This window comes from Kitasatospora sp. NPDC058063, assembly GCF_042885395.1.
Lineage (GTDB): Bacteria > Actinomycetota > Actinomycetes > Streptomycetales > Streptomycetaceae > Kitasatospora > Kitasatospora lactacystinica.
Map to the genome: position 1 here is coordinate 1 of NZ_JBHVSD010000034.1, position 56,260 is coordinate 56,260.

At 72.4% G+C, this 56,260-nt stretch carries 52 protein-coding genes and 3 pseudogenes (1 of these 55 cut by a window edge); 29 read left to right on the top strand and 26 right to left on the bottom strand.

What is annotated here, in order from left to right:
* The first annotated feature begins 610 nt into the window (after positions 1–610).
* The gene (locus ACFVUY_RS38280; protein WP_387736773.1) at positions 611–889 is read left to right on the top strand and encodes a hypothetical protein; all 279 of its coding nucleotides are present in this window, start codon (positions 611–613) and stop codon (positions 887–889) included.
* A 170-nt stretch (positions 890–1,059) separates the two neighbouring features.
* Here the strand turns inward: ACFVUY_RS38280 and ACFVUY_RS38285 are convergent.
* From ACFVUY_RS38285 to ACFVUY_RS38295, 3 genes and pseudogenes are all read right to left on the bottom strand, one after another.
* Positions 1,060–2,225: pseudogene (locus tag ACFVUY_RS38285) on the bottom strand (IS4 family transposase); the annotation flags it as partial.
* 169 nt (positions 2,226–2,394) lie between these two features.
* Positions 2,395–3,348 (bottom strand): hypothetical protein, encoded by a 954-nt coding sequence (locus tag ACFVUY_RS38290; protein ID WP_387736722.1) that lies wholly within the window; start codon positions 3,346–3,348, stop codon positions 2,395–2,397.
* 270 nt (positions 3,349–3,618) lie between these two features.
* Positions 3,619–3,837: a hypothetical protein gene (locus tag ACFVUY_RS38295; protein WP_380460935.1), complete on the bottom strand. Its 219-nt coding sequence runs from the start codon at positions 3,835–3,837 to the stop codon at positions 3,619–3,621.
* A 438-nt stretch (positions 3,838–4,275) separates the two neighbouring features.
* Here ACFVUY_RS38295 and ACFVUY_RS38300 point away from each other — a divergent pair, with 438 nt between their 5' ends.
* Complete coding sequence (locus ACFVUY_RS38300) at positions 4,276–4,566, top strand: hypothetical protein (RefSeq protein WP_387736723.1); 291 nt, start codon at positions 4,276–4,278, stop codon at positions 4,564–4,566.
* Between the two features lie 74 nt (positions 4,567–4,640).
* Here the strand turns inward: ACFVUY_RS38300 and ACFVUY_RS38305 are convergent, their stop codons facing one another.
* The 5 genes from ACFVUY_RS38305 to ACFVUY_RS38325 form a co-directional block, all read right to left on the bottom strand.
* Complete coding sequence (locus ACFVUY_RS38305; RefSeq protein WP_387736724.1) at positions 4,641–5,639, bottom strand: hypothetical protein; 999 nt, start codon at positions 5,637–5,639, stop codon at positions 4,641–4,643.
* Positions 5,640–5,721: 82 nt separating this feature from the next.
* Positions 5,722–5,958, bottom strand: coding sequence for an NUDIX domain-containing protein (locus ACFVUY_RS38310; protein WP_387736725.1), 237 nt, complete (start codon positions 5,956–5,958; stop codon positions 5,722–5,724).
* 147 nt (positions 5,959–6,105) lie between these two features.
* The gene (locus tag ACFVUY_RS38315; protein ID WP_387736726.1) at positions 6,106–6,453 is read right to left on the bottom strand and encodes a hypothetical protein; all 348 of its coding nucleotides are present in this window, start codon (positions 6,451–6,453) and stop codon (positions 6,106–6,108) included.
* Positions 6,454–6,544: 91 nt separating this feature from the next.
* Positions 6,545–7,033 (bottom strand): DUF4265 domain-containing protein, encoded by a 489-nt coding sequence (locus ACFVUY_RS38320; protein WP_387736727.1) that lies wholly within the window; start codon positions 7,031–7,033, stop codon positions 6,545–6,547.
* Between the two features lie 51 nt (positions 7,034–7,084).
* On the bottom strand, positions 7,085–8,314 hold the full coding sequence (locus tag ACFVUY_RS38325) for a tyrosine-type recombinase/integrase (RefSeq protein WP_387736728.1): 1,230 nt from the start codon (positions 8,312–8,314) through the stop codon (positions 7,085–7,087).
* Positions 8,315–8,718: 404 nt separating this feature from the next.
* Here ACFVUY_RS38325 and ACFVUY_RS38330 point away from each other — a divergent pair, with 404 nt between their 5' ends.
* Positions 8,719–9,285 (top strand): SMI1/KNR4 family protein, encoded by a 567-nt coding sequence (locus ACFVUY_RS38330; RefSeq protein WP_387736729.1) that lies wholly within the window; start codon positions 8,719–8,721, stop codon positions 9,283–9,285.
* A 463-nt stretch (positions 9,286–9,748) separates the two neighbouring features.
* On the opposite strand, the gene ACFVUY_RS38335 is transcribed toward ACFVUY_RS38330, so the two are convergent.
* Positions 9,749–11,218: a helix-turn-helix domain-containing protein gene (locus ACFVUY_RS38335; protein WP_387736730.1), complete on the bottom strand. Its 1,470-nt coding sequence runs from the start codon at positions 11,216–11,218 to the stop codon at positions 9,749–9,751.
* 207 nt (positions 11,219–11,425) lie between these two features.
* Between ACFVUY_RS38335 and ACFVUY_RS38340 the strand changes: the two genes are divergently transcribed.
* The 4 genes from ACFVUY_RS38340 (at position 11,426) to ACFVUY_RS38355 (ending at position 15,431) form a co-directional block, all read left to right on the top strand.
* On the top strand, positions 11,426–12,706 hold the full coding sequence (locus ACFVUY_RS38340; protein WP_387736731.1) for an Ig-like domain-containing protein: 1,281 nt from the start codon (positions 11,426–11,428) through the stop codon (positions 12,704–12,706).
* Positions 12,707–13,313: 607 nt separating this feature from the next.
* Entirely contained in the window at positions 13,314–13,676 is a 363-nt protein-coding gene (locus ACFVUY_RS38345; protein ID WP_387736774.1) for a MarR family winged helix-turn-helix transcriptional regulator, read from the top strand.
* Positions 13,673–15,106, top strand: coding sequence for an MFS transporter (locus ACFVUY_RS38350; protein WP_387736732.1), 1,434 nt, complete (start codon positions 13,673–13,675; stop codon positions 15,104–15,106). The genes ACFVUY_RS38345 and ACFVUY_RS38350 overlap by 4 nt, the downstream gene beginning before the upstream one ends.
* 31 nt (positions 15,107–15,137) lie before the next feature.
* A complete protein-coding gene (locus tag ACFVUY_RS38355) occupies positions 15,138–15,431 on the top strand; it encodes a DUF1330 domain-containing protein (RefSeq protein ID WP_387736733.1) in 294 nt (97 codons plus the stop codon).
* A gap of 454 nt (positions 15,432–15,885) precedes the next feature.
* Here the strand turns inward: ACFVUY_RS38355 and ACFVUY_RS38360 are convergent, their stop codons facing one another.
* On the bottom strand, positions 15,886–16,593 hold the full coding sequence (locus tag ACFVUY_RS38360) for a CHAP domain-containing protein (protein ID WP_387736734.1): 708 nt from the start codon (positions 16,591–16,593) through the stop codon (positions 15,886–15,888).
* 238 nt (positions 16,594–16,831) lie between these two features.
* Between ACFVUY_RS38360 and ACFVUY_RS38365 the strand changes: the two genes are divergently transcribed.
* A complete protein-coding gene (locus ACFVUY_RS38365) occupies positions 16,832–17,746 on the top strand; it encodes a DUF2690 domain-containing protein (RefSeq protein WP_387736735.1) in 915 nt (304 codons plus the stop codon).
* Between the two features lie 223 nt (positions 17,747–17,969).
* On the opposite strand, the pseudogene ACFVUY_RS38370 reads toward ACFVUY_RS38365, so the two are convergent.
* Positions 17,970–18,233: pseudogene (locus ACFVUY_RS38370) on the bottom strand (nucleotide sugar dehydrogenase); the annotation flags it as partial.
* Between the two features lie 30 nt (positions 18,234–18,263).
* Here ACFVUY_RS38370 and ACFVUY_RS38375 point away from each other — a divergent pair.
* The gene (locus ACFVUY_RS38375) at positions 18,264–19,037 is read left to right on the top strand and encodes a glycosyltransferase family 2 protein (protein WP_387736775.1); all 774 of its coding nucleotides are present in this window, start codon (positions 18,264–18,266) and stop codon (positions 19,035–19,037) included.
* Between the two features lie 440 nt (positions 19,038–19,477).
* On the opposite strand, the gene ACFVUY_RS38380 is transcribed toward ACFVUY_RS38375, so the two are convergent.
* Positions 19,478–22,084 (bottom strand): ABC transporter, encoded by a 2,607-nt coding sequence (locus ACFVUY_RS38380; RefSeq protein WP_387736736.1) that lies wholly within the window; start codon positions 22,082–22,084, stop codon positions 19,478–19,480.
* A 46-nt stretch (positions 22,085–22,130) separates the two neighbouring features.
* Between ACFVUY_RS38380 and ACFVUY_RS38385 the strand changes: the two are divergent.
* Positions 22,131–22,283, top strand: a pseudogene (locus tag ACFVUY_RS38385) (IS5/IS1182 family transposase); the annotation flags it as partial.
* A gap of 111 nt (positions 22,284–22,394) precedes the next feature.
* On the opposite strand, the gene ACFVUY_RS38390 reads toward ACFVUY_RS38385, so the two are convergent.
* From ACFVUY_RS38390 to ACFVUY_RS38400, 3 genes are all read right to left on the bottom strand, one after another.
* Positions 22,395–23,105 (bottom strand): serine hydrolase, encoded by a 711-nt coding sequence (locus ACFVUY_RS38390; RefSeq protein ID WP_387736737.1) that lies wholly within the window; start codon positions 23,103–23,105, stop codon positions 22,395–22,397.
* A 324-nt stretch (positions 23,106–23,429) separates the two neighbouring features.
* Positions 23,430–24,356, bottom strand: a complete 927-nt coding sequence (locus tag ACFVUY_RS38395; RefSeq protein ID WP_387736738.1) for a hypothetical protein — start codon at positions 24,354–24,356, stop codon at positions 23,430–23,432.
* Positions 24,353–24,874 carry a SigE family RNA polymerase sigma factor gene (locus ACFVUY_RS38400; protein WP_387736776.1) on the bottom strand — a complete coding sequence of 174 codons (522 nt, stop codon included), beginning with the start codon at positions 24,872–24,874 and terminating at the stop codon, positions 24,353–24,355. The genes ACFVUY_RS38395 and ACFVUY_RS38400 overlap by 4 nt, the downstream gene beginning before the upstream one ends.
* Positions 24,875–25,371: 497 nt before the next feature.
* Between ACFVUY_RS38400 and ACFVUY_RS38405 the strand changes: the two genes are divergently transcribed.
* Positions 25,372–25,551: a hypothetical protein gene (locus tag ACFVUY_RS38405; RefSeq protein WP_387736739.1), complete on the top strand. Its 180-nt coding sequence runs from the start codon at positions 25,372–25,374 to the stop codon at positions 25,549–25,551.
* 53 nt (positions 25,552–25,604) lie between these two features.
* Here ACFVUY_RS38405 and ACFVUY_RS38410 read toward each other — a convergent pair whose 3' ends face one another.
* From ACFVUY_RS38410 to ACFVUY_RS38425, 4 genes are all read right to left on the bottom strand, one after another.
* The gene (locus tag ACFVUY_RS38410) at positions 25,605–27,203 is read right to left on the bottom strand and encodes an FG-GAP-like repeat-containing protein (protein WP_387736740.1); all 1,599 of its coding nucleotides are present in this window, start codon (positions 27,201–27,203) and stop codon (positions 25,605–25,607) included.
* 95 nt (positions 27,204–27,298) lie between these two features.
* Positions 27,299–28,135: an FG-GAP repeat domain-containing protein gene (locus tag ACFVUY_RS38415; RefSeq protein ID WP_387736741.1), complete on the bottom strand. Its 837-nt coding sequence runs from the start codon at positions 28,133–28,135 to the stop codon at positions 27,299–27,301.
* A complete protein-coding gene (locus ACFVUY_RS38420; RefSeq protein WP_387736742.1) occupies positions 28,102–28,281 on the bottom strand; it encodes a hypothetical protein in 180 nt (59 codons plus the stop codon). Before ACFVUY_RS38420 ends, ACFVUY_RS38415 begins: the two co-directional genes overlap by 34 nt.
* Positions 28,282–28,498: 217 nt before the next feature.
* Positions 28,499–29,077 (bottom strand): TetR/AcrR family transcriptional regulator, encoded by a 579-nt coding sequence (locus tag ACFVUY_RS38425; protein ID WP_387694392.1) that lies wholly within the window; start codon positions 29,075–29,077, stop codon positions 28,499–28,501.
* A gap of 86 nt (positions 29,078–29,163) precedes the next feature.
* Here ACFVUY_RS38425 and ACFVUY_RS38430 point away from each other — a divergent pair, with 86 nt between their 5' ends.
* From ACFVUY_RS38430 to ACFVUY_RS38470, 9 genes are all read left to right on the top strand, one after another.
* Positions 29,164–30,045, top strand: a complete 882-nt coding sequence (locus tag ACFVUY_RS38430; RefSeq protein WP_387736743.1) for an SDR family oxidoreductase — start codon at positions 29,164–29,166, stop codon at positions 30,043–30,045.
* A gap of 240 nt (positions 30,046–30,285) precedes the next feature.
* A complete protein-coding gene (locus tag ACFVUY_RS38435; RefSeq protein WP_387736744.1) occupies positions 30,286–31,137 on the top strand; it encodes an NAD(P)H-binding protein in 852 nt (283 codons plus the stop codon).
* A gap of 238 nt (positions 31,138–31,375) precedes the next feature.
* A complete protein-coding gene (locus tag ACFVUY_RS38440) occupies positions 31,376–31,591 on the top strand; it encodes a hypothetical protein (RefSeq protein ID WP_387736745.1) in 216 nt (71 codons plus the stop codon).
* A 779-nt stretch (positions 31,592–32,370) separates the two neighbouring features.
* Complete coding sequence (locus ACFVUY_RS38445) at positions 32,371–32,781, top strand: hypothetical protein (protein ID WP_387694396.1); 411 nt, start codon at positions 32,371–32,373, stop codon at positions 32,779–32,781.
* A gap of 177 nt (positions 32,782–32,958) precedes the next feature.
* Positions 32,959–35,292, top strand: coding sequence for a protein translocase subunit SecD (gene secD, locus ACFVUY_RS38450; protein WP_387736746.1), 2,334 nt, complete (start codon positions 32,959–32,961; stop codon positions 35,290–35,292).
* 385 nt (positions 35,293–35,677) lie between these two features.
* Positions 35,678–36,835, top strand: coding sequence for a hypothetical protein (locus ACFVUY_RS38455; RefSeq protein WP_387736747.1), 1,158 nt, complete (start codon positions 35,678–35,680; stop codon positions 36,833–36,835).
* 207 nt (positions 36,836–37,042) lie between these two features.
* Complete coding sequence (locus tag ACFVUY_RS38460; RefSeq protein ID WP_387736748.1) at positions 37,043–37,783, top strand: CPBP family intramembrane glutamic endopeptidase; 741 nt, start codon at positions 37,043–37,045, stop codon at positions 37,781–37,783.
* Between the two features lie 129 nt (positions 37,784–37,912).
* Positions 37,913–39,472 (top strand): alpha/beta fold hydrolase, encoded by a 1,560-nt coding sequence (locus ACFVUY_RS38465; RefSeq protein ID WP_387736749.1) that lies wholly within the window; start codon positions 37,913–37,915, stop codon positions 39,470–39,472.
* 199 nt (positions 39,473–39,671) lie between these two features.
* Complete coding sequence (locus ACFVUY_RS38470; RefSeq protein ID WP_387736750.1) at positions 39,672–40,445, top strand: maleylpyruvate isomerase family mycothiol-dependent enzyme; 774 nt, start codon at positions 39,672–39,674, stop codon at positions 40,443–40,445.
* 208 nt (positions 40,446–40,653) lie between these two features.
* Here the strand turns inward: ACFVUY_RS38470 and ACFVUY_RS38475 are convergent, their stop codons facing one another.
* Both ACFVUY_RS38475 and ACFVUY_RS38480 read right to left on the bottom strand, forming a co-directional pair.
* Positions 40,654–41,826 (bottom strand): sensor histidine kinase, encoded by a 1,173-nt coding sequence (locus ACFVUY_RS38475; protein ID WP_387736777.1) that lies wholly within the window; start codon positions 41,824–41,826, stop codon positions 40,654–40,656.
* An 89-nt stretch (positions 41,827–41,915) separates the two neighbouring features.
* On the bottom strand, positions 41,916–42,581 hold the full coding sequence (locus ACFVUY_RS38480) for a response regulator transcription factor (RefSeq protein WP_387695659.1): 666 nt from the start codon (positions 42,579–42,581) through the stop codon (positions 41,916–41,918).
* Between the two features lie 208 nt (positions 42,582–42,789).
* Here ACFVUY_RS38480 and ACFVUY_RS38485 point away from each other — a divergent pair, with 208 nt between their 5' ends.
* From ACFVUY_RS38485 to ACFVUY_RS38505, 5 genes are all read left to right on the top strand, one after another.
* On the top strand, positions 42,790–43,236 hold the full coding sequence (locus ACFVUY_RS38485; RefSeq protein WP_387695661.1) for a hypothetical protein: 447 nt from the start codon (positions 42,790–42,792) through the stop codon (positions 43,234–43,236).
* Positions 43,226–44,314: an efflux RND transporter periplasmic adaptor subunit gene (locus tag ACFVUY_RS38490; RefSeq protein WP_387736751.1), complete on the top strand. Its 1,089-nt coding sequence runs from the start codon at positions 43,226–43,228 to the stop codon at positions 44,312–44,314. Before ACFVUY_RS38485 ends, ACFVUY_RS38490 begins: the two co-directional genes overlap by 11 nt.
* Positions 44,311–45,021 carry an ABC transporter ATP-binding protein gene (locus tag ACFVUY_RS38495; protein WP_387695665.1) on the top strand — a complete coding sequence of 237 codons (711 nt, stop codon included), beginning with the start codon at positions 44,311–44,313 and terminating at the stop codon, positions 45,019–45,021. The genes ACFVUY_RS38490 and ACFVUY_RS38495 overlap by 4 nt, the downstream gene beginning before the upstream one ends.
* Positions 45,018–46,214, top strand: a complete 1,197-nt coding sequence (locus ACFVUY_RS38500) for an ABC transporter permease (protein ID WP_387736752.1) — start codon at positions 45,018–45,020, stop codon at positions 46,212–46,214. Before ACFVUY_RS38495 ends, ACFVUY_RS38500 begins: the two co-directional genes overlap by 4 nt.
* Positions 46,215–46,401: 187 nt before the next feature.
* A complete protein-coding gene (locus ACFVUY_RS38505; RefSeq protein WP_387736753.1) occupies positions 46,402–47,082 on the top strand; it encodes a DUF6445 family protein in 681 nt (226 codons plus the stop codon).
* A gap of 58 nt (positions 47,083–47,140) precedes the next feature.
* Here the strand turns inward: ACFVUY_RS38505 and ACFVUY_RS38510 are convergent, their stop codons facing one another.
* A complete protein-coding gene (locus ACFVUY_RS38510) occupies positions 47,141–47,758 on the bottom strand; it encodes an endonuclease (protein WP_387736754.1) in 618 nt (205 codons plus the stop codon).
* Between the two features lie 194 nt (positions 47,759–47,952).
* Between ACFVUY_RS38510 and murQ the strand changes: the two genes are divergently transcribed.
* Entirely contained in the window at positions 47,953–48,858 is a 906-nt protein-coding gene (murQ, locus tag ACFVUY_RS38515; RefSeq protein WP_387736755.1) for an N-acetylmuramic acid 6-phosphate etherase, read from the top strand.
* A gap of 65 nt (positions 48,859–48,923) precedes the next feature.
* Here the strand turns inward: murQ and ACFVUY_RS38520 are convergent, their stop codons facing one another.
* Entirely contained in the window at positions 48,924–49,436 is a 513-nt protein-coding gene (locus ACFVUY_RS38520; protein WP_387736756.1) for an isochorismatase family protein, read from the bottom strand.
* A gap of 9 nt (positions 49,437–49,445) precedes the next feature.
* Complete coding sequence (locus tag ACFVUY_RS38525) at positions 49,446–50,126, bottom strand: TetR/AcrR family transcriptional regulator C-terminal domain-containing protein (RefSeq protein ID WP_387736757.1); 681 nt, start codon at positions 50,124–50,126, stop codon at positions 49,446–49,448.
* Between the two features lie 127 nt (positions 50,127–50,253).
* On the opposite strand from ACFVUY_RS38525, the gene ACFVUY_RS38530 reads away from it, so the two are divergent.
* Positions 50,254–51,603, top strand: a complete 1,350-nt coding sequence (locus ACFVUY_RS38530; protein ID WP_387736758.1) for an MFS transporter — start codon at positions 50,254–50,256, stop codon at positions 51,601–51,603.
* A 59-nt stretch (positions 51,604–51,662) separates the two neighbouring features.
* On the opposite strand, the gene ACFVUY_RS38535 is transcribed toward ACFVUY_RS38530, so the two are convergent.
* Entirely contained in the window at positions 51,663–52,190 is a 528-nt protein-coding gene (locus tag ACFVUY_RS38535) for a YcxB family protein (RefSeq protein ID WP_387695672.1), read from the bottom strand.
* A gap of 239 nt (positions 52,191–52,429) precedes the next feature.
* On the opposite strand from ACFVUY_RS38535, the gene ACFVUY_RS38540 reads away from it, so the two are divergent.
* Positions 52,430–53,932 (top strand): TolB family protein, encoded by a 1,503-nt coding sequence (locus ACFVUY_RS38540; protein ID WP_387736759.1) that lies wholly within the window; start codon positions 52,430–52,432, stop codon positions 53,930–53,932.
* 64 nt (positions 53,933–53,996) lie between these two features.
* Here ACFVUY_RS38540 and ACFVUY_RS38545 read toward each other — a convergent pair whose 3' ends face one another.
* Positions 53,997–55,541, bottom strand: coding sequence for a glutamate synthase subunit beta (locus tag ACFVUY_RS38545; protein ID WP_387736760.1), 1,545 nt, complete (start codon positions 55,539–55,541; stop codon positions 53,997–53,999).
* Positions 55,542–55,729: 188 nt separating this feature from the next.
* Here ACFVUY_RS38545 and ACFVUY_RS38550 point away from each other — a divergent pair, with 188 nt between their 5' ends.
* Positions 55,730–56,260 carry the 5' portion of a response regulator transcription factor gene (locus ACFVUY_RS38550; RefSeq protein ID WP_359908776.1) on the top strand. The gene runs 150 nt beyond the window's last position, so the window shows 531 of its 681 coding nt (coding positions 1–531); the start codon lies at positions 55,730–55,732; its stop codon lies beyond the right edge, outside the window.

Below are 56,260 nucleotides of genomic sequence, written 5' to 3' on the forward strand. Positions count from 1 at the left end.
AAGCTACACGGCAGGCCTGCACCTCCGCGGATCGATCATGTGGTTGAAGTCCCTGACCTCAACCACATGATCCGAACCTTGAACAGCTCCTAGCGCGCTTCGGCTCATCGACTACCCGGCGTAGCCAGAACCCCTCTGTAGCCAACTGGCCATTCCAGTGGCCAGGTGCCGATTCCGGCCACACCTGCCCACCAAATCGAACACCCCCCGCCACCGGGCCCCGTCTCAACTCCCGATCTCAGTCACTTCAGTCCCTGACACCGCCCCGACCAGCAAAAACGCCCAGTGACCCAAACCACCGCAGGGACCAGATCAGGACCACGCCCCGGGCCAGGGCGCAGCAGCGCGGCGCGGGCCGCGGGCGCGGCAACAGGACGGCTGGGCCGGGCGGCAGCAAAGCACCGACCGGAGCAGGACGGCGAGCACGGCGGCGAGGCGCGGCCCGGGGTCCACGCCACCGGACAACAACAGGTCACACCTCAGGTGCTCGTGCGGGTGAATGGCGTCCGCCACGCACCGCGCACGCCGGCGCCGCTGGTGGGAGACCGATGGGATGAGCAACGATCCAACCACTCCGACCGGGATCATCACCCACAGACGGGAGACCACCGTGATCGTGCGCATCATGGGCGAGGGCCAAGCAAAGCTGGCCGACGCCCACTTCGCCGAGCTGAACAAGCTCGACGACGAACTGCTCGCAGAGATGGAGGACGGCGACGAAGAAGGCTTCCGGAGGACTCTGGGGGCCCTCCTGGACGCCGTACGCCGCCTGGGAACCCCGCTGCCGGACGACGCCTTGGAGCCCTCGGAGCTGATCCTGCCCGCACCCGATGCGTCCATGGACGAGGTCCGCGAGATGCTCGGCGACGACGGCCTGATCCCGGGCTGACCCCCGGCTCCCCGGTCCACCGCGGGGACCGGGGAGCCTCACGCCCGGCACCCCTTCGCCGGGCAGAGCTTCGCGTGCAGCACCCGGCCCTCCCACCACGGATCCGCCGGAACGCAGAGCACGGCCCGGCCTATCCGGCCGACGAGATCGTGGCCGTCGCAGTCGGCGTGAGCGACGACGAGCTGGTCGCGTGCCGCCTCCAGAGCGATGGTGAAGCTGGCGCGGTCGGGGTCTGTACCGGGTGCGGACTCGACGGCGTCGACCATGGCGGTCCGCAGGAGCTGGTAGAGGGTCAGCAGGGCCCACATCTCCTGCTCGACACCGAAGGGGTCTCCGGAGCGGAGCACGCGCCCATTCATGAGCGTGTGGCGTAGGGCGTAGTAGGCGGATTCGATCTCCCAGCGTTCGTGGTAAAGCTGTACGAGGGTCTCGGCGGGTCCAGGTCGGGGTCGAGCAGGGTGGTGGCCAGCCGGTAGCCGTCGTGCAGGCGGGTACCGTCCGCGCAGGTCGCGGTGATGTCGGCTTCGATGATGCGGACCGTGACGCCGTGGATGCGGGCCAGGTGGGAGCCGTCGTGCAGTCGACCCACGGTCGGTGGGCGCCGGTTGGAGGTGAGGCGGACCAGGAACTGGGCGCCGGTGCCGGCGACCTTCGCCAGGAACTTGCCGTCGTCGAAGCCTCGGTCGGCGAGAACCAGCATGTCGGGGCCGAGCAGGTGCAGCAGGCGCTGGGCGTAGTGGTTCTCGCCGTAGCTCCTGGGGCCGAACTCGGCGCCGAGGAGGCCGCGGCTTCCGGTCTCCACCAGCGCCATCAGCCGTAGAAGTGGGTAACCGGTCCAGCCGTACCGATTGCGGGGCCGGCCGAACCGGCCACGGTTGCGTTCAGCGTCGGGCACCGTGATCGAGCTGCACCCGTCGAAGGCCATGGTGCGCCAGCGCCGGTAGCGCACTCCTGGTGTCCGTGGCTGAGCCAGCGGCCCGGCCACGATCTCGAACAGGGACTTCACTGGTGCTGCCCCGAGGCGTCGGCGCAGGTCGCGCAGTGCCTTCTCCGACGGCGCGGGCACCGTCAGTCCGGTCAAGCCGACGACTCGTTTGTCCCAGACCTTGGCATGGCCCAGGTGTGGGAACAGCCCGAGGGCGAGCAGGAAGTACACGGCCACCCGCGAGGGCAGGGACCGTAAGCGACGCTAGACGGTCCCGGTATCCACCAGGACGGCGTCGACCAGCTCAAAGGGAAGGTATTTGGTCAACTCGCCCAGGTGGCCCGGGGCGAAGACCCCAGAGGCGACGATCAGGGTTCGTGTGAGCGTGCTGGTGGCAGACTGACAGCGCAACGGGGCCTCGGGGGACGGACTGATCTTGGCAGATCACCCCTCCTACCAGAGGCTCGGCCAACCCTGCGGTCAAGGTGGCACTGCTCCGAAGCTTGAACGTTTCGGAGCAGTGCGAACCCCGTGCTGATGAGGAACCGCCAGGCAAGGCCCGGTTGGTGACCGGCCGTGGTCAGGACCACGGATCGTCGCAGTCTTCGGTCTCAGCCATGCCGGGATGCAGCATGGCGCGCAGGCAGCGGTGCAGGCCGCTGCCCCTGGCGGTCTCAACCGCCTGCATCCACGGCAACGGCGCCATCAACCGGGCTGTCTCGTCGGTGGCGAGGTCGTCCAGCATGGCACGCAGTTCGTCCGGGACCGGCAGGTCAGCGAGGCACATCCACCCCAGCGCGGCGCATATGCGTACCTCGGGTGGTTGTTCGGGGTCGGACCAGCGGGCCTGCATCCACACCACGGTCCCCAGATCCGGGTGCGGTCGGGCCAGCTGTGCGATTGCCAGGACCAAGCCCGCCCGTGCGGTGGGGTGGTGCTCGGCTAGCAGGCAGGAGTGGAGAGCGGTGAGGATGTCCTGCGTGCGGTCGGCGGCGGCAGCCAGCGCGTATGCGGTGGCGATGCGCACCGCGGGGTCGGGGTCGTCGAGCAGAGGAAGGAGAAGATCGGTGTCCTCGGCGATCGCTTCGCGGGCAGCCTGCACCGACCAGTTCTGTAGGTAGCCGGTGACCTCGAAGGACCATTCGTCATCGGCGCGGAATCGCAGCATGTCGGCACGGGTGCACACGCCCTGGTGCCGCATGCGCGCCACCTCGCCCACCACGGTCAGGGCTTCGGCACGGTGGTGGTCCTCCGGAACGGTACTGATCCGAATCACGAACGGCACCTCCGGTGCGGCGGCGGCCCTCATATCGTTGGCACACAGACCGATCAGCATGCCGAGCGCACTACTAACGTCGGCGGCGTCGCCCGAGCGCAAGCGCCCCATGACCTCCCGGACCCTGGCACCGTCTGGGAAGCGGTCCCAGGGCACCTCCTCAACCAGCAACCCGTCCTTGGCCTCCGGACGGATACCCGCCACCACCGCGCGAACGTCGAGGGGCCCACCCACCTGGTCGAGCGGGTCCCCGTCCACGAATGCCCGCACCACCGCCCGGTACGCCGGGTCTCTCTCCCATGAATTCACCCAGCAACCTCCACGACGGCTCCTCCGGCCCGACGACACGGCGCTGAAGGAAGGGGCCGAATCATGCAACTGATCATGTCAGTCGCTCCAGGCTCCGTTGCTCCCGCCGGCGCAGCCGCCTACCTCACCGGCCCACCCGCCTCGGTATTCGGCTAGCCGGAACGCGAGCGCCCGGCACACCAGCCACCAACGCGGTCGGGCCGTCGAGGAGGCTGCGGATCAGGTGTAGACCTCGTGGGCGTACTCCTCACGGCTCAGCTTGAATTCGTCCGGCCGGTCGCGGCGGAGCTCTTCGTATCGCGCGCAGAAGACCCCGAGCGCCTCGTTGAGCCTGCAGCCGGACGCGTCCCTGATCATCCGAAGCGCCGGGCCGATTCGGCGGTCCAGGATGTAGCGGTCCAGGACGTCGTGGTCCACACCCTCTGGCAACTCTTCCATGTGCCAACCGTAGTGACGACGGAATCAATCGCGCTAGTCAAGATCACTTGGCAAATGGTCAGGTTCGTGATCCCTGCCTCAGGCCGGCCGTAGGAAGGCCTGGCACCTCACCGCGGCCGGTGCCGCCGTCGCGGCCATCTTCCCCAAGGCCCGGCGCCCGGCCGCCCAGTCGCCGGGCACCGAGCAGCTCGCCGTCGGCCGGATCCACGCCGCCTTCGTCACCGACGCCCGCACCCGCAGCGAGGCCTGCGGCCCACTCGATTTCCTCCCCACACCGGAGCTGCCCGTCGGCGCCGGGGTGTACCGGCCCGCCGCCCACCTCGCCGGCACCGCCGGCACCGGCGACGAACGCCACCGCCTGCGGGCGTTCATCGAGCGCAACCGCCCCAGAGGGCCGGAGACGAGCAGACCGCGACGCAGCTGGCGGCCTGCGCCCGGGTGTGGGAGCAGGCGGGCGAGGGCGGGACAGGTCGGGCCTGGGAACGGCGCTGGCGGGCATTCCCCCGGCTGCTGGTCGTCCTGGTCGGCACGGCGGCCGCCGGGGTCCGCTCGGCGGTGACGGACCTGCGCCTCACCGCCGAGGAGAACCCGGCCACCGCCGAGATGCTCACCGCCGTCCCGGCCGGCGCCGCCCGCATCGAGGACCTCATCCAGCGCGGCCCGGCCGCCCCCATCTGGCACCCCCTCGGCGCCCGGGGCAGGCGGGCGTGCGGCTGGACGGAGCCGTAGGCCGCGAGCCGCCATCCGAGCTTCCGGGAACATGATGGCCTTCACCGAGAGGCCACCGCCACCATCACCGATCTCTAGCGCATTGCGCGGGCGTCGAACAGATACGTGAAGGGGGTGTTCGGCCGACCCGGCGACGTGAAGCCCGCTGCCGCTCCGGCGGCGGCAACGGCAGAGCCGACTACGTCTGCCTGACGGAGAGTCCATGCTGCGCCGGCGGCCGCGAGGGCAAGCGATGCGAGGGGCCGAACCCATCCCCGGCGTGCGCGGCGCAGGTCGGCGGCGTAGTCGGCGATCTCCTGCGAACGATCGCGACGCAGCCGCAGCTTGTCGATCGTCATCGGGGCAGCATCCAGGGCCGCCACGAAGCGCCTGAGCTCACGGGCGTATCGCCGGTATCCCTCGCCGTGCTGGCGACGGAAGTCGAGTACTTCGTCCAGTGGGACTCCTGACAGGTCGACGCCGACGTCGACTGCATCCTGGTGGACGAGTGAAGCCAGGATGGCGCGGTTCGATTCAGGGCGGTTGGGATTCGGGCCAACAGCCGCGAGGTCTCCCACCAGATAGATCTCGTGCTCCGTGACGCGTTGGGCTGCGGCCAGACCCAGTGCCAGCAGGATGGCGGAGCGGGCGCTGTCGGCCAGGTCGACCATGTCAGGGCCGAGGTCGGGTCGATGTCTGCTCACCACCCCTAAGCGGAGCAACTGCCTCACAGTCTGGTCGGCGTCCTCCGAAGTCGCGACGAAGTGGCCAACGGTGAGGAAAGGACCCCCGGCATGCGGGATGCCGGACGCCGGAGTGCCGATCGCGCCTTCGGCCGCTCGCCGGATCGCCACTGCCGTGGGAGCGTCCAGCCACGTCTGGGGTTCGACATTGTGGAGCAGCCCGGCTTCGAGGAGCGGCGCGGCGAGTTCCTCTTCCTGAGCGACGGTGGCATCGAAGTGTTCGGAGGGGAGGAGGAGAGCGAATCCGTCGAAGAAGAGGAGCAGGCTCTTCATGGCCTCGACGGAGCGATGGTCCCAGATCCAGCCAGGGTAGTAGTGGGCCAGCTCGAAGGGCGTTCGTTGGGCGGTCATGCCTCAAGATTGTCAGATCTGACGGTTCATCACTTGGCAAACAGGTGAGGCCGCTCGTGTGTGGGCCAACGCCAGCACGGTTCTACCTCGCCTGGGCGCTCGGTCTCCTGGTCCTGGACGAAACGCAGCACCGGCGGCGCGGGCAGCACCGCCAGGTCGAGGCCGAACTCCTCGAGCAACTCCCGGCACACAGCGCGTCGACCGGGTCTTCGCCGTCCTCGACCACACCGCTGGGGAAGGAGAGCTGTGCTCTGGCCGGACGCTGGCGGCGGATCAGACACACCCGGCCGTCGTGGACCAGCACCGCACACACCCGCACCCGGACCAGCCCGGCCCGGCCCGGCCACCGTGCTGGTGGTCACCGCCGGGCCCACGCCGGACAGGCGGGCTCGTGCCAGGTGCGGACGACCACCCCGCCCGGGGTCAGGTGCTCGCTCGACCTTCTCTGCACCAAGTCCGGTAGGGCTTACCGCTCACGCGGCTGGTCGCGGTGCGCGGTCGTCGAGAGAGGCGACTCGGAGTCAAACTTGAAGGTCTCAACGGCGGCATCGGCGGGGAACTCCGGGTGGTCGTGCCAGATCTGGGCGAAAGCAACCAGAAGGTTCCATGAGGCGGTTGCGTGTAGCTCGGTCTCCGCCGCCTGCTCAGGCAGGGAGGCTCGGTGGAAGCGCACCGCCGCGACCTGCTTGGTTGCGGCCAGTCGCAGGGCTGCGGCCGCTCTGCGGGCTTCGCCTTGGAGCGAGGCCGCGTCGGGGATTCGCGCAAACACGAAACGGACCAACTGCGTGACCTGGTCGTCGGTGATCTGCTCCACTCAATTCCCCCTGCGGCTCGCATGCCAATGCGCCTGGCTCGACGCTGATCTTTTCTGTACCAAGGACAGGCACTGCGTGAGCTCGCGAGCGTCACGAAGGGCTGGCGAACGGTATTGCGTTAGCCCACTCCCAGAAGGCGTGGCCGGCGTTGACTGCTGCCTCCATGACGGCGAACAGTCCGGAGGGTTCGACGTTGGGCGGGACATCGACGGCGACGAAGCGTGCACCGTTCCACTCACTCAGAAGGTCTCCCGCGATGATCTCGGCCTTGATCTGGTCAGCGGCTCTTTGGAGATCGGCGGGCGGCAGATCAGGAGTGAACAGGAGTCGCAGCGTCCGATGCCGAGAGGCCCCGACCACCTCGCTGACGTAGTCGTCGTCGTTGAGGAGCACGGTGTCGCCCAGAGCGATCCCGTAGGTGGAAAACGGAATACAGGAGACCTCGTAGCCTTTGTCATTGCGAGGTATGAGCCAGAGCTGCTCGACCTGTCCCTCCAGTCCGAAGGGAGCCAGGTCGGCGCGCGCGATGTAGTTGGTCGCGGCGCGTCCGACCGGGTGCTCGTGGACGATGAACTTCATGACGGCTCCCCCAGGACCAGCTCTGATGGCCCGCCATGATGCCGTAGCCGATCACTCCTGCTGCCGGCGGGGTGCGGGCAGCCCGAGTGGGACTGGTCCGGTCCGCTCGAACCGTCGGGCCTGCTCGCGCTTGCTCCGCAGGAAGGTGAGGGTGAGGTCGAGCCCGTCGATCTCACCCCGCCAACCCTCGGCGACGGCGCGTTCGCGACGGGCTAGGAGGTCTTCCTCCAGCTCGTCGAGGCGGGGCAGCATCTTCGGGTTGATGCCCAGCATCGGGCAGCGGATGCAGGCGTGTTCGTGCGTGCAGGGGGTGCCGTAGGGCCGGCCGCAGGAGCCGAGTTCGACCCGGCGCTTGTCGAAGTGCTCATTGAAGTCCGACCACTCCCGCTCGGTCGGGCTTCGATACTCGCTCTCGGGCCGCTGGGACCGGCGACGGGCGAGAAACTCCTGGTAGTGCCGGACCACGTCGTCGTCGAAGACCGCGACGTAACCACGAGTGGTTTGGATATTCAAGTAACCCAACAAGGCGGCGCCGATGTGGATCGACAGTCCGTTATTGACCAGCTCGGTCGCGAAGAGCCAGCGGAAGTCGTGCGGGGCGAACTTCACCTCGGCGAACCGCGGGTCGGTGGCGACAAGCCCGTCAGCGGCGCGGTGGATCATGCGCCACATCGTCGTGGTGGACATCGCCCTGATCGCTCTGCCGTGCATGTTCTGGAACAGGTAGGGCAACGGTTCGCTCCAGACCTTCTCGTGCAGGTCGTAGCGGACGCAGACCGGGACGGTCCTGTTCGCGCTGATGTGGCGGCGGATGATCTGCGCGATGACGTGGAACAGCTCGGCGGACATCGGAATGACCCGCTCCCGGTCGCTCTTGGACGGCGTGACCACCAACAACGCTACGACTTCGCCGCTGGGCCGCTGGTAGTTGCGCACGCTCAGGTGGGTCAGCTCCGTGAGCTCCTCAGCGCGCAGGCCGGCCAGCCGCAGGGTTTCGACGATCGCCCACTGCCAGAACGCCTGGTTCTCAATGTGGGTGAGCTGCACCAACTCGCCGGTGCTTCGGTTGACCGCGCGGACGGCGGCGGTCGACGGATCGGGTCGCAGAGCGTCCGCTTTCGCCGAGACGCGCTGCCACTCGACGCCGTCGACGGTGAATCGATCCCCCAGGCCGACGGCGCGGGCCGCCTCCAGCAGGGTTCGCCGACGATGCCACTGGTCGGCGACGTGCTGGGACAGGACCGGCAGCAGCGGCTGGCGCTCGCGGGTGCGGTTGGCCATGCGCTCTTGCAGGCGTCGGCGGCGGACGCGGAAGCGCTCACCCGGCCCCGCCGGCCTGTGGCCGGTGCCGGGACACCCGCGTACCAGCCCTGTCCCGGCAGGCCGACTATCTCCGGTTGCTGGGACAGTCCCACCCCGCTTCCCCGAGTGGTGGCGCTCCGCGCGCCGCCTGGGACGCTTCGTTGATCAGATCCGAGGAGTCCGGTGTTGACCCGTCTCATCGAAGTTTGACCGCCGTGCCCAGTGACCTCTAACGGGTGACCTTCACTGTGTTTGCCACGCGACTTTGATCACCACTGGATTCCTGCCACTTGATCTTCATTGGGTTGTCCGGCGACAGCGGCTCCGGACCGGTTGTCGGGCTGCATGACGTCCAGGTGCTCGCCCGGCTACAGTTCCGCCCCGTGACCGATGCCTCCCGTCGTATCTCTGCAGACGACGACGCGCTTCTGGAAAGGCTGCGTGCTCTCGCCTGGGGAGCAGAAGGCGCGGGTGTCACCCGCGGCTGTCTCCCGGATCAGCCGTTCCCTCCGATCACGAGGACCGAGGTCGAACAGGTGGAGCGGGAGATCGGCTACGAGCTGCCGCTCCTGCTCCGACGTGTCTACACCGAGGTCGGCGACGGTGGCTTCGGTCCGGAAGGCGGCCTCGCCTCGCTGACACCGCGCCACATCCCGGAGTGGTACAAGCCGGACTGGCCATGCGCGACCTCCCCTCTCACTCGATATCCGGAGTGGGGGCCGCCGGCGTCCTGGCTCTTCCTGAGCGGTGGCGGCTGCAGCATGCAGTGGTACGTCTCGTTGATAGCGGTCGACAACCCGGTCCTGCTCTGGGATGCCGACGGCTGGGAACCCGACTGCGGCGAGAACCCCCACGACGGCTTGTGCTACGCGGCGCCGTCGCTGCGCCAATGGCTGTGGACCTGGGCAGACGGAGGCGACGTGTGGGACGAAGCGCTCAAGATCCTGTAGGCGTTTGGACCGAACTCACCTGTCAGTCAGTCAAGGTCACCTACCGGAGGCCACTCAGAAGTCGTCGGGTTCGACGGCGTTGGGCGCGAGCGCGAGTCCAGCCACCGGCCCCCAAGTCCCCTCAGGACTGAGCCAAGATCATAAGAGGACCCGGTGAAACTTCGGTGAGACTCGTCAAACTTCGGTGAGACGGGTCAGGTGTGCCTGGTCTCACCGAAGGATGACGGCCGACGCCATGCACGACCAGGAGTGGACCGACCGGCTGGTCGCCGGGAGGCGCAACGAGCTGGCGAACCTGGTGGCCCTGGTCGGGCAGGAGGACCTGAGCGTCGAGGTCGCTCCGCACCCCGGAACAGCAACGGGTCCGCCCGGGCCACGCAAGGGGCGACTCACCGAAGCGTCGGCCCGGCTCCGGGAGAGCGGGCGGACGACGGGGCCCCGGTGGCGGGACCCCGCTCGGCCGTCACTGCTGGAAGGGGCTGCGCTCCCAGGCCTTCCCGCCGATCGGGTAGCTGTAGAGCGGCCGGCCCTTGACCGCGCTGGTGCGGAACGGCGTGCCCGCGCCGGGGCCGATGGTCAGCGTGCCCTTGCGGTTGCCGCTGGTCCACTCCAGTTCCAGGTACCAGCTGACGTCGTGGGAGGTGGTCTTGGCGGTGACCTCGATGACCTCCGGGTCCCGCTCGCTCACCTTGACCGGCAGGCCCGTGCTGCCCTCGATCAGAACCGGACGGGGGCGGGCCGCGTCCAGGTCGAGGTCGAAGGAGTTGACGCCGACTCCGCCCCCGCAGCCGTCGCCCATCGCATAGGCGTTCCAGGGCAGCGGGGCCGCGATCCGGGCGATGCGGACGTTGAGGGCGGTCAGCACCACGGTCTCGCTGCCGGTGCCCTGCACGGTGAGCTCGATCGACTGGTAGGTGCCGGGGACCGCGCCCACCCGGGAGACCCAGGCCGGGACGTCCACCAGCGCGGGCGGGCGGGGGACTTCCGACGGCGGCCGGTCGACCACGTACCTGTCGCACTCGGTGCCCCCGCGCGAGGCATGGACCGCGACGGCGATCGGGGCGCTCGCGCCCTGGTCCGCGGCGCCGGTCGGCCCCGACGGGGTCGCGCCCGCACTGGTGGAAGTGACGGCGCCGACAGGCTTGTCGACTGGAGCCGGCGTCGGGGATTCGGCGGACGGACCGGCCTCAACGGCCCGGGCGGGCACGGAGGCGGGCGAGCCGTCCGAGTGGGTCTCAAGGCCGGTGGCGACGGCCCCGATGGTGGCGAGCACCGCGGCGGCCGTCACCGCGGCGAGTGCGCCCCGGCGCACTCGCCGCTGCGGCGGTACGGCGGGGGCACGCTCCGGGGCGGCCGTGCCGGCCCCGGTGGCGGCTCCTGTGGCCGGTTCCTCCGCCGGTCCCGGCGCGTCAGGGGTGTCCGGCACCGTCCGCGCCACCGGGGCCGCTGACGAAGCCTCCGCCGCAGGTGCGGGCTCGGGTTCAACCGCGGGCTCGGGTGCGGGTGCGGAAGCCTGCCGGTTCGCCCGCGCCGCGTGGGCGATGCCCCACAGCCGGTAGAGCTCGGTGCGTTCCTCCGAAGTCGCCCGGCACAGCCGCGCGAGGCGCTCCAGCGGGGCGAACTCCACCGGCATCACATCACCGTTGCAGTAACGGTGCAGGGCCGACGTGCTCACGTGCAGCTGCTTTGCCAGCGCGCCGTAACTGAGCCCCGACCGGCTCTTCAGCTCCTGGAGCAGCCGCGCAACCTCGTCCGCCTCCCGCAAATCCCCGCCCCCCTCTGGCACTGTTCCTCCGCCCCTCCTGAATCCCCTCGGCGGCGCGCCCCGGCTCCGGCCGCCGGACCGCCGGACCACCGGACCACCGGACCACCGGACCACCGGACCACCGGACCACCCGGACGCGGGCCGATACGAGCTCCGGCAGACAAGCACGCCGCAGACCGTCCCACGGTTCCCCGGGGGCCCCTCTCCGCAACCGGCCGCGCCGTCCCGGAGTCCCGTTCGCGCGTCCCAGGAAGGTTACGTCTCCCCAGCTCAAACCGGCTAACGGCGTCCCCGCGTCCCTGATCGCCGGCCCACCGTTGCGGCCGGGACGAACCGGCGCACAAGCTGGCGGCGAAACATCGAGAGGGAGCAACTGTGAGCACTGTTCGGGCGGCCCGGGCCGCGATACGCACCAGCGACCGTCTCCATCGCGGCGCGGTGGCACTGGCGATGGGCGGGGTCCTGCTGATGACCGCGGCCTGCGGCGACGGCAAGGGCGAGGGCCGCGGTGACGCCGCGCCGGCCGACTCCGCCGCCTCCGGGGCCGCTTCCGGAACTGCCTCCGGAGCCGCTTCCGCAGGGGCGTCCGCCGCGGCGACGCCGAGGACGTCGACCGCGGTGCTGGACGTGGAGCCGAAGGACGGGACCCAAGGGGTCGCGCCGACCGCGCTCCGGGTGTCCGTCTCCCACGGCAAGCTCACCGCCGTCGACGTGACGGACAAGGACGGCAAGCCCGTCCGGGGCTCGATCGCCCCGGACGGCACCGGCTGGAAGCCCGCTGCCGCACTCGCCCCCGGCACGGCGTACACGGTGAACGCCCGGGCGACGGACGCCGACGGTCTGGTCGCCGCGGCCACCAGCGCCTTCACCACCGCCTTGCCCGGCAAGCAGGTGTCGACCAACGACAACATCGCCGACGGCCAGACCTACGGCGTGGGCATGATCGTCAAGGTGGACTTCAGCGCCAAGGTCGTGAACAAGGACGCCGTCGCCAAAGCCATCACCTTCGAGACGGACAACGGCACCGAGGTGAAGGGCCACTGGTTCGGCGACAACCGGATCGACTTCCGCCCGGCCGACTACTGGAAGCCGAACACCAAGGTCACCATCCACTACCGGCTGAAGAACGTCGAAGTCGCCCCAGGCGTGTGGGGCGACGTCGACAAGGACGAACCGTTCACCATCGGCCGCTCCCAGGTCTCGACCGCGGACGCCGCCACGCACCGGATGACGATCGTGCGGGACGGCAAGTCCACCACCGTGCCCGCCACCCTCGGCGACGACGAGCACCCCTCCTGGGGCGGCGTCATGGTCATCATGTCCAAGGAGAGAGTCACCCACATGAACTCCCAGACCGTCGGTCTGGGCAGTGAGTACGACATCCCCGCCGCCCCGCACGCGATGCGGCTGACCAGGTCCGGCACCTACGTCCACGGCAACTACTGGTACAAGCGCGACCTGTTCGGCAAGGCCAACACCAGCCACGGCTGCGTCTCGCTCAAGGACGTGGAGGGCGGCAGCGACACCTCCGTCGCCGGGTCGTTCTTCAACAGCTCGCTGATCGGCGACGTCGTCACGGTCGTGAACACCAAGGAGAAGACCGTCGCCCCTGACAACGGCCTCAGCGGCTGGAACCTCCTCTGGGCCACCTGGTAGCGCGCTGGACGGCCTCCCTCGCTGCGGACGCGGCGCTCGTGCGCGCGCCGGGCCCGAGTTCAGTCGCCGAGCAGCTCGACGACCCCGACCCCGGCCGGCTGCCAGGCCGCGGCCTACGCCCTGGCAGCCGGCTCGGTCGCCTCGCCACGGCCGCCCTGCACGCCCACCTCGCCGTTGAGGACGACCCGGCGGTCCGCGCCTGCCTGGTCCTGGCGATCGGTCAACTCGCCCGAGCCGACCGGTTACTGGCCGAGCTCACGCAAACCGCTTGATCACACAATCGCGGACTCCACGAAAACCGGGGCAGCTCACAGACGATCGCAGATCCCTACCAGTACTGGATCCCGGTTGAAGTCGGATGTTTGATCCTGCATCGGAAGGTTCGGGCACCGCGGACGTCACGCGAGGATGACGGGCCCTTGAGACGTCGCCGACTCCCGGCGGTCGAGGCCGCCCCGCTCCAGTCGACCATTTCCATAGACTATGAATATAAAAACGCTATGCTTTGGGCATGAGTCGTCAAGACACCGCTCCTGACTCGTCCGCCGCCATCGGGGCAGCCCTCTACGGCCTGGCCACCAGGGCCGCGAGACGCCTGCCCCGGGACATGAGCCTGACGTCCGCCGCCACCCTGGCCACCCTGGACCGGACCGGCCCGCGGCGCATCACCGATCTGGCCGCGGTCGAGGGCGTCACCCAGCCCGCGATGACCACCCTGGTCCGGGTGATGGAGGAGTCCGGCCTGGTCGAGCGGCGGGGCGACACGTCCGACAAGCGGGTCACGCTGGTGTGCCTGACCGAGGCCGGTGCCTCCTATGTCCGGACGCGGCGCCAGACGGGTGTCCACGCGTTCGAGCGGTTGATCGGCGAGCTCACCGGCGACGAGGTCGAGGCGCTGGTGGCGGCCCTTCCGGCGCTGAAGCATCTGGCAGAGCTCGAAAGCCAGGACCGCGAAGCGCCGAAGCAGTGACCGGGCAGCCGGTCGGCGCGGTCGCGGTGGAGACGTTCCCGGTGGCGCGTTCCGAGGCGCGGCTGCTGGTCCCCGCCCTGATGTTCATCGCTCTGGTCGTGGCGGCGGTCGCCAGCCTCGGGACGCCGCTCATCACCAGCGTGGCGACCTCGTTCCACGTCTCGCTCGGCAGCGCGCAGTGGACGCTGACCGTCGCGCTGCTCAGCGGCGCCGTCGCCACGCCGGTCCTGGGCCGGCTCGGAGCCGGCCCGCACCGGCGGGCCACGATCCTCGCCACGCTGGCGGTCGTCGTCGCCGGAAGCGCGCTCACCGTGCTGCCGCTGCCGTTCGCGTGGCTGCTGGCCGCCAGGGCGGCCCAGGGCGTCGGGCTCGGGCTGACGGCGCTGATGATGGGCGTGGCCCGGGACCACCTCCCCGAGGAGCGCAGCGCGGCCGTGATCGCCCTGATCTCGGTGGTCTCGATCATCGGGGCCGGCGTCGGCTACCCGCTGGCCGCACTGCTCGCCGAGCTCGGCGGGGTACGGGCCGCCTACGGCCTCGGCCTGGTCGTCACCGCCGCCGCCCTCCTGACCGCGTGGCGCTCCATGCCCGAAGCCCCCGAAGGCCGCTCCGCCCACGTGAACGTGGCGGGCGCGGTCGTCCTGGCCGCTGTGCTGCTCCTGGTGCTGTTCCTCGCCGGCGAACGGAATCTGTGGAGCCGGCACCTCGCCGTGGCGGCGGGCCTCGCCGTCGTCGCGGTGGTGCTGCTCTGCGTCTGGGCCGTCATCGAGTTACGCAGCACGACGCCCCTGGTCGACGTGCGGGCGGTGCGGCACCCGGCGGTCGCCGTGGCGAACCTCGCCATGTTCGTCGGCGGGATCGGCATGTACCTCCTGCTCACGCTCATCACCCGGTACGCGCAGACGCCGCACGGCGCCGGCTACGGCTTCGGGCTGACGACCTTCGTCGCCGGGCTGGTCCTCATCCCGTTCTCGGTGCTGGGGTTCGTCGCCGGCAAGCTCACGCCGAGGGTCCGGACGCGGATCGCCGACCCCCTGCTCCTGGCCGGCAGCGCCGTCGTGGTCGGCGGCGGGTTCGCCCTGTTCGCGGCGGCCCGGTCGGACCCGGCCGAACTGTTCGCGGCGATGGGCGTGCTCGGCTTCGGCGTCGGCGGCTTCTCGGCCGCGATGCCCGGCGTCATCCTGGCCGTCACCCCCAAGAGCGAGACGTCGAGCGCCATGAGCTTCAACTATGTCGTCCGCAGCGTCGGGTACTCCCTGGGAAGCGCCATCGGCGGCCTGATCCTCGCCGCGGGCACCGGCCCCGGCCACCTCTTCCCCGACGACAGCGCCTACACCACCGCGGCGCTGGTCGGCATCGGCGCCATGGCGACCACGACGCTGACAAGCCTCGCTCTCGCCCGCCGACGCTCGTCCGAGACCAACCCGTGAGTCAGATGCGCATCCCGACACTGGAGGTTCCATGCCCAAGGGCTACTGGGTCAGCGTCTACCGCACCATTTCGGACCCTGAGAAGCTGGCTGCCTACAACAAGCTGGCCGGTCCGGCCGTCAAGGCCGGGGGCGGTCGGGTCCTCGTCCGTGGCGGTCGGGTCGTGGCGCATGACGCCGGAATCGCCGAGCGCACCGTCCTGATCGAGTTCGACAGCTTCGAGCAGGCCGTCGCGGCGCGCGAGAGTGCGGCCTACCAGGAGGCGCTGGTCGCCCTCTCCGACGGCGTCGAGCGCGACTTCCGCATCGTCGAAGGCATCGACTGACCGAGGTCCAGTCGGATCTGCACTGAAGATCCACCATCTTGGCTTTCGCTGCTACGGCTGCTGGTGCGGCGGGGATCGTGGATGCTCGTGCTGGTCGTGGGCGGCTGTCTCCGGTCTTGATCGTCTGTCAGCGGTCGAGTTCGAGGCGCCGGGGGCGCCGCGCCCGTCGGGGCGCCAGGACGTGATCGCTGCGCCGTGACAACCTGAGCGCGCGTGGCCGCGCCGACCAAGGACAGCAGCGATGGCGGGAAGCAGCCCAGGGCGGTCGACGTGCAGGCACCGGGCGCAGCTCCTCGACCGCGCTCCCGAGGCGGGGCACCTGCACCTCGACAGGTATGCCGTGCACCGTCGCGGACAGAGGACAGAGGACAGAGGACAGAGGGCCGAGGGCAGTGTGCGGCCGGGGCCCGGACGGTGATCCGCCCGGACCCCGGCGCTCGTGGAGGCGGGACGGTCAGGCGCCGGGGACGCTGACGTAGCCGGAGATCCCGTGCTTGCCGGCGCGGGCCTCGGCGGGCTTGAAGTGGCGGTGCGTCACCTTGTCCCCGAAGTTGCCCTCGACGGTGTCGATGGTTCCGTCGTGGTTGACGGCGACGACGACCCCGACGTGGCCACCGGTGGCGTAGGCGGGCGAACCGTAGACGACGAGGTCGCCGGGCGCGGGGGTGTAGGGGCGCTCGCCGCGCGCGGGCAGGCGGTTGTGGAAGAGGTGGTGCTCCTGGCCCCACTTGCCGACACCGCGCCCGAGCAGGGTGGTCGGCGCGGGCCTCACGCCGGCCCGGTGCCAGGTCCAGTCGACGAACGCGGCGCACCAGGAGGTCTTCGCGCACTTGCTCTTCTTGGCCTCCCCTTCGGCGTAGGCGAAGTACTTGTCGCAGGCGCCGGTCTCCTCGGGCTTCTGGCCGGCCGGGGTGATCTGGTCGCGGGCGATGGAGACGATCCGCTCGCGCAGCGCGGAGCGGGCCGCGGTGGCGGACTCGGTGGCGGACTCGGTGGCTGTGGCGGACTCGGTGGCGTCCCGGACGGCGTGTGCACCGTCCGGGAGGGCGGCGGCCGCGGTGGCGGTGCCGAGGCCGCCGAACGTCCCGGCGGCCACCAGGGCGACGGCGGCGGCCCTTCCGGCGCGGCCCACGAGGGCGGTGAGCAGACGCGATTCTGCCATGTGCATGATCTCTCCTTGGATGCGCTCCCACCGACCCGGACGGACGTGCGACACGTCCGGGGCGCGGAAGGGGGTGGGGTTTCGCCGGGGTGCGTCCTCCGGCTGATCACCACCGTTGCACGCCCGACCGCCGAACTCCTACGCTGTGTGAACACCTGGTTACCCATGCATATGCGCAGGGCCTCCGCACGGCGCTGAACTGGTCCTATGCGCAGCCGAGGGAAGAGGAAACGAGCCGATGACGCACAGCCGGCCGCCGCAGGAAGCCGAGGAACCGGACCGGCAGACGGCCGCCGCGGCCCGCGCCGAACTGGCCCGGACGCTGCGGAGGTGGCGTCAGGAGGCCGGGAACCCCACCCAGGTGACCGTGTCCCGGCGCACCGCGATCGCCCAGACGACCCTCTCCCGCTACGAGAACCCCGACGGCAGGTACCCGGCACCGGAAGCGGCGCTCCGCTCCCTGGCCGCGTACTACGCGGTCGCCGAGGGCGAACTCGTCCGCGCTCTCGAGCTCAGGGCGGCGATCGACGGCGGAGCGGACGACTCCCGGGTACCGGAGCCGGTACCCGGGCCCGCGGCGGCGACCGCACCGGAGGCTCCCCTGCCCGGCTCCGGGCCGACAGCCGGTCAGGAGCCCGGTGGCGAACGACGGCACCGGGCGGTGTGGGCCACCGGGGGCGCGGCCGTGGCGGCCGCCTGCGCGATCCTCTACTTCGCGGCGGGCCCGGGAATCGGCGCCGGCGACCGCACCGGTACGGACGCCGCCTCCACGCCCGCCCGGCAGGCGGTGCCCGAGCCCACGGCGGCCTTCTCCTGCGACGGGGCGTCCTGCCTGCACGTCGACCCGGTCGGCACCGTCTGCGACCGCGACGCCGCCACCGCCGCGGCCGACCGCGACTTCGGCGTCCTGATCGAACTGCGCTACAGCCCCTCCTGCCACGCCGCGTGGGCCAAGATGAGCGGCGGCTCCCCCGGCGACCGCGTCCAGGTCTTCGGCACCCCGCCCGAACAGGAGGAGTACCGCCAGCAGTCCGGCCACGACGCCCACAGCAAGATGGTCCGCGCCGCCCGCCCCGCCGACGCCCGTGCCTGCGCCGTCGTCGACGACCGGGGCACCGTTTGCACCGCACTCCCGGAGACCCCCGCGGGATGACGCGGGAGAACGAGGCGCGGACGGGCCTGAGCAGCACGGGCGGAGGCCGAGGGCGACCGCCCGTCGAGGCGGAACGGATCCGGCGCCCTCCGCCCTCGCGATCCGGGGGTGAGCGGCCCGGCCGTACCGGCCTGGGCGACACGGCCGGGCCACCGTCGCCAGGGCGAAGGACCTCGCCCAGCGTCCAGGCGCAGGACTCGACGTGGGACAGGTCGGGTACATCGTCCCGCAGAGGAGCCGGCACGGTGATCACCACGATGTCGAAGCCGGCCGACGCGCAGGCGTCGTCGGTCGCGGAATAGGCCCCGGAGTCCAGCACCGCGCGCAGCTGTGAGGAGGTCACGTCCTCCACGTAGGACTCACTGGCGGTGAGCCGCTTGATACGGTGCTGGTCCACGTCGTAGCCGACGACTCGGCGGCCCACCTCGGCTGCGCGCACGGCGAGTGGCAGCCCCACGTGGCCCTGACCGGCGACAACAACATCCATGACGACTCCAACCCGGGTGAGGAGCACGCCGTGCCCCTGGTTTCTGTGGTGATGCCGGTGCACAACTCGGCCGCCACTCTCGGCGCGTCGGTGCGCTCCGTGCTCGCGCAGACCCACGCAGACGTGGAGGTGCTGGTCACCGACGACTCGTCCACCGACGGCTCCATGGACCTGCTGCGGGACCTGGCCCGCCAGGACGAGCGGGTGCGCCCGCAGGCGGCGCCCGAGCAGGGCGGCGCGGCCAAGGCCCGCAATCTCGCCCTGGAACGGGCACGGGGGGAGTACCTGGCGTTCCTGGACAGCGACGACATGTGGCTGCCCGGCAAGGTGGAGCGGCAGCTCGCATTCGCCGCAGGGGGCGATGCTCCACTGACGTTCACCTCCTACTACAAGGTCGCCGGCGACCACACGGGCGAGGCCGCCGACTTCGTCCCGAACGGTCGGGTGGTCGTGGCACGGGAGCGGGTGACGTACCGCGACATGCTGGTGCAGGACCACATCGGGACCCTGACCGCCATGTACGACCGGACGGTGCTGGGCACGCGGCTGATGCCGGACATGCCGAAGCGGCAGGACTACGCTCTATGGCTGTCGATCATGAGGGACGGGCACGCCGCCCGCGGCCTGAAGGAACCGCTGGCGGTCTACAGGGCCGGCCGGGCGGGGTCGCTGTCCTCGAACAAGCTGGCGCTGGTGGAGCACAACTGGCGGCTGTACCGGGAGCACGAGCACCTGTCGGTCCCGCGGTCGACGCTGGCGCTGTCCGGGGCGGTGTGGCACTCGGTGCGGAAGGCGCGGATCTAGGCCCTCTCTTTCGGATCACGTCGGACCAGTGGGCGTCGTTGGAGTGCGTGCATCGGCGGTGCGGAGGAGGGAGTCCATGCGGTGGGGGCACCTCCCGGCCGCCAGGCTGGGGGCCATCGGCGACCGACGACAAGCCGGCGAGGTGCGTGCTCCGGCGGCGACCGCCTGGCGTGATCCGAAAGAGAGGGCCTAGCATCCGTTCACGAGCTCCGGGGCGCCTCCCGGCCATGCAGGATGTGCCGCTGGTTCACGATGAGGTAGTCCCCGGGCTGGAGCATGAAGGAGACCTGCCCCCCGGACCGGCTCCTGGGGCCGCCACCTCGGCCGCGAAGGCCGTCGCCAGCCGCCGGAACCGGTCGTCGGTCCCAGCACCTTGGCGACGTTCCCCAAGCGCAGCACGGCGTATCCGACCGCAATTTTCCCATTAGATCGGCAAGGGCTCAGGTACTCGTCCGTGCCGACAGATGACGGCCCAGGTGGGAGGCGGTCAAAGTGTCGTGCTCTCGCACGATGTCCGCAGGGTGGCCTTCGGCGACGATGCGGCCGCCGTCGTCGCCCGCACCCGGACCGAGGTCCAGGACCCAGTCCGCGGCGGCGACGGTGCGCAGGTCGTGTTCCACCACGACGACCGTGTTCCCGGCGTCCACCAAGCGCTGCAGCTGCCCGACGAGGAGGTCGATGTCGGCGGGGTGCAGCCCGCTGGTGGGTTCGTCGAGGAGGTACAGGGTGTGGCCGCGCGGCGCGCGGTGCAGCTCGCTCACCAGCTTGATGCGCTGGGCTTCCCCGCCGGACAGCGTCGTGGCGCTCTGGCCCAGCGTGAGATAGCCCAGGCCGATGTCGGAGAGGAACTTGAGGATGCGGGCGGCGGGTTGCACGTCCTGGAGGAACTCGAGGGCCTCGTCCACGCTCATCGCCAGCACGTCGGCGATGGTTCTGTCGCGGTAACGCACCATGAGCGTGCCCGGGTTGTAGCGGGCGCCCTTGCAGACCGGGCAGGGGGAGGTCTCTGTGGGCAGGAAGAGGAGTTCGATGCTGACGACTCCGTCGCCCAGGCAGTGCGGGCAGCGCCCCTGTGTCACGTTGAAGGAGAACCGGCTCGCGGTGTAGCCGAGTTCCTTCGCGGCCGGCTGGGCGGCGAACAGCTTGCGGACGCTGTCGAACAGGCCGGTGTAGGTGGCGAGGTTCGAACGCGGTGTGCGCCCGATGGGCTTCTGGTCGACGACCGCCAGCCGGTCGATGTCCTCGAGCCCGGAGCCGGCCCGTACCGTCACGCGGTCCTCCTCCAGGTCCCAGACCGGCACCCCGGCCTCCTCCTCGTCGACGGTCTCCACCGACGCGGGACTACGGGCGATGTCCTGCGCGGTCTCATCGTCGTAAAGGTGGTCGCGGACCGTCTCCGCGAGGGCACGCCGTACGAGGGTCGACTTCCCGGACCCGGAGACACCGGTGACCGCGGTCAGCGTACGCAGCGGGAAACTCGCGTCCACGTCATGGAGGTTGTGGCCGGTGACTCCGGTGAGGCTCAGCCAGCCGTCCGGTTGCCGGGGCTTCTCGGGGCCGGGCACCGTGGGCGCGCTTGGCGTGAGGTACCGGGCTGTCACCGATTCCTCTGCCTGGTCGAGCTGCCCGGCGGGGCCGTTGTACAGGACCCGCCCGCCGTGGCGGCCCGCACCGGGACCCATGTCGACGATCCAGTCGGCCGAGGCGAGGACCTGGGCGTTGTGTTCCACGACGAAGACGCTGTTCCCGGCTCCTCTGAGCCGTCGCAGCGCGGTGAGCAGCAGCTCGGTGTCGGCGGCGTGCAGGCCGGCAGAGGGCTCGTCCAGGACGTACAACACGCCGAACAGGCCGCTGCGGAGCTGGGTGGCCATGTGCAGGCGCTGGAGTTCGCCGCTGGAGAGGGTCGAGGTCGCGCGTCCGGTCGCGAGGTAGCCAAGGCCCAGGTCGAGCAGTGTGCCGAGCTGGTCCTGGAGGCCGCTGATCAGGGCGTGCGCGGCCTGCCTGCGTTCGGCGGGTAGGGCCAGGGTGTCGGGGTGGTCGCGCGCGGTCTCCAGGAAGGCCGAGAGCTGGGTCAGCGGCATCGAGGTGGCGACGGAGATGTCCTGCCCGGCGATGGTCACCTCCAGGGCCTCCGGGTTGAGCCGCTTGCCGTGGCAGGTCGGGCAGATCTCCTGGGTCATGAAGGAGACGGCCTTGGCCCGCAGGTGCGCTGCTTTGGAGGTCGCGAAGGTGTGCAGCACCCACTTGCGGGGGCTCATGTAGGTGCCCTGGTAGGAGCGTGCGATGCGGTGTGCGTCGCGGATCGGGTGCACGGTGACCGTCGGCTGCTCGTCGGTCGTCAGCAGCCACTCGCGGCGGGCCGCGGGCAGGGTACGGAAGGGTACGTCGATGTCCACGCCCAGCTCGGCGAGGATGTCGCGGTAGTTCTTGCCCTGCCAGGCGCCCGGCCACGCGGCGATCGCGCCCTCCCGGATGCTCAGGGAGTCGTCACCGACGAGCTTGCCGTCGTCGACGGTGTGCAGGCGCCCCAGACCGGAACACGTCCGGCACGCGCCCACCGCCGTGTTCGGCGAGAAACTGTCCGAGTCCAGCGGCGCGGCGTCCCGGGGGAACGTCCCGGCCAGATCCTCGGGGGTCCGGCCCGCCGGGTAGGTGCCGGCGCGGGAGTACAGCATGCGCAGCACGTTCGAGACCCGGCTGACGGTCCCCACCGTCGAGCGCGTGCTGCCCCCGCTGTGCTGCTGGCGCAGGGCGACGGCCGGCGGCAGACCGGTGATCGCGCCGACCCTGGGCGCCGATCCCTGGTCGATCAGCCTACGGGCGTACGGCGCGACGGACTCGAGGTAGCGCTGCTGGGCCTCGGCGTAGATGGTGGCGAACGCCAGCGACGACTTGCCCGACCCCGACACCCCGGTGAAGGCCACCACCTGGTCGCGCGGCACGTCCACATCGACGTGGCGCAGATTGTGCTCGTCGGCACCCCGGACCTTGATCAGTCCGTCGTGACCGGCGTCCTGCGGTGCGGTGTGCGACGGGGCAGAATCCATTCGTGCGTGCAGTGCCATAGGTGAAACGTATCCCGCTTCCCGAAGCAGCCTGGGACGGCTCATGTTGCGCCGCCGACCGACTCGCGACTACGAGACCCTGCCGACCGGCTCCGAAGCCGTGATGCACATCGTTTCGATCGACCACCTCGGCAGGCGCATAACGGACGAGACCACACCAACCTGGCGAGGAACCTACTAGGATATAAAGGACAATCCGTCTACACCGAACGCCCTCCGATCCCCGGGCGTGATCGAAATGTGCGCAGCAGTCCGTTGTCTGCCGGACAGGGGTATGGCCGGTTGAGGGTTTTCAGGGTGCGCGCACCAGTGCCTCGACCGCGGTCGCCGCGGCGTGCTCGATGAGTGCGATGCCGGCTTCCCGTGTGGGCTGACCGTCGGTGAGTACGACGACGAGCAAGGTGTGTCCAGCGCGTTCGACGATGCCCACGCTGTTGACGGCCCATAGCTGAGGTATTCCGCCCGGGAGCCAGCCGTTCTTCAGTACGGGCAGGTCGCCGGGCGCTCCCGCGGCGCCGACGCCCCAGTTCTGTCCGTCGGTGATGGCGCTCATGAGGGCCCGCACATACGACCGGGATTCGGCGTTCAAGGGGGAGTCCTGCGTGAACACGGCCTTCAGGAGGGAGATCTGGTCTCGGGCCGTGGTCCGGGTCAGTCCCCAGGCTCCCCTTTGGCCCGCGTGTGCCGGGGTGAGTCCGAATCGGGCGTTGGCCGCGTCCAGACCTTGGCGTCTGCCTATGTCGATCCAGAGTTGCTGTGCCGCGTCGTTGTCGCTGACGCGGATCATGTCGGAGGCCAGCTGTCGCTGAGCAGGGCTGAGTCGGCCTCCGCGGTCCTGCGTCTGCAGCAGCAGGGTGGCGAGAATGTCGACTTTGATGATGCTCGCGGAGGTGAAGGCCTCGGTGGACGAACCGTAGGTGGCCGAGCGGCTCGCGGTGAGGTCCTCGACGGCGAGAGCGTACCGGCCCTGGTGCGCCCCGAGCCCGTCGAGCGCGAGGCGCACGGCCTGCTCCGGCGTTGTCGTACCCGCGACGGCAAGTTCTTGCCCTGAAAGCGCGTCTGGCGCTGACGGGGTTGACGTCGGAAGTGGGTCAGGAGGGGCGCCCTCAGCCGGACCCGAGGTCGGGAACAGGACGTGGGCCACCATGGCGGCGCCCATGAGTACGGGTATGACGAAGGCTGTCCGATGCTTCATGCGGGCACTCGCTTTCCGACGTCCGGGCGCGCGGACATCGCCTATTGGCGTGCAAGGGCGTACAGGGGTTCCGGACGTGCCGCCGTGCGTGCTCGGTCCGGTGCTGTCCGCCTCAGCGGCGGCCGGTGCGGCTCACCCGCCGCAAGATCTGGCGATCTTCGCTGTCTCGTCGATCTCGATCGGGAAGTCGTGCCGGCCGCCGAGGTTCACGGTCCATCCGTGGGTGAGAGTTCCGGACGAGGGGTTGTCGGCGAGCCAGAAGGGGGGTGCGGTGAAGGAGCAGGTGCCGGCGGTCGGGCCCTGGCCCCGGTCGGATCGAAGGTCTTCGGTCACGAACTGCTTCCCGAGCCTCGCCATTGCCGTGGAGTCACCGGACTTGGTGGCCGCCACCAGCCCGCCGTAAAAACCGGAAACCGTGGGGTCGCCCCCCTTGCTGCCTCCGGCGACCGTTGTGCAGGTCAGGTCGGTCACCTTCCCCGTGGCCCCGTCGAAGTCCAGGGAAGGGGCCCGGTCGAGCCGTTCGACCCCCTGGTACAGCAGGACCTCACCCGACGCCAGCACGCCGTCGACCGAGGCACCGCAGGTCACACCGCGGGAGTCGGCTCCCCAGATCCGTCGGTACGTGGACTCGTCGGCGAACAGCGCTGCCACCTCTGCCGGATCCACCTCGGAGCGGGTGGCCGGATTCTGGTAGCGCAGGGCAGAGAGGAACAGGGTGTTCGTCGTCCGGGCCGGGTCGGCACGGGGGGCCGGTTTCGAAGCCGGTGCCGAAGCCGTGGGCGAGGACCGCTCGATGGGCGGGGGTGTAGCAGGCATCTCGGTGCTCGACGCGGTCGATGCCTGTGCGGGTACCGGGGCACGGTCGTGATCCGCTTGGGACACGAAGCCGGCGCCCAGGGCCACGATCACCACGGCCGCCGCCGCACCCGTCTGCAGGCGCCGGCGGCGCCGGCGTACCGACCCGATGAGCTCATCGACGTCGTAGCCGCGCGACGGTTCCTGCCGTGAACGGTCGCGCATGGCCGCGGCCAGCTCCTCCTCCAGGTCGTAGTCCTTCATGCCGCCCCTCCCGAACGTGTGTGCGATGCCTGCGCATCGACGGTCGACCGGAGTTTCGACAGGCCCCGGGCCACCTGGGATCGGACCGAGCCGGCCGAGATGTTCATCAAGTGGCCGATCTCCGCGTCGTCGAGATCTTCGAAGTACCGCAGCACCAGTACGGTGCGCATGCCGATCGGCAGGGACTGCAGCTCGCGCATCAACTCGTCGCGGACCACGAGACCTTTGTACGGATCGACGTACCCGTCCCCGATACCGTCGTCCAGGGGTACTTCCGCACGTCCACGTAGTTTGCGCCAGCGGTCGTTGGCGAGGTTCACCAGGATCCGGCGCGCATAGGCCTCCGGTGCGTCGGCGGAGCGAATCCGGCGCCAGTGCCGACAGACCTGCTCCAGCGTGGACTGCACCAGATCGTCGGCCACATGACGCTCGCCGGTGAGCAGCAGTGCGGTCCTGAAGAGGGCCGACGACCGTGCATGCACGAATGCCGTGAAGGCAGGGACGTCAGCACTTCGCATGGTCACCCGGCTCGTGACTCTTGAGCATCTTCGCCTCTCCCGAAGCCCCCTTGGCTCCCCCGCTCAACCTGACGGAGCCCGACTCGCGACTGCTGCACGCGATCTCCGGTCGTGACGCAAGCGTTATCTCGGGTACGGGGCCTCGGCCGCCCTGCCGGACCGCCCCCGGGAGCAGACCGCCGACCTGCTCGAACTGCTCGCTGACGTCCACCTGGTAGGGACGACGGAGCAGTGGCGCTACCGCTTCCACGACCTGCTCGGGGAGTTCGCCGCCGAGCGCGCCCTCCAGGAGGAGCCCGCCGAGGCGCGCGAGGCGGCCGCGCTGCGGCTGGGCGTCTGGTACGCGCTCGCCCTGAAGACTGCCGGGCCCTGGGCAACCTGACGCACGTCGCCGTCACGCTGGCCAACCTCGGCGACTCCCTACGGGGCCTCGGCCGGCAGGAGGACGCCTTCGCCGCCCTCGACGAGTCCTTGGCACTGCGACGCCGTCTGGGGCCATGAGCGGCATCGCCGACTGCCTGATCATCACCGGACGGGCCCACGCCCATTTCGGCCGGCTCCCGCAGGCCCGCACCTGCTTCGAGCAGGCTGCCGAGATCAGCCGGGCCCACGACATCCCGGCCCTGCTCCAGCAGAGCCTCGACGGACTGGAACTGCTCCGCGACGTCCGGCACTGACCGCGAGTGCGCCGCCCGAGGGTCGAGGCCCCCGGGCGGCGCCGGCCGTACGGTCAGCCGGTGGGCACGCCGGTGGCCACCTGGCCGAGGTCGTTCCAGCCCCCGTGGCCGTCGCCGCCGTTCCAGATGTAGACGTGGGCGGCGTTGGACGGCGTGTCGGTGAGGACGTAGTCCGCGTTGCCACCGCCGTTGAAGTCGGCGAACTGGACCTTGTCCTGATCCGCCGTCACGCCGGAGGCGATCTGGCCGAGGGCCACCCAGCCGCCGCCGGGGTCGCCGCCACGGTTCAGCCAGACCCGTACGGCGCCGCCGGAATCGACGACGGCGTAGTCGGCCTTCCCGTCACCGTCGAAGTCCGCGAGGCGGACGCGGCCGGGGTCGGTGGTGAGCCCGGTGGCCACCTGGCCGAGGGGCTGCCAGCCGCCGTGCCTGTCGCCGCCCCGGTTGAGGTGGACCTGCACCGAGCCGTCCGCGTTGACGACCTCGTAGTCGGCCCTGCCGTCACCGTCGAAATCCGCGAGCTTCACCCGGGCGGCGTCGGTCGTGAGACCGAGGGCGACCTGACCGTAGTCCTGCCAGCCCCCTTGCCCGTCACCGCCCTTGTTCAGCCAGACGTGCACCGAGCCGTCCGGGTTGACCACCTCGTAGTCGGCCCTGCCGTCGCCGTCGAAGTCGGCGAAGCGCACCCGGCCGACGTCCGCGGTGGTCCCCGTGGCGACCTGGTCGGCGGGCTGCCAGCCGCCGCGCCCGTCGCCGCCCCGGTTCAGCCAGACGTCGACCGCGCCGTTGGCGCCGATGGCGATGTAGTCGGCCCTGCCGTCACCGTCGAAGTCCGCGTACCGGACGTGGCCCAGACCGCCCGAGTCGTTGGCGGCGTTGGACGCCACGGACGCCTTGGCCGCGCCGGCGGAGTACGCCTGGTCCAGTCCCGTGAAGAAGGCCTGCGCCATCCGCTCGAAGCCGCTGTCGTTGGGGTGGAGGCGGTCGGCCATCCCGGAGGGCGTCAGGGCCGGCGGGTCCACGTAGCGGAAACTGTTCCCCGCCTGGGCCTCGACCGCCTGCAGCTGCCGGGCCCGGTCGTTGAAGGTGGACGGCGGGACCTGGAGACCCTGGGTCGTCGGGATCACGCCCTCCATGACCACCGCGACGCCGGGCCGGTCCGCGAAGATCCGGTCGAGGAGGGCCTTGAGGCGCTCGGGCGCATGGACCGGGTCGGTGCTGCGGTCGAGGTCGTTCACCCCGATGTGCAGCAGGACGACGTCCGGGCGGGCCTCGGCGAGCCACTGGTCGATCCCGGCGCGGATGTCGTCGATCATGAAGCCGGAGTGGCCCTCGTGGGCGAGGCCGGGCAGCTGCCCGCCGGCCTGGGAGCCGACGTAGCGCACGGCATAGCGGGACTGGCCGGCGACCAGGCTCCACAGCGGGGCCCGGTAGGACGATCCGGTCGGGCTGCCGGCGCCCGCGGTGATCGAGTCTCCCAGCGGCATGACGCGCAGCGAGGGCACCGCGGTCGTGACGGTGGCGGCCCCCGGCGCGGCGTGCGTGGCCGGGGCGGCCGCCGGAGCGGCGTGTGCGGCCGGCGCGGCCGGGGCGGCGGCCACGCCGGCCACGCCCAGTGCGGTGCTCAGGCCGAGCAGCAGGATGCGTTTCAAGGTTCCCCCCAGGGCGTAGGTGTGGTGATGGTCGATGTGGGAGCGGAGGCTTCGGCTGACGGACCGAAGCCCCCGGGTCACGGCGGTGACGCGGCTCAGGCGCCGGCGGCGACCTGACCGAGGCTGGTCCACCCGCCGTGGCCGTCGCCACCGTCGTTGCGGTAGGCGCTGACCGAGTTGTTCGGGTTGGTGGTGACGTAGTCGACCCTGTGGTCACCGGTGAAGTCGGCGAGGACGACCGCGTTCTGGTCGGTGGTGGTCCCGGTGGCGATCTGGCCGTGGTCGGCCCAGCCGCCGTGGCCGTCGCCGCCACGGTTCAGGTAGGTGATGATCGAACCGTTGGCGCCGATGGCACTGTAGTCCGCCCGGCCGTCGCAGTCGATGTCGGCCAGGCGCACCCGGCTGGGGTCGGTGGTCAGGCCCGAGGCGGTCTGGCCGTAGTTGGCCCAGCCGCCGCCGGTGTCGCCGCCACGGTTCAGCCAGACGTTGACCGCGCCGTTGGAGCCGACGGTGATGTAGTCGGCCTTGCCGTCGCCGTCGAAGTCCGCCCACTTCACCCGGCCCGTGCCCGCGTCCGTGCCGGCGTGGTGGTCCGGGACCCTCCTGATCATGCGCCACTGGGCGTTGCTGCCCTGGAAGCCCGGCATGCACGCCGGGGTCTGCCCGTTGAGGATCTTCAGGTAGCAGCCACTGGGGCTGTTGATGGTCGTCCAGTCGCCCTCGGTGGAGCCGAACTGCCAGGCGAGGTTGTAGTCGCCGGTGTTGCAGCCCACGGACAGGGCGTTGCCGTAGGAGTCGGCCGCCAGGCAGGAGCCGCGGGTGTTGAGGTCGACGAGGTGGTTGTGGTCGCTGACGCCGAACCACTGGTCTTCGCTGCTGCCGCAGGGGGGAGCTCCATCTACGGGTTCACGTCGGACGACGCCTCGATGCACAGGCCCGTCGCCTGGTTCTGGATCTCGAACGCGTAGTAGGGATGCGCGGACGCCTGCCCCACGAAGACCGTCAGGCCGGTCAGCGTCATGGCGACCACGGTCAGGGCCGCCCTGATGCGGCGGAGTCGGAGGATTGCGGTTTTCACGTGCCCTGCCTCTGGTGTCGGGAGCGCGCCCGGCCCCGGGCTTTCGCTGCGGGGGCCGGTCACGCGGGGACGACCAGGAGGCTGGCAGGGCGGGCCAACAGCGGCCCAACAACGCCCCAGCCGCCGTCCGTTGCGGGCGGGGCGGTGGTACCGGACGACCTGGGGATACTTGTCCGCTTCCCGTCCACCGCGCCGGCGTTGGACGGTGCTCGTCCGGTCAGCCCAGCGATGCGCTCGCCGCGCGCAGTTCGTTCAGGGCGGCCAGGGTGTACCCGGCGAGCTCACCCTCGGCGCCGCGGTCGTCCTCGGCCCATTCGGCGTAACCCCGTTTGAAGGCGAGGACGCCCAGCTCGCCCGCGAGGGCCGCGGTCGGGTCGGGTACGCCGCGGGCGATCAGAGCGGTTGTCATCGCGGCCGCGAGGCTGACGGTCTTGAGGGTGTCGCGCTCCTGCAGCTCGGCGCTGGCGGCGACGGCGGCCTTCAGGCGGGGGGCGAGCTCGCGACTCCCGGGGCCCATCGCGGTCGAGGCGCGTTCGAGACCGGCGGCGACCGCCTCGAGCGGGCTGGCGTCACCGGGCGCGTCGGCGATCCCCTCGGCCAGCAGCCGGCTCAGCGTCTCCTGCCCGGCGACCAGCAGCTCGCGCTTGTCGGGGAAGTGCCGGAAGAAGGTGCTCTTGGTGACCCCGGCACGCTCGGCGATCTGCGCGACCGTGGTGGCGTCGTACCCCTGCTCCGTGAACAGGTCGACCGCGGCCACGACGAGGCGTTCACGCGCACCTGGTTCCCATCGACCCATGGGGTTCAGCATACGTGATGGGACTCTTGTCCCATCACTCTGCTACGGTGATGGGACAAGAGTCCCATCACTTCTGGGAGGGTTCCATGCGCGTCTTCGTCACCGGCGGCACCGGTCTGATCGGTTCCGCCGTCGTCGCCGAACTCCTCGGCAACGGCCACACCGTCCTCGCCCTCGCCCGCTCCGACGCCTCCGCACGGGCCGCCGAGGCGGCCGGCGCCGAGCCGCTGCGGGGAGGCCTCGCCGACCTGGACGTCCTGCGCTCCGGCGCCGCCCGGGCCGACGGGGTGATCCACCTGGCCTTCGGCAACGACTTCAGCAGCCCCGAGGCCCTCGCCCGGAACATCGCCGAGGAGACCGCCGCCCTCACCGCCCTCGGCGAGGAACTCGTCGGCAGCGACCGCCCCCTGGTCACCGTCTCGGGGACCCCCTGGGTGCCGGGCCGTGCCTCCACCGAGGCCGACCCGGTGCCCACCGACGGGCCGGTCGGCGGCCGCGGTCGCACGGTCACCGCGATCCTGGGCCTGGCCTCGCGCGGGGTCCGGAGCACGTCCGTACGCCTGCCGCGCACGGTTCACAACGAGGGCACGGGCGGGTTCGCCGGCCTGCTGACCGACGTCGCACGCCGGAGCGGGATCTCCGGCTACCCCGGCGACGGCACCCAGCGCTGGCCCGCCGTCCACGCGCTCGACGCGGCCGTTCTCTTCCGGCTCGCCCTGGAGCAGGCGCCGGCCGGTACCGCCTGGCACGCCGTGGCCGACGAGGGGGACCAGGTACGGGACATCGCGGCCGTCATCGGCCGACGACTGGGCCTGCCGGTCGCGTCGGTGCCGGAGGAGACCTACGGCCCGCTCGGCCCGATCTTCAGGGCCGACCAGCCCTCGTCCAGCACCCGCACCCGACAGGCGCTCGGCTGGGAGCCGAGGCACCCCGGCCTTCTGGAGGACCTGGAGAACATCCAGCCCTGACCGGCGACCGACACTCCCGTCGCAGCGACATCCCGCATCCGCGCATCCGCGAATCCCGCGGTCGGCACATCCCGAGGTCGGCGCACAGCGGCTCCCGATCCGTTCCCCGCATCGGCGCCGACGCCCCCGCGGCCCCCGCCGCCGGGACCGAGCCGGCCGCGTGGCAGCGACGCATCCCGCATCCCGCACCACCCGCGCCCATGCGGCAATTCATCTCCACAACAAGCAGGAGGTTCCATCATGGTGGCAGTCGTCTTCGGCGCCCGCGGCAACGTCGGTCGTCATGTGGCCGGTGGCCTGCTGGCCGCCGGTGAGCAGGTCAGAGCGGTCAGCCGGACCCCGGGCGTGGGCTCGACGCCCGGGTGCGAAGCAGTCGTCGCCGACCTGGAGCGTCCCGAGACGCTCCCCGCAGCGCTCGACGGTGCCGACAAGGTGTTCCTGTACGGAATGCTCGACCCCCGGAAGCCCTACAACATCGAGAAGGTCGCCGCTGCGGCCGCGGCCGCGGGGATCCGGCAGGTGGTCCTGCTCTCGTCGGTGTCGGTCGTCCTGGACCCCGACGCCGACCACCCGGTCACCCGCCTGAACCGCACGATCGAGCAGGCCGTCCAACGGTCCGGCATGGACTGGACGTTCCTCAGGCCGGGGACGTTCGCGACCAACACCCGCACCTGGTGGGCCGAATCGATCCGCACCGACAACGTCGTCTGCCTTCCCCGTCCACTCGCACAGTCGGCACCGGTGCACGAGAAGGACATCGCGGCGCTGGCGGTGACCGCCCTGACCGAACCGGGCCACTCGCACCAGGCCTACACCGTCTACGGGGCAGAGTCCCTGACCCTGCAACGCCAGGTCGAGCACATCGGCGAGGCCATCGGCCGTCACATCCGGGTTGAACACATCTCCGACGAGCAGGCTCGCGCGGAAGTCGCCAGAACCATGCATCCGGTCGTGGCCGAGGCGATCGTGAGCCAGTGGGCCGCCGCCGACGGCGTCGCGGCCACGACCTCCGCCATCGCCGAAAAGATCACCGGCGCTCCGGCACACACCTACGCCCAGTGGGCCGTCGACCACGCCGGCGACTTCCGCTGAGCCCGTCGCGCCGACCGGCCGTACGGGGCCCGCCCTGCTCCGCACTCCGGTTTCCGCCGCCCTGGCCAGCACCCCGTGCGGGGCGGTCGGCAGCACCGGCCGCCGACCGCCCCGCAGCCGCGCTACTATATTGAACACGTTCAAACTTGATGGGCGGGATCCGCTCCGGGATCCGCTCCGAACTCGGCCAGGGGGACACGTGGCACCAGGAAACGGTGTGGCTGTGGCGTCGCGCGCAGTGATCACTGTGCTCACGACCTGGGTGACACTGATCGCGCTCCTTCTCCTGCCGGCACTGCTGCCGAATCGATGGCAGTACTACATCTACTCACCCGCCAGCGTCGCACTGTGGATGCTGTCCATGCTCGTCGGTCCGGCCCTGGCATGTGCCGGCAACCGGCACTGGATCCGCAACGGCGTACGGAGAGCCGCAGCCGGCGCAAGCCGGACCTGACCGAGCGGATCCGCCGCCGTACGCCGTCGACCACCCGATGGACGCCGCCGTCTTCGTCGACGAGCTGCGCGAGCAGATGACCACCGAGCCGACCCTGCTGAACGACCGGATGCCCAAGCCGAGCTGGCGGGACATCGCCGAGCGGAAGTCCGGGGCGATCCGGCTCACCCCGGACGAGGCCCGGCCCGAGCCGCGCAACCTGCGAAGGACCAAGAACGAGGTGCAGCGCCGGTGGGGCATCGTGCCGCTCATCCACATGCCGAATGAGGCCGTGCTGCGTACGGTGCCTGGACGCCGCCACCTCGGTCTCCGGTGGTGGCGGGCGCTCGGCGAGCGTGCTTCGGGGGAGCTCGAAGGGCCCGGCCTCCCACTGCTCGGGAGGCCGGGACGAGCACCCCGCCGAAGGACGCCCCGGCCGTCGGTACGACAACGGCTCGATCAGTTTCCACAGTTCGTCCGACACGATCCACGGACGAGACTCCCGCTTATCGGCCCCGCCTGCGCGGAGGCGGCCCGGAGAACTGACAGCTCGCCACCGATGCCGAAAGTGACCGCCTGCCCCTGTGCGGTGCGCGGGCGGCACTGCAGAGGAGGCCCACTGATGGAGAGCACCGTGCGGGCCCCCGCCGGACCGTGACCCCGGCCCCCGCCGGTCCGCTCCGCTCCGGTCCGCCGCCCGAACTTCCCCATGCGGCTGCGCCGTCGCCTACAGTGAGAGCTTCTTGCGGACGGGACCGGGTGACGGCACGAGCGGGGAGGGGGCCGGAGTGGAGCGACGCGTGCGTCGGACCGCGGCGGCCGCGCTGTCCTGGGCGTTCCTCGCGGCCTGGGCCGTCTGCCAGGTCCTCCTCGGTACGGCAACGGGCGCGGCGCAGCCGGCCCTCGGTGCGCCGCCCGCCGTCACTGCCCCGGCCGCCTCGGCCGCCGTACGGCTCGGTCCGGCGGGCGCGGAGGTCCGGCGCTCCGCGGACCGTCCCGGCTCCGACGTCGCCCAGCGGCAGACGGCCGCCGCCGAGCCCGGTGTCCGGCTGCCCGCGCTCCCGCCGGCCGTGCTTCCGGTCGCCCGGACGGACGCCCCCCGGTTCCGGCCCGGGCTGTACGCCGCGGGGCCGCGCCAGGAGCGGGCGCCGCCGTCCGACCGCTACGACCCCCGCCACACCCGCGGTCCCCCCTCCACCCGGTCCAGCTGACGTCCCATCGCGCCCGCCGACCCGGGTGCCGCGGCCTGCCCGCGGCCCGGACGGGAGGCCTCCGGCCACCGTGCCCGGAGTGTTCCCGGCGGCGCGCCGTCCCCTCGCGTCCGCCCGTCCCGGGTGCGGCGTCCCCCCGAGGACGCCCGGCTCCCGCGGACCGCCCGTGGAGTACCCATGCCTTCTCGCCGTACCGCGTTCTGGCGCGCGCTCGTCGCACTCGCCGTCGTCGGTGTCTCGCTCTACATCGCCCTGACCACCCCGCCCCGCCTCGGCCTCGACCTGCGCGGCGGCACCCGGATCGTCCTGGAGACCCAGGACTCGCCCACCGCCCGCGCCGACGCGGACGCCACCGACCGGGCGCTGGAGGTGCTGCGCCGCCGGGTCGACGGCCTCGGCGTCGTCGAACCCTCGCTCGCCCGCGCCGGGGAGCGGCGCATCGTCGTCGAACTCCCCGGCGTCCAGGACCCCCGCGAGGCCGCCGGGGTCATCGGCCGCACCGCCCAGCTCACCTTCCACCCCGTCGTCGCGACCGCCGACGGCCCGGCCGGACCCCCCTCGGCGGACGGCTCCCGGGTCCTCGCCGACCCCGGCCTCCCCGGCGGCCACCTGCGGCTGGGCCCGCCGGCGCTGACCGGCGACGGCGTCAAGGACGCCTCGGCCGTCCTCGACACCCGGACGGGCCTCGGCTGGAGCGTCGACCTCTCCTTCCGCGGCTCGGCCGGCGACGCCTGGGCCCGGCTCACCGGGGAGGCGGCGTGCGCCGCGCCCGCCGACCCCGCCCGCCGGGTCGCCATCGTGCTCGACGACCGTGTCCTGTCCGCCCCCGGTGTCCAGGAGAGCGTGCTCTGCGGGCAGGGGATCACCGGCGGTTCGACGCAGATCACCGGCGGCTTCTCGGCCGACGAGGCCCGCGACCTCGCCGCCCTGGTCAAGGGCGGCGCCCTGCCCGTCCCGGTGACGGTGATCGAGCAGAGCACCGTCGGCCCCACCCTCGGCGCCGAGGCGATCCGGGCCAGCGCCCTGGCCGCGGCCGTCGGCCTGCTCTGCACCGGGGCCTTCATCATCGCGGTGTACCGCCTGCTCGGCGTGCTGGCCACCGTCGCTCTCGCCCTCTACGGACTGATCTCGTACGCCGCCGTGGTCGCGCTCGGCACGACGCTCACCCTGCCCGGGCTGGCCGGCTTCGTGCTCGCCATCGGCATGGCGGTGGACGCCAACGTGCTGGTCTTCGAACGGGCCAGGGAGGAGTACACCGCTCCTCGGGCGGCCGGCCCCGGCAAGGAGCGCGACCTGCGGCGTCCGCTCCGCGTCGGGTTCGCGAAGGCGTGGAGCGCGGTGGCCGATTCCAACGTGACGACGCTGCTCGCCGCCGGTCTGCTCTTCGTGTTCGCCACCGGCCCGGTCAAGGGCTTCGGGGTGACGCTCTCGATCGGCGTGCTGGCCTCGATGTTCTCGGCCATGCTGATCACCCGGCTGCTCGCCGAGTGGGCGGTGCGCCGGCCCGCCGTCGTCCGGCGGCCCACCCTGACCGGCATGGCCACCGTCGGTCGGCTCCGGACCCGGCTGACCCGGCGGCCGCCCAGGCTGATGCGCCACCGGCGGCGCTGGCTGGGCGCCTGCGCCGGCCTGCTGCTGCTCGCCCTGGCCGGGATCGGCGGGCGCGGCCTGGACTTCGGTGTCGAGTTCACCGGCGGCCGGGTGGCGCAGTACACGGCCGCGCAGCGGGTCGACGCGGACGCCGCCCGCGCGGCGGTGGTCGGCGCCGGGTTCCCGCAGGCCGTGGTGCAGACCACCGGCGACACCGGCGTGTCCGTCCGCACCAAGGAGACCGGCGACGACCAGCAGCAGCGCATCCGGGCGGCGCTCACCGGCGTCACCGGCGAACTGTCCGTGGAGCGCGACGAGTTGATCGGGCCGAGCCTCGGCAGCGAGCTGCGGGGCTACGCGCTGGCCGCGCTCGGGCTCGCGGTCGGCGCCCAGTTGCTCTACCTCACGATCCGCTTCCGGTGGGCCTTCGCGGCCGCCGCGGTGCTCGCGATGGCGCAGGACCTGCTGCTCGTCCTCGGCCTCTTCGCCTGGCTGGGCAAGCCGGTGGACAGCGTCTTCCTCGCCGCGCTGCTCACCATCGTCGGGTACTCGGTCAATGACACGGTGGTAGTCCTGGACCGGCTGCGCGAGCTGCGCCGGACCGGGACGAAGGCGAGCTGGGCGGACCTCGCGGACCGCGCCGTCGCGCAGACCCTCCCCCGGACGGTGAACACCGGCATGGGGGCGCTGTTCGTCCTGGTGGCCCTGGCGGCCCTCGGCGGCGACTCGCTCGCCGACTTCTCGGTGGCGCTGTTGGCCGGGGTCCTGATAGGCACGGCGTCGACGGTGTTCACCGCGATGCCGGTGGTCGTGCTGCTCCAGGAGCGGTTCCCGGACCGACCGCGGGAGGCGAGGGAGGCACGGACGCCTCACGCGGCGGGCGCGGCGCGGGGGCGCGACCACAACGGGGCGGTGGTCTGAGCGGCGCCGGTTGGGAAGGCTGTGCGTTTCGCGACCGGCCGGCCGAGTGCGGTCGGCCGGTCGGTCGCCGGGGAGGGCTGTTGCGCGCTGACCGCGCCATGGGCTCGACCTGTCGTACGTGCCGCCGCAGGGCCGTCGAGGCGCCGTGACCGGGGATCTCCCCTGGTCACGGCGCCTTTCGGCGTTCCGGGCGAAGTCCGCGGAAAATTTCTTCGAACCGACCTGCAACCCCCCGGGGGGATGGACGTCTATCAGGGTGAGAGGCGGGGAGAGCGAGCCGGCGGAGCCGGGGGGCTCGGGCCGGCTCCCCGGGGCGCGACATCAGGCGCCCGTTCACCCGATCACCATCACCTTCATCACCACGTGTCCTTGGGGGGACTGTCACATGAACGCGTCCGTTATCGCCCGCATTGCGAAGATTGTCCCGCTGGCCGTCGTCGCCGCCGTCGGTGTCGCCGCCTGCGGCCCGACGAACGGCGGAGCGTCCGTCGCCGCCTCCGCTCCCGCCTCCACCCCGGCCGTCACCTCCTCCGCCACCCCCGGCGCGGGCGCCGTCCCGACCACCCCGGCCACGCCGACCACCGAGGCGGCCCCGGCCGCCGCCGCACCCGCCCCCGCCGCCGGGACCGACGTCAAGGCCGCCGCGAAGGCCCCGGCCAAGCCCGCCGCACCGAAGGCCCCCGCCCAGTCCAGCGGAAACGGCATCGGCATCACCTTCGGCGGCCTGCACGAGGGCGGGAAGATCGGGCTGAACGACCTGGTCCCCTTCACCGTCACCTGGAAGAACAACGACGCCACCGGCACCCGCAGCGTGGCCCCGGTGGTGTCGACCCAGCAGTACGAGGGCGCGCCCTGCACCATGGTGCTCGCGATGGCGGAGGGCACCCTGGAGCGCAAGGACGCCTCCGGCTGGAAGAAGCTCGACCACCTCAGCCAGGGCGGCGGGATGGACTACGCGGGCACCGCCGACGACGCGGCCTTCACCCTGGCCGCCGGCCAGAGCCGGACCATCGAGTACCGGATGCGGCTGTCCCTGGCCAACCGTCCGGGGCGGATCACGATCGAGGCGGACGCCCCCGTGCCGCACTCCAAGGACTATCGCGACATGGCGAAGGCCGAACTGAACGCCACCGTCGTCGACAGCCACAGCCCGCAGATGCTCTCGGTGATGCCGCCGGCCAAGGGCGTGGTCACCACGGACCCGATCCCGTTCAGCTTCCGGGTCTCCTCGCCGGACGGCACCACGGGCCTGCGCCCCCGGGTGGCCGTGTGGAGCTCCGACGCGCTGACCACGAACGACGTCACGGTGGAGGCCCGGGTCGGCGACGTGTGGAAGCCGGTCGAGCTGAAGGACCACTGCGGCCTGGTCACGGTCGACCCGAACGTGCCGGGCGTCCGCGACGGCAACACGGTCGAGTACACCTTCCGGGCCACGTTCAAGGAGGCCCCGAAGGACGGCACCGACGTGGACATCCGGGTGAGCGCGGCGTCGAACGGCCACCAGTCCGTCGAGCGGTCCGTCTTCCTGCGCGACGCACGCTGACACCGCACGCCCGCACCGCACACCGAAGGGCCCGGCCTCCCCCGCTCGGGAGGCCGGGACGGCAACCCACTCCCCCGCCGCCACGAAACGAGTCCGGCCCCATCGCACACGCGATGGGGCCGGAACCTGAAGGATCATCAGCAAACTTGTTGGCCCAACTCACGTGAACTGACGCCGACTTGACGGCTTCGTGCCTACCATCGAGCTGTGTTGACGCGGTGGGGGAGCCAGGTGCGCCGGTATCCGGTGGCGGGGGCGGTCGGGGTCGCGGTCGTCTGGCAGGCGACGATCGTGGTGGTGGCGAAGGTGCTGCCGCCGTTGGATCCGGGGTGGTTCCCGCAGTTGGGGCCGACCGTGGTCAATCTGGCGGGCGCGGCGGTGGCGTTGGCGCTGCTCCGGGCCTGGGGGCTGCTGGCGGCCGGCGGGGTGGCGGGCCCAGGGGTGATGGCGCGCTGGCCGGTGCTGCTGCCGGTGACGGTGCTGGCGGGGCTGGCGGCGCTGCCCGGGATCGAGGGCGGCACGGCGACCCTGGCGGGCGGGGTGGTGCTGATGCTCGCCATCGGGGTCAGCGAGGAGCTGAGCAGCCGGGCGCTGGTGCTGGAGGTCGCACGGCCGCTCGGCCCGGTGCGCGCGGGGGCGCTGACGGCGGTGCTGTTCGGGGTCGGGCACCTCGACAATTGGCTGTTCTTCGACGCGCCCCTGGGCAACACGCTGTGGCAGGTGCTGGAGGCCGGCGCGTTCGGCTTCCTCCTGTGCGGCGCACGGCTGTACATCGGGAGCGTCTGGCCGCTGGTGCTGCTGCACGCGCTGGCCGACTACCTGGAGATCTACTCACCGGGGAGGACGGCCGACTGGCTGCAGGCACTGGACGTGGCCGTCGACCTGGCGTTGGGGCTGGCGCTGCTGCTTCGCGCCCGTACGGCTCCTGCGCCCGCGCCGCAAACCTGATCCCGCCGCTGCGCCCGCCCGGCTTCGTCGTCAGCGAAGCTTTTTCCGACGGACCGTCATATTGTTTGCCCCGAACGCGTCCTGTACGGAGGTGGCCCGGACCGGGCCCCGCACCGCCGAGGAGACGTCTTGACCTACCTCCGCCGCCGCGCCGCCGCGGCCGCTCTCGCCCTCGTGGCCGGCCTGACCGGGGCCGCCGCCACCGCACCGGCAGAAGCCGCCGCACAGGCCGCCGGCATCCCCCGGGGGCTCGACCGCTACTACCAGCAGCGCCCGGACTGGCACAGCTGCGTCCAGGGCCCGCAGGACGAGGAGGGCGCCGCGCTGGAACGGGCCGGCGCCCGCTGCGCGGAGGTCACCGTGCCGCTCGACTACGGCGACCCCGGCGGACGCACCGTCACCCTGGCGCTCTCCCGGATCGAGGCCACCGACACCCGCCACCGGATCGGCACGCTGCTGCTCAACGACGGCGGCCCCGGCAGTCCGACGCTCGGTGCGCCGCCGCGGGTGCACGCCGCGTTGAAGGACACCGCCGCCCGCTTCGACGTCGTCGGGCTGGACCCGCGCTTCGTCGGCCGCAGCGCCCCCCTCGACTGCGGCTGGCCGATCGGCTTCAGCATCACTTCCTCCGGGACCGGCCGGGCCTCCTTCGAGCGCCAGGTCGCCCTCCAGCGGGACCTCGCGGCCCGGTGCCGTTCGGCGGCCGGGGACCTGCTGCCGCACGCGAGCACCCGCGACGCGGCCCGGGACATGGACGTGGTGCGGGGCGCGCTCGGCGAGCGGCGGATCTCCTACCTCGGCCTCTCGTACGGCACCTACCTCGGCACGGTGTACACCCAGATGTTCCCCGGCCGCTACGACCGGGTGGTCCTGGACAGCGCGCTGAGCCCGGCCCACGCCGGGCCGGCGCTGCTCCCCAACATGGTGCCGGAGAGCGAGCGGGCGTTCGCCGACTGGGCGGACTGGGCGGCGGCCCGCCACGGCACGTACGGGCTGGGCCGCACCCGCGAGGAGGTGGTCGCCGGGGTGCTGCGGACGGTCCGGGCGGCCGCGGCGCGCCCGCTCGTCGTCGGCGCCGGCGCGGACGCCTTCGAGCTCGACGACACCCGGGTGCCGATGGTGGTGTTCATGAACCTCGCGGGCGACTCCGACGCGGATCGGGCGGGCCTCGCCGAGCTGACGGCGATGCTCGCCGAGGCCGCGGAGGGCCGGCCGGTCACCCCCTCGGACGGGACCGCCGCCATGCTGCGCTTCCTGTTCACCCCGCAGGGGTCGCAGGCCGGCAGCATCTCGCAGGCCATCCTGTGCGCGGACGGTACGGCGCCGCGCGACCCGGAGGACTACTGGCGCCGGATCGAGCGCGACCGCGCCCGGTACCCGCTGTCCGGCCCGCTGGTCGACAACATCTCCCCGTGCGCCTTCCTGGACCCCCCGCGCGAGGCGCCCACCGAGGTACGCCGCGACGCCCGGGTGCTGATCCTCTCCGCCACCGGCGACCCGCGCACCCCCTACCGGGACGGCGTCGCGCTGCACGGGCTGCTGCCCGGCTCCCGGCTGCTGACCCTGCGGGGCGCCGACCAGCACGGGCTCTACGGGACGTACGGCAACGCGTGCGTGGACGACGCGGTCAACGCCTACCTGGCCGGCGGACGCCTGCCGGAGGCCGACCCCACCTGTACCAAGGCGTAGCCGGGGCGTCCCGACCCGCTTGTCCTGGACGCTTGCTGAAGGTCTTTCGGGTTCCGGCCCCATCGCGTGCGCGGTGGGGCCGGACTCGTTTCGTGGCGATGGAGGAGTGGACCGGGGAGCCGCTCGCACAGGGGCTTCGGTCGTCGTCGCCCGACAAAATCGCTACCCGGCGGCCGAAGCCCCGTGATACACAACCGACGTGCAAAACATTGTGGAGTTCCCCGAGGTCCTGCGGCTGATCGACGACCGCTCGGCCGCGTTCCGCGCCGCGATCGCGTCCGCCCCCGACCTGGACGTCCAGGTCCCGAGCTGCCCGGACTGGACGCTGCGCGAACTGGCGCAGCACCTCGGCGACGGCCGCCGCCGCCAGGCCGCCATCGTCGCGGCGGGCCCGGGCGCGGAGCCCCCGGCGAAGACGTCCCCGAAGGGCGCCCCGACCGCGCCCCGCGACCGCGAGGCCCTGGACGCCTGGCTCGCCGAGTCGACCGAGCTCATGCTCGACGCGCTGCGCGAGGCCGGCCCGGACCGCGGCTGCTGGACCTGGTGGGGACGCTCGCAGGCCCCGGAGACCAGCGGAGCCCTGGCCCGGCACCAGATCCAGGAGCTCGCCGTCCACACCTACGACGTCCAGCTCACCCAGAGCGCCGCACAGCCGCTGCCGACGGACGTCGCGGTCGAGGGCGTCGACGAGTTCCTGACGACCGTGTCGGCGACGACCGTCCCCTGGCCGTTCAAGCCGGCGACCATCGACCTGCACGCGATCGAGGGCCGCTCCTGGCGCCTGACCCTCGACGCCGACGGTGTCCGCTGCGACGACCTCGCCGCCGACGCCGAGCCGGGCGACTTGGTGATGCGAGGCGCGGCGAGCGAACTGGTCCTCTACTTCTACGCGCGCGTCCCGCTCGACAGCCTGGAGAACACCGGCGACACCGAGCCGATGGAGCAGCTCGCGGAGTGGGACCCGACCGCGTAGAACGCGCGCTTGTGACGTGTCCGCCGGTGGTGCGCACTCTCCTGCGGGCGCCACCGGGCCCGGGGTTGCGGACATCACGCGGCCCCGGGCAGGCTGCGGGCCCGCTGTTCGAGGGCCGTCCGGTGCGGGCACTGTTCCAAGAGTGCGGGCACTGTTCCAAGAGTGCGGGCACTGTTCGAAGAACGTACGGGTGCCCCCAGCAGCCGGATCAGGCCGCGGGGAATTCGACCCGGACCCGCAGTCCGCCCGTGCTGCCGGGGACGGCGGTGACGACGGCGTGATGGGCCCGCGCGATGGAGGCGACGATGGACAGGCCCAGGCCCGCGCCCTCACGCGGGCCGTGTCGACGCTCCTGCAGGCGGCGGAAGGGCTCGAAGAGGTAGGGAACCGTCTCCGACGGCACCTGGGGGCCGGTGTTGTCGACCTCCAGGACACCGTCGCGCACGCCGACCTCGACCCGGCCGCCGTCGTGGTTGTAGCGCAGGGCGTTGCCGACCAGGTTGCGTACCAGGTGTGCCAGCAGCACCGGATCACCCTCGACGGACACGGGGGCGGTGTCGGTCCGGACGGTGACGCGGTTCGCTCGGGCTTCCTCCGAGGCGGCGCACTCGGCGGCCACCGCGCGGGCCAGCCGGTCCAGTGCGACCGGTTCGCGATGGTCCAGCCTCTGATCGGAGACGGACAGCAGCAGCAGGCCCTCGATGAGCCGTTCGCTGCTCTCGGAGACCTCGATCAGTTTGCGGCGGACCCGGGCGACGGCGGCCGGGTCCTCGGTGGCCAGCCCGATTTCGGCCGCGGCCCGCTGCACCGCGAGCGGAGTCCGCAGTTCGTGTGCGGCGTTGGCCGCGAACCGCTGCTGCGCACCCACCAGTTGCTCCATGCGGTCGAGCATGGCGTCGAAGGTGTCGGCGAGCTGTTTGAGCTCGCCCGGGGGTGCGTCGAGGGCGATCCGCTCGTGCAGGTTCTCACCCGAGAGCCGGCGCGCCGTGTTGGTGATCACCGCCACCGGGCGCAGCACCCGCCCCGACATCCACCAGGCCAGTGCCATCGAGATGACGGCGAAGGCGGCCAGAGCGATCAGGGAGACGGTCAGCAGCTGGTTCCGGGCGGCCTGCTCGGCGGCCTGGGTGACGACCTTGACGGCCTGGAAGTGGGACTGTCCGCCGTCGGCGGGGGTGGTTCCGGGCGGAGCGTTCGCGGGTGCGGCAGTTCCCACCATGAGGGTTTTCGCCGCGGCGGGGTCCGGGGTCGCCAGTGTGGCCAGTCGCGGTTCGACGGCGACGGCCGTGCTGATCGAGGTGTACAGGCTCTCCCGGACCAGGAAGTTGACCAGGACGATGAGCATGGCCCCGGCGAGGACGAGCAGCCCGCCGTAGAGCATGGTCAGCCGGCCCCGCTCCCCGCCCGGCAGCCGCGGGCGTGGTCGGCCGGGCAGCGGTGGGCGGTTCGGGCCGACCGGGGCGGAGCGCCTCATGCCGGGACGCCGATGCGGTAGCCGTGGCCGGGCACGGTGTCGATGACCGAGGGCTCGCCGAGCTTGGCGCGGAGTTTGCTGAGGGCGACCCGGACCGCGTTGGTGCGGTACCCCATGTTCCGCTCCCACACCCGCTCGATCAGGTCCTCACCGCTGACCACGGCGCCCTCGGCCTGCATCAGCGCCTCCAGTACGCCGAACTCCTTGCGGGACAGGGCGAGGTAGCGGCCCTCCCGGAAGGCCTGGCGGCGAGCGGTGTCGAGGGTGATGCCCTCGCGTTCGAGGACCGGTGGAAGGGCGGGGTGGGTGCGGCGGCCGAGTGCCAGTACCCGGGCCAGCAGTTCCTCGTAGGCGAACGGCTTGGTGAGATAGTCGTCCGCGCCCAGGTCCAGGCCGTCGACGCGGTCGCGGACGGTGCCGGCGGCGGTGAGCATCAGTACCCGGGTCAGCAATCGCTGCTCGACGACGCTCTGGCACACCTCGTCGCCGTGCGCTCCGGGCAGGTCGCGGTCGAGCACGAGCACGTCGTAGTCCGTGAAGCGCAGCCGCTCCAGCGCGTCGGCGCCGTTGTACACGACGTCGACGGCCAGGGCGTCGCGCCGCAATCCCTCGGCGATCATGTCCGCCAGGAATTCCTCGTCCTCCACGATCAGTACACGCATGACATCAGGTGTACCTGAAAACCACCTTTCGTCGCCGTAAAGGTCTCGGCTGACAGCGGCGAAATGCGGGTGCGTGCCAGCCTCTGCCTGGTCGGCCACCCGGTATCGGACACGGTGGTCGGTCACTCGCAATCGGACACGGAGGAATTCCATGCGGAACCACATGCGGAACCACAGGTACGGCGCGGCGGCCGTGCTGGTGGCGGGGATGGCGCTGTTCACCGCGGCCTGCGGCGGAGGCGCCACGGGCACGGGCGGGGGCGGCGGCTCGGACTCGTCGGGCAAGGGCGCGGCGGCGGACCGGGCCTACGAGCACCGTAAGTGCCTGCGCGAACACGGCGCCCAGGTGAAGGAGCCGGAGCCGGGCCAGGACCCGCGGGGCCTGGTCCTCGAGGGCGGGCAGGACAAGATGGCGGAGGCCCTCAAGGCCTGCGGGGGAGTCGGCGGCTCGGGCGGCACGAAGATGTCCCAGGCCGACAAGGACAAGGCACTCGAATTCGCCCGGTGCATGCGCGGTAACGGTGTGGATATGCCGGACCCGAAGTTCGACGGCGACTCGGCGATGTCCGGGCAGGCGATGAAGGTCCCGGAGGGCGCCGAGAAGGACAGGTTCGACAAGGCGAACAAGGCGTGCAGTGGTCAGAATGCGGAGTGAGCGCGGGCGGAGCCGCCGAACGTTGCTGGTCGCCGCGCTGGTCACCTCGGTCTCGCTGGTGGGCGGGGTCACGGCCCTCTCGCAGACCGGCGGCGGGAGCGCCGCCGCGGACCGCACGGACGGGCTGCCGCCGAGCACGGGTTCGGTGGAACGACAGGACCTGAGCAGCCGGACCCAGGTGGACGGGACCCTCGGCTATGCCGAGGAGCGCCGGCTCAACGCCGGTGTGCCGGGCACCCTCACCTGGCTCCCGGAGGCCGGCGCGGTGGTGAAACGCGACGGGGTTCTCTACGAGGTCGACGGCCGGAAGGTCCGGCTCATGGACGGCGAGCGCCCCGCGTACCGGACGATGAAGGCCGGCGACAAGGGGCCGGACGTCAAACAGCTGAAGGAGAACCTCCGCGCCTTGGGCTACGGCAAGGGGCTGGCCGCGGACGAGGAGTTCACCCCCGGCACCGCGGAAGCGGTCAAGCGCTGGCAGAAGGCCCACGGGCTGGCGCAAACCGGCGAGATCGGCCCCGAGCAGATCGCCTTCTCGCCCGGTCCGGTGCGGATCAAGAAGAACGATGCGGCCGTCGGCGACCAGGCCGCTCCCGGCAAGCCGGTCCTCACCACCACCGGCTCCGAACGGCAGGTGCAGATCAAGATCGAGGTCTCCCGGGCCGACCTCGCCAAGCCCGGTACCCGGGTCGAGGTCGCCCTGCCCGGCGGCGGCAGGGCCAAGGGCAAGGTCGCCTCCGTCGACCGCACCATCGGTGAGGACGGCAAGGAGCAGGGCTCCCCGGACAAGCCCGCCAAGATCACCGCCCGGGTGGTCTTCGACGACCCGGGGCAGGCGGAGGGCTTCGACCAGGCGCCGGTCACCGTCGAGCTCGAGGGCGAGGTCCGCAAGGACGTGCTGACGGTACCGGTCAACGCACTGCTCGCGCTGTCCGCCGGGGGCTTCGGCGTCCAGGTCGTGGAGAACGGGAAGGTGCGCGAAGTCCCGGTCGAGCTCGGCATGTTCGGACAGGGCCGGGTCGAGGTCAGCGGGACCGGCCTGGCCGAGGGAATGAAGGTCGGGGTACCCAAGTCATGAGCGCCGTGGTCGAACTGAACCAGGTCACCAAGGAGTATCCGGGCGGGGTCGTGGCGCTGCAGGAGGTGGACCTGCGCATCGGACGCGGCGAACTGCTCGCCATCGTCGGCCCTTCGGGGTCGGGCAAGTCCACCCTGCTGCACATCGTCGGCACCCTGGACCGGCCCAGCGCCGGATCCGTCACCCTGGCGGGCCACGACGTCGCCGCCCTCTCCGACCGCCGGCTCTCCGCCCTGCGCGCCCGGCACATCGGCTTCGTCTTCCAGTCCTTCCACCTGGTGGCCGGGGTCAGCGCCCAGGACAACGTCGCCGAGGGACTGCTCTACTCGGGCCTGCCGCGCGCCCAGCGCCGCAGGCGCGCGGCCGTGGCCCTGGAGCGGGTTGGACTCGCGGACCGCATGCACCACCGTCCGCACGAGCTGTCGGGCGGCCAGCGGCAGCGGGTGGCCATCGCCCGGGCGGTGGTCGGCGAGCCGGACCTGCTGCTGGCCGACGAGCCGACCGGCGCTCTGGACTCCGCCTCGAGCGAAGCGGTGATGGAACTGCTGCACGACCTCAACGCCGAGGGTGCCACCATCGCGGTGATCACCCACGACGGCGAGATCGCCGACAGCCTGCCGCGCCAGGTCCGTATCCGCGACGGCCGTGTCGTGGCGGATCTGCGCACCGGCGCCGCCGACCCGGCCGATCGGGGTGGGGAGCGATGAGCCGCGCACGGCTCTCCCCGGCCCGGCTGGGCCCCCGTGACGTCCTCCACGTCGGCTCGGCCGGCCTGCGCACCCGCCCGCTGCGGGTGGTGCTGTCCGCGCTGGGCATCGCCATCGGCATCGCCACCATGATCGCGGTGGTCGGCATCTCCTCCTCCAGCAAGGCCCAACTCCTCAGGCAGCTCGACCAGTTGGGAACCAACTTGCTGGTGGCCTCCCCCGGCCAGGGGCTGTTCGGCGAGAAGGTGAAGCTGCCCGAGGAGTCGATCGGCATGCTGAGCCGCGTCCCCGGGGTCGAGCAGGTCGGCGCGACCGGTGACCTGGCGCAGTCCGTCCGGCGCAGCGAGAAGATCCCCAGCGACGACACCGGCGGCATCACCGTGAAGGCCGCCACCGAAGGACTGCTGGACGTCGTGCGCGGCGCGGTCGGCTCGGGCACCTGGCTCAACGAGGCCAACGGGCGCTACCCGTCGACGGTGCTCGGACACGTCGCGGCCCAGCGTCTGGGCATCACCGCCCCCGGTCAGCAGGTCCACATCGGCGGCCGGTACTTCACCGTCATCGGCATCCTCGACCCGCTGCCGCTGGCGCCCGAGATCGAGCGGGCCGCCCTGGTCGGCTGGGACGGCGCCGGCACGCTGCTGGGCTTCGACGGCCATCCGACCCAGATCTACGAACGGTCGACGGACCGGACGGTCGGCGCGGTCCGCGAGCTGATCCCACGCACCGTCGACCCGCAGAACCCGCACAACGTGCAGGTCACCGACCCCTCCTCGGCGCTCCAGGCCAAGGCCGCCACCGAGGGGGCGTTCACCGACCTCCTGCTCGGGCTGGGCGGGGTGGCGCTCCTGGTCGGCGGCGTCGGGGTCGCCAACACGATGATCATCTCGGTACTGGAGAGGCGCCACGAGATCGGGCTGCGCCGCTCCCTGGGCGCCACCAGGGGCCAGATCCGCCTCCAGTTCGTGACGGAGTCCCTCCTCCTCTCCGGACTGGGCGGGCTGGCCGGCGTGGCCCTGGGCTCGGCCGCCACCTACGCCTTCGCCGTCTCGGGCGGCCTGCCCTGGGTGGTCCCCCCGTGGGCCGTCACCGGGGGCTTCGCCGCCACCCTGCTCATCGGCACGGTGGCAGGCCTCTACCCGGCCGTCCGGGCCTCCCGCCTCTCCCCGACCCTCGCCCTCCACACCGGATAGGGCCTCGCCTGGTTGGCCGTCCCGGGAAGCCTCGGGCGGCCAACCGGAGGACGAGTGGCTCTGTTCACGTGAAGTCGCAGCGGGTTCGCACCGCAGCCCCGGCCGGGTTTCCTGCCTGGTCACCCTTGACGAAAGGTTGACCTGCTCACGGCAGAAGGTTGGCGATCACCGCCTCTATGGTCGGCCCATGCCCTCACAGCCCATCAGGCCCACCACCCTGCCGGTCCTGCCCTACCGCAAACCCACCCGCGGACGGGACTACTGGGTCCTGGACAACGTGCTGCCGGACCCTGACGCCGTCCGGGAGCGCTGCCTGGCCCGCGGGGACTGGACCGAGGGCTACCCGCACCGCCCCGAGACCTGGCCCGGACTGCGCACCATGCCGGGCCTGGAACCCGAGGAGCTGGCCCGGGTCGAGTCGCTGGTCCGCAAGGCCACCGGGGCCTCCCGGCTCTGGGTGCAGAGCACCCCTGGCGGCGGCACCCTCAACCACAACTGCGTCCAGGTCGTCGGCGCCGGGGAGTCGGAGCCCCGCCCGCATACCGACTCCCGCGCGCTCTGCCGCTACGCCGCGGTCCTCTACCTCAGCCCCGGCGCCCCCAAGGACGCCGGCACCAGCTTCTACCGCCAGCAGTTCCCCGGCGGCCGCCTCGGCGGCAACCTCGTCAACGCCCCGCACAACAACCTGGTCGAGGCGCTCGGCACCCGCCACGTACCGGCCGACCACTTCACCGAGGACGTCCGCGTCCCCAACCGCTACAACCAGCTGCTCCTTTACCACGCCAACCTGATCCACAGCGCCACCGGCTACTACGGCACCGACCTGGCCGAGCGGCGGATGACGGCGGTCTTCTTCTGGATGGCCTGACCCGGCACGCACCCTCGCGGACCGTCGAGCCCTCACTTGGCACGGGCCGACCCGCCCCTCACCCGGCCCCCACGTGCGCCAGGCTCGCCCTGGTCAGCGCCGCCGCCAACCGGGCCAGGTCCCCCGGCCCGACCAGCGCCGCCAGCCCGTCCGGTTCGCCCGGCAACCCGAGCCTCCGGGCCTCCGCCAGCGCCCGCTCGTCGACGTACGGCCGCAGCGACGGCCAGACCGCCTGCGCCTCGCGCCGGAAGTTCCCGGCGCCGACCGGCCCGATCCGGGGGAACTCCCGGAGCAACTCGCCGATCCGCTCCGACTCGCCGCCGGCCTCCTCCCGCAGCCGCCGCAGATCACCGTGCCAGCGGTCGAGCAGCAGCCCGGCCCCCTGACCGAGCGCCGTGGCGGTGCTCTCGTCGTAGCGCACGTAGTGGGCCCGGCCCAGGGCGGCGATCAGCGTCCCGCGCCGGGCGTCCGCCATCGCGCGCGGGGTCCGCAGTCCGGCGGCCGACAGCTCCCGGGCCGCCGCCGTAGCGGTGCCGGCGCCGATCCGCGCCGAGCACAGCACGGTCAGGACGAGCAGCCGGTAGAGCGGCGAGGGCTTGTCACGCAGCGCGATCCCGGCCTCCTCCGCGTAGGTGCGGCCGAACCGGTCCAGGAGTTCGGCAACGGTCGGTTCCACGGCCTTCACCTCCCTCCCCCGTGCTTGCCCGGATCCCTCCCTCCACGCTTGCCCGGATTCGGACGCCCCGCACCCGGGGAGGCTCGCCGCATGAGTGAGCGAAGCACGGGGACACCCCCGGCCGGAGGCCGGCGGAGAATCGTCGACGGGCGCGCGGGGGCGCAGGCCCCTGCGGGGCGGAGCGGGGCGGGCGCATGAGCCGGGACGCCGTACCCGCGACCGAGACCGTCCGCCCCGACTGGGCCGCGATCGACCGACTGCCCACCGTCGAGCTGCTCCGCCTGATGAACGCCGAGGACCGCACGGTTCCGGCCGCCGTCGCCGGGGAGTTGGAACGGATCGCCGCCGTGGTCGACGCCGTGGCCGCCCGGATGGCGCGTGGTGGCCGGCTGGTCTACGCCGGCGCGGGGACGGCCGGGCGGCTCGGTGTACTGGACGCCGTCGAGTGCCCGCCGACCTTCGGCACCGATCCGGCGCTGGTCGTCGGTCTGATCGCGGGCGGGCGCTCGGCCGTCACCGCGGCGGCCGAGGGCGCCGAGGACCGCACCGACCTCGCCGAGGCCGACGTGGCCGCGCTCGCCCTCACCCCCGCCGACACCCTGGTGGGCGTCTCCGCGTCCGGCCGGACGCCCTACCCGCTGGCCGCCGTCCGCGCCGCGCGGGCGGCCGGGGCGCTGACCGTCGGGTTGGCGTGCAACCGCGGCTCGGTGCTCGCGGCCGCGGCCGAGCTGGGCATCGAGGTGGAGGTCGGCCCGGAGGTGCTGGCCGGATCGACCCGGCTCAAGGCGGGCACGGCGCAGAAGCTGGTGCTCAACCTGCTCTCCACGGCCGTGATGATCCGGCTCGGCCGGACGTACGGCAATCTGATGGTCGACCTCCGCGCCACCAACGACAAGCTGCGCGACCGCGCCCGACGGATCGTCGCCGAGGCGACCGGCGCCGACGGGGCCGCGGTCGACCGCGCCCTGACCGCGACCGGCGGCCGGGCCAAGGACGCGATCCTGTCCCTGCTCGCGGACGTGGACGCGTCCACCGCCGCCCACCTGCTCACGGCCTCGGACGGACGGCTGCGCGAAGCCCTCCGCCTCGCCCGGCCGTAGCGGCCTTCCGCCTCGCCCGGATGTAGCGGCTCACCACCGCACCAACGGCAACCCGCCCCGCCGGCTCACCCCAGCCGCACGTCCGCGGCCGCGACGACCTCGCCGAGGCGCGGGAAGTCCAGCTCCACCGATGCCCGGTGCTCCTCCGCCGTGAGCGCGGCCATCGCGTCCTCGACGAACACCAGCCGGTACCCGTGGTCGCCGGCGGCCCGGGCACTCGACTCCACGCCGAGGTTGGTCGCGATCCCGGCGAACACCACGGTCTCCACGCCCCGCGCCCGGAGCAGCTCGTCCAGGCCGGTGCCCTGGAAGGCGCCGATGGTGCGCTTCACCACGACCTCGTCGGCCGCCGCCGCGACCTCCGCGGGCAGCCCGCTCCCGGGCGGCTGCTCGGTCACGTTCGGCCGCTCGACCCGTACCGCGATCACGGGCGCGCCCGCCGCCCGGAACTCCCGGGCCAGCTCCAGCGAGGCCTTCAGCACCTCCGAACCGGTGCGCGGCGCGAGCGGGTTGGCGACGATCCGGTCCATCAGGTCGATCAGGACCAGGGCCGTGCTGCGGGGGTCAAGGGTGGTCATGGGGTCACGCTAGTCCATCGGACGCGCGGCCCCCGAGGCCCGGTCCGGCGCCGGGGTGCCCTGCGCCGCCTCCCGCGCGATCTCCGTCCGGAACCCCTCGATCAGCACCCGCAGCCCGTACTCGAAGTCGGCGTCGTGGTCGGTCATCCGCAGGACGTCGACCGCCTCTCGCAGCAAGGGCAGTTCGCGCAGTGCTTCGTCCGGGAACGGCGGCCGGTCGCGGTCCGCGGAGTCCTGTCGCCAGGCCTGCTCCTCGGTGACCCAGCCCATGATGTACCGGTCGACGGTCAGCAGCAGGCGCAGCGCCGTTCGCGGGCGCAGGCCCGCTCCGCAGAGTGCGCTCAACTGGGCTTCGACCGCCGGGAGTTCGTCCTCGGTGGGGAGGGTTCCGGCGTGCACCCGGGCGCCGTCGCGGTAGGCGAGCAGGGCGGTGCGCTTGGCGCGGGCGTCGGCGGCGATCCACTCGGGCCAGTGCGCCGGGTCCGGCTCGCGGTCGGGCGGGAGGGCTTCGGCGAGCATCGCCTCGGCCATCAGGTCGAGCAGTTCCCGCTTGCTCTTGAAGTGCCAGTACAACGCCGGTGACTGGACGCCGAGTTCGCGGGCGAGCCGCCGGGTGGTCAGCCCGTCGATGCCCTCCTCGTTGAGCAGGCGCAGCGCCGTGCGCACCACCTCGTCGCGCTTCAGCGCCATCCGATCGGCCTCCTGGGTCATCCGCTTGCCAGATCCACCCTATCGCCGATAAGTTCCCGAGCTGGAATTTATCAGCGATAAGGAGAGCCGTCGCGACACCGACGGCCGCGAAGGGATCCCACCCCTCATGACCTCCGGACCGAACCCGACCTCCGGACCGAACCCGACGCCCGGAACGGACAGCACCTCCGGACCGAACCCGACCTCCGGAACGGACCGCTTCTGGTCCCGGCTGCTGCCGAACACCGCGCCCTGGCGGTCCTCCCGCGACTTCCGGCTGACCTGGACCTCGGGCACCGTCACCCTGCTCGGCTCGATCTTCACCATGACGGCGATCCCGCTCCAGATCGCCGACCTCACCTGTTCACCCCTGGCCGTGGGCGCGGTCGGCGCGGTCGAACTCGTGCCCACCGTCCTGTTCGGCCTCTACGGCGGCGTCCTCGCCGACCGCGCCGACCGCCGCACCGTCGCCCTGGCCACCGAGGTCGCCCTGGCCGCGCTCAGCGCCCTGCTGCTGGCCAACGCGCTGCTCGGCACCCCCGCCGTCTGGCCGCTCTACGTCGCCGCCGGGGTGGCGGCGGCGCTCCAGGGCGTCCAGCAGCCCTCGGTGGAGGCGATGGTCCCCCGGCTGGTGCCCCAGGACCAGCTGGTGGCGGCGGGCGCACTGCTCTCGCTGCGCTGGAGCATCGGCGGCGTGGCGGCCCCGGCGGCGGCCGGCCTGCTGATCGCGACCGCCGGCGTCCCGGCGGCGTACCTGGTCGACCTCGGCACCTTCCTGCTCTCGATCGCCCTGCTCGCCCGGGTCCGGCCGGTCCCCTCGGAGCGGGACGCCGAGGCACCGCAGCTCACCGAGTTCCTCGACGGCGCCCGGTACGCGGCCCGGCGCCCGGACCTGGTCGGCACCTACCTGGCCGACCTCGCGGCCACCGTCTTCGCCCTGCCCACCGCGCTCTTCCCGTTCCTGGCCGCGGACCTGGACGCCACCTGGGCGCTCGGCCTGCTCTACTCGGCCGGCGCGGCCGGCAGCCTGATCGCCGCCGCGACCGGAGGGTGGGCGGAGCGGGTCCACCGGCACGGCCGACTCGTCCTGCTCTCCGCCGCCCTGGTCGGCGCTGCGACGGCGGCGGCCGCGTTCGCCCCGGGCCTGTGGGCCGTCCTGCTCTGCCTGACCGTCGCGGGCGGTGCCCACTGGATCGGCGACACCTTCCGCAGCGCCATCTGGAACCAGTCCATTCCGGACGAACTCCGGGGCCGCGCCGCCGGGCTGGAGATGCTGATCGGCTCCGCCGGGCCGGCCCTGGGCGACCTGCGGGCGGGCGGGCTCGCCGCCCGCCAGGGCATCCGGGCGGCCCTGCGCACCGGCGGCCTGCTCTGCCTCGGCAGCTCGGCCGCGCTGTCCGCCGCCATCCCCGCGCTCTGGCGCTACGACCGGCGGGGGCACCGCACCGGGCCCGTCCCGGCGGAACCCACCCCGTGACGTGCCGGACGCCCAGGCCGCACCGGCCCCACCGCGGGGACCGCCCCGGGGACCACCGCTCAGTCCGGGACGAGCGCCGTCGCGTGCCGGTCGATCAGCTCCCCGAGCCCCCGGAGGTCGTCGGCCCCGCGCTTGGGCAGCATGGTCAGCACCCCCGTCTCCTCGTTGCCGCTCAGCAGCAGGAACAGCCGAGGCGTCTCCAGGTAGTACCGCTGCTCCGGCCAGGCGAACTCGGTGACCGAGGCCTCGGTGCTCACGACCACCCCGTCGTCGTCCAGCAGGACCCTGAACTCGCCCTTGTCCTCCGCCGCCCTCGTCACCCGCCGTACCCGTGTCATGGGCACCGCGAGAACCACGAGCAGCGCGAGCACCACCAGCAGGGCGACCAGCAGCAGCACCGTCCCGCCGAGGACGACGAGCAGCCCGGCAACCGCCGTCCCGCCGACGGCCACCGTGTACACGGCTCGCCGCGACCGGCGCCCGACCACCGTGTGCCGGTCCCACGCCGCGAAGGCCTCCCGGAAGTCGGCGTCCGTCGGGGTGTAGCGAACCTCGACATACGTCACCGCCCGCCCATCGGAACCCACGTCCCCACCCTCCGACCCGTGTGCGCACAACTTCTGACACCAGCTTCGCCGGATCGTAGCAAAGACCGTACGTACCCGATGCGACCGCGTCCGCGCTCCCCCGGCGGGAAAACGCCGCTCCCGGCGCCCACCCGTTGACCGACCGCCCCGCCCGGCGGTTGGCTCACCCCGAGCCGGCCGCCGGGGAGTTCGGCGTCCACCGCCGACGCGGCACGGCCGATCCCAGGGGAGGGAACCAGATGAACCTCATCCGCCGCCCGCTGCGCGCGGCCTGCGTCCTCGCGGCCGCCGCACTGGCCGCCGCCGTCGCCGTGCCCGCCCAGGCGGCCCCGTCCGAAGCGGGCCCGACCGGAGCGGGCCTGGCCGCCCTGCCGGGCGGTGCCCGCACCGAACGCGTCTCCGTCGGCCCCGGGCAGGCCCAGGCCACCGGCGCCTCGCAGGCCGGCGGCCTGAGCGCGGACGGGCGCTTCGCCGTCTTCACCTCGGAGGCTGCCGACCTGGTGCCCGGCGACACCAACGGCAGGTCCGACGTCTTCGTCCGCGACCTGTGGACCGGCCGCACCGAGCGGGTGGACACCGGCCCGGACGGCGTCCAGGCCGACGGGGACTCCTACGAGGCCACGATCAGCGGCAGTGGCCGCTACGTGGCGTTCAGTTCCACCGCCACCAATCTCGCCCCCGGTGCCAACCGCGGCTCCGAGGACGTCTACGTCCACGACCGCTGGACCGGCGGCACCCGCCTGGTCAGCGTCGGCAGGACGGGGGTTCCGCAGACCGGCAAGCTGTCCGGCGTCCCCTCGATCAGCTGGGACGGCCGGTACGTGGCCTACCAGTCCAACCGCGGCGACCTCGCCCCCGGCACGGTCACCTGGTTCGGCGGCAACATCTACGTCACCGACCGCTGGACCGGCGACACCCGCCTGGTCAGCATCGGCGCCGACGGCAAGGAAGCGGACGCCTCCTCCTCCGCACCGGAGATCAGCGCGGACGGCAGCACCGTGGTCTTCATCTCCAAGGCGACCAACCTCCTCGGCGCGGGCGGGGCCGGCGCCCTCTCCCCGGCCGCGGTCGCCGAGCTCAGGGCGGGCTCGGACCAGGAGTTCGTCGCCGACTCCTTCCGCCCGGGGGCCGCCCTCCACCCGGCGGGCGCCCTCCGGCCGGACGCCCGCGCGGAGATCCTCAAGCCGCGCACCTACCCGCTGTACGTCCGCGACCTGCGCACCGAGCGGACGAGCCTGGCCAGCCCGGACGGCAACGGCGGCTACAAGGGCGCGGTCAACCCCTCGGTCAGCCCCGACGGCCGCTACGCCGTCTACTCGTCCTGGGTCCTGCACGGCGACACCCAGTGGGACCGTCACTTCGAGGTCTACGTCCGCGACCTGAAGCAGGGCACCGAGACCCTGGTCAGCACCGGCCTGCCCGGGACGACGACCACCCTCGGCTCCTACGGCGGCCGGATCACGGCGGACGACCGGTGGGTCGTCTTCAGCTCGGAGGCGGACAACCTCGTCCCCGGCGACACCAACAACGCCGAGGACGTGTTCCGGCACGACCTGTGGACCGGCCGCACCGAGCGGGTCAGCGTGGCGGGCGACGGTGCGCAGAGCGCCGGTCCCTCGCACGCCCCGTACACCGATGCCCTCGGCACCGCGGTGGTGTTCACCTCCTCCGACGGCACCCTCGTCCCCGCGGACACCAACGGCGTCGAGGACGCGTTCCTCCGCCGCCTGCCGCTGTTCTGACAGCCGGTCCGACGGCCCCGCCCTCGCCCCGACCCGGCCCGCCCCGGCGCGGGTGCTCCCGGACTCACACCGTGAGCGCCCGCGTCGAGGCCCGGATCGGCGCCGGAAGCTCCGTCCACCCGCGCAGGTACCGGTCCACCGCCGCCGCCACCGCCCGCCCCTCGGCGATCGCCCAGACGATCAGTGACTGCCCGCGCCCGGCGTCCCCCGCCACGAACACGCCCTGCGCCTCCGTGGCGAAGCCGTCGTCCCTGGCCAGGGTGCCCGCCGGTCCGGTGGTGAGGCCGAGCTGGGCGAACAGCCGCCGGTCCGGCTCCGGCCCGGTGAAGCCCAGCGCGAGGAGCACCAGCTGCGCGGGCAGGCTCCGTTCGGTGCCCGTCCGCGGGCTGCGGTCGGCCGGTTCTGCCTCGGCGAAGCGGACGGCGGCCAGCCGGCCGTCCGGGCCGGCTTCGAAGCCGACGGTGGTCGCCGCGAACACCCGGGGCCCGGCCTCCGCGGCACCGGACTCCTCGTGCGAGGTGGTCTCCCGGTACACCTTGGGGTGCACCGGCCAGGGCTGTCCGGCGGCCCGGTCCTGCGGCGGGCGGGGGTTGATGTCCAGTTGGGTGACGGTGGCGGCGCGTTGACGGAGCGCCGTTCCCAGGCAGTCCGCCGCCGTGTCCCCGCCGCCGACGATCACCACGTCCAGTCCCTCGGCGGACACCGGGGAGACCGGGCGGTCGCCCTCGTCCACCCGGTTCGCCCAGGTCAGGTAGTCGATCGCCTGGTGCACCCCGGACAGGTCCCGGCCCGGCACCGCCAGCTCCCGGCAGGCGGTCGCCCCCACCGCGACCACCACCGCGTCGTACCCCGAGCGCAGTTCCTCGCCCGGGACGTCCCGGCCGACCCACACCCCGGTGCGGAAGGCGGCGCCCTCGGCCCGCAGCTGGTCCAGCCTGCGCTCCAGGCGGTGCTTCTCCAGCCGGAACGGCGGGATGCCGTACCGCAGCAGTCCGCCCGCGCGGTCGGCCCGCTCGTACACCGTGGTGGCGTGCCCGGCCCTGGTCAGCTGCTGGGCGGCGGCCAGCCCGGCCGGGCCCGAGCCGATCACCGCGATCCGCCGCCCACCGGCGCGCTCGGGGCGGTCGGGCGGCCGGGGCCCGTCCCAGCCCGCTTCCCAGGCCCGGTCGGCGATCGCCAGCTCCACGTTCTTGATCGCCACCGCGGCGCCGTCGATCGCCAGGACGCAGGCGCTCTCGCAGGGCGCCGGGCAGAGCCGCCCGGTGAACTCCGGGAAGTTGTTGGTGGCCAGCAGCCGTGCCGCGGCCGCCCGCCAATCCGCTCCCGCGTCCGCCTCCGCCCTCGTACCCGGCCCGCCTCCCGCCCCCGGCTCCTGGCCCGTCCCCGATTCCGCCACCAGCCGGTTCCAGTCCGGCACCAGGTTCCCCAGGGGACAGGCGTGGTGGCAGAACGGCAGCCCGCAGTCCATGCACCGCCCGGCCTGCCCGCCCACCACCGGCAGCAGTTCGCCCGGCCGGTACACCTCCCGCCAGTCCCCCAAGCGCTCCCGCGCGTCCCGCCGCGCCCGCTCCGCGCGCGGGGTGGTGAAGAAGGCCATCCGGTCTGCCATCGCGGCCTCCGGCAGGGCGTGCCGACTCGAACCAGGCGGCCCACCCGGCGGCGCGCCACCGTACGGCCACCGTACGCCCCCGAAGCACCGCGCAACAGCCGCGGCCGGCGGGGAGGGCCGCGGAGCGGACCCGGAAGACCTCGGCCCCGACCGGAAGCGCCGTGAGCACGTCAGGGAGAATCTCCGCCATGACGCACACCGTGCTGATCGCCGAGGACGACCGGGCCATCCGCGACTCGCTCGCCCGCGCCCTGATGCTGGAGGGCTACCGGGTGCGGGTCGCCGCCGACGGCACCCAGACCCTGGCCGTCCACGCCGAACAGCGCCCGGACGTCCTGGTGCTCGACGTGATGATGCCCGAGCCGGACGGCCTGGAGGTCTGCCGCCGGCTGCGCGCGGCCGGCGACCGCACCCCGGTGCTGATGCTCACCGCCCGGGTGGAGGTCCCCGACCGGATCGCCGGCCTCGACGCCGGCGCCGACGACTACCTGGTCAAGCCCTTCGACGTGGACGAGCTCTTCGCCCGCCTGCGCGCCCTGTTGCGCCGCCACCCGCCCGAGCCCGCCGCCGAGGCGCTGACCGTCGCCGACCTGCGGGTCGAACCGCCGGCCCGTCGGGCCTGGCGCGCCGGCCGGGAGCTCGAACTCTCCCGCACCGAGTTCGACCTGCTGGAGCTGCTGGTCCGGCACGCCGGCGCCGTCCTCGACCAGGCCACCCTG

Coding starts and splice junctions, on each gene's coding strand:
- ACFVUY_RS38520 (WP_387736756.1), bottom strand. CDS start 49,436: ATGACCACCCTTGACCCCCGCAGCACGGCCCTGGTCCTGATCGACCTG.
- ACFVUY_RS38495 (WP_387695665.1), top strand. CDS start 44,311: ATGAGCGCCGTGGTCGAACTGAACCAGGTCACCAAGGAGTATCCGGGC.
- ACFVUY_RS38530 (WP_387736758.1), top strand. CDS start 50,254: ATGACCTCCGGACCGAACCCGACCTCCGGACCGAACCCGACGCCCGGA.
- ACFVUY_RS38500 (WP_387736752.1), top strand. CDS start 45,018: ATGAGCCGCGCACGGCTCTCCCCGGCCCGGCTGGGCCCCCGTGACGTC.
- ACFVUY_RS38425 (WP_387694392.1), bottom strand. CDS start 29,077: ATGGGTCGATGGGAACCAGGTGCGCGTGAACGCCTCGTCGTGGCCGCG.
- ACFVUY_RS38295 (WP_380460935.1), bottom strand. CDS start 3,837: ATGGAAGAGTTGCCAGAGGGTGTGGACCACGACGTCCTGGACCGCTAC.
- ACFVUY_RS38545 (WP_387736760.1), bottom strand. CDS start 55,541: ATGGCAGACCGGATGGCCTTCTTCACCACCCCGCGCGCGGAGCGGGCG.
- ACFVUY_RS38430 (WP_387736743.1), top strand. CDS start 29,164: ATGCGCGTCTTCGTCACCGGCGGCACCGGTCTGATCGGTTCCGCCGTC.
- ACFVUY_RS38485 (WP_387695661.1), top strand. CDS start 42,790: ATGGCGCTGTTCACCGCGGCCTGCGGCGGAGGCGCCACGGGCACGGGC.
- ACFVUY_RS38365 (WP_387736735.1), top strand. CDS start 16,832: ATGACGCACAGCCGGCCGCCGCAGGAAGCCGAGGAACCGGACCGGCAG.
- ACFVUY_RS38360 (WP_387736734.1), bottom strand. CDS start 16,593: ATGGCAGAATCGCGTCTGCTCACCGCCCTCGTGGGCCGCGCCGGAAGG.
- ACFVUY_RS38345 (WP_387736774.1), top strand. CDS start 13,314: ATGAGCCTGACGTCCGCCGCCACCCTGGCCACCCTGGACCGGACCGGC.
- ACFVUY_RS38540 (WP_387736759.1), top strand. CDS start 52,430: ATGAACCTCATCCGCCGCCCGCTGCGCGCGGCCTGCGTCCTCGCGGCC.
- ACFVUY_RS38325 (WP_387736728.1), bottom strand. CDS start 8,314: ATGGCCAACCGCACCCGCGAGCGCCAGCCGCTGCTGCCGGTCCTGTCC.
- ACFVUY_RS38405 (WP_387736739.1), top strand. CDS start 25,372: ATGAGCGGCATCGCCGACTGCCTGATCATCACCGGACGGGCCCACGCC.
- secD (WP_387736746.1), top strand. CDS start 32,959: ATGCCTTCTCGCCGTACCGCGTTCTGGCGCGCGCTCGTCGCACTCGCC.
- ACFVUY_RS38305 (WP_387736724.1), bottom strand. CDS start 5,639: ATGACCGCCCAACGAACGCCCTTCGAGCTGGCCCACTACTACCCTGGC.
- ACFVUY_RS38400 (WP_387736776.1), bottom strand. CDS start 24,874: ATGCGAAGTGCTGACGTCCCTGCCTTCACGGCATTCGTGCATGCACGG.
- ACFVUY_RS38380 (WP_387736736.1), bottom strand. CDS start 22,084: ATGGATTCTGCCCCGTCGCACACCGCACCGCAGGACGCCGGTCACGAC.
- ACFVUY_RS38455 (WP_387736747.1), top strand. CDS start 35,678: ATGAACGCGTCCGTTATCGCCCGCATTGCGAAGATTGTCCCGCTGGCC.
- ACFVUY_RS38480 (WP_387695659.1), bottom strand. CDS start 42,581: ATGCGTGTACTGATCGTGGAGGACGAGGAATTCCTGGCGGACATGATC.
- ACFVUY_RS38475 (WP_387736777.1), bottom strand. CDS start 41,826: ATGCTCTACGGCGGGCTGCTCGTCCTCGCCGGGGCCATGCTCATCGTC.
- ACFVUY_RS38490 (WP_387736751.1), top strand. CDS start 43,226: ATGCGGAGTGAGCGCGGGCGGAGCCGCCGAACGTTGCTGGTCGCCGCG.
- ACFVUY_RS38505 (WP_387736753.1), top strand. CDS start 46,402: ATGCCCTCACAGCCCATCAGGCCCACCACCCTGCCGGTCCTGCCCTAC.
- murQ (WP_387736755.1), top strand. CDS start 47,953: ATGAGCCGGGACGCCGTACCCGCGACCGAGACCGTCCGCCCCGACTGG.
- ACFVUY_RS38435 (WP_387736744.1), top strand. CDS start 30,286: ATGGTGGCAGTCGTCTTCGGCGCCCGCGGCAACGTCGGTCGTCATGTG.
- ACFVUY_RS38395 (WP_387736738.1), bottom strand. CDS start 24,356: ATGAAGGACTACGACCTGGAGGAGGAGCTGGCCGCGGCCATGCGCGAC.
- ACFVUY_RS38320 (WP_387736727.1), bottom strand. CDS start 7,033: ATGAAGTTCATCGTCCACGAGCACCCGGTCGGACGCGCCGCGACCAAC.
- ACFVUY_RS38525 (WP_387736757.1), bottom strand. CDS start 50,126: ATGGCGCTGAAGCGCGACGAGGTGGTGCGCACGGCGCTGCGCCTGCTC.
- ACFVUY_RS38355 (WP_387736733.1), top strand. CDS start 15,138: ATGCCCAAGGGCTACTGGGTCAGCGTCTACCGCACCATTTCGGACCCT.